At 60.2% G+C, this 46,105-nt stretch carries 43 protein-coding genes and 1 pseudogene (1 of these 44 cut by a window edge); 20 read left to right on the top strand and 24 right to left on the bottom strand.

The window, feature by feature from the left end:
- A protein-coding gene (gene mrdA / locus MMS95_RS11450; RefSeq protein WP_044031276.1) for a penicillin-binding protein 2 crosses the window boundary here: on the top strand, positions 1–1,290 show its 3' portion. The gene continues 636 nt to the left of window position 1, outside the view; the window shows 1,290 of its 1,926 coding nt (coding positions 637–1,926); its start codon lies beyond the left edge, outside the window; the stop codon is at positions 1,288–1,290.
- A gap of 107 nt (positions 1,291–1,397) precedes the next feature.
- A complete protein-coding gene (locus MMS95_RS11455) occupies positions 1,398–3,116 on the top strand; it encodes a penicillin-binding transpeptidase domain-containing protein (protein ID WP_021504563.1) in 1,719 nt (572 codons plus the stop codon).
- Positions 3,117–3,122: 6 nt separating this feature from the next.
- On the opposite strand, the gene MMS95_RS11460 is transcribed toward MMS95_RS11455, so the two are convergent.
- The gene (locus MMS95_RS11460; protein WP_088381565.1) at positions 3,123–3,521 is read right to left on the bottom strand and encodes a polyketide cyclase; all 399 of its coding nucleotides are present in this window, start codon (positions 3,519–3,521) and stop codon (positions 3,123–3,125) included.
- 46 nt (positions 3,522–3,567) lie between these two features.
- On the bottom strand, positions 3,568–4,806 hold the full coding sequence (locus MMS95_RS11465) for a hypothetical protein (protein WP_242141706.1): 1,239 nt from the start codon (positions 4,804–4,806) through the stop codon (positions 3,568–3,570).
- Positions 4,807–5,219: 413 nt separating this feature from the next.
- Here MMS95_RS11465 and MMS95_RS11470 point away from each other — a divergent pair, with 413 nt between their 5' ends.
- The gene (locus MMS95_RS11470) at positions 5,220–6,767 is read left to right on the top strand and encodes a methyl-accepting chemotaxis protein (protein WP_197798874.1); all 1,548 of its coding nucleotides are present in this window, start codon (positions 5,220–5,222) and stop codon (positions 6,765–6,767) included.
- Between the two features lie 153 nt (positions 6,768–6,920).
- Here the strand turns inward: MMS95_RS11470 and osmB are convergent, their stop codons facing one another.
- Positions 6,921–7,133 carry an osmotically-inducible lipoprotein OsmB gene (osmB, locus tag MMS95_RS11475; RefSeq protein WP_004940700.1) on the bottom strand — a complete coding sequence of 71 codons (213 nt, stop codon included), beginning with the start codon at positions 7,131–7,133 and terminating at the stop codon, positions 6,921–6,923.
- 230 nt (positions 7,134–7,363) lie between these two features.
- Here osmB and MMS95_RS11480 point away from each other — a divergent pair, with 230 nt between their 5' ends.
- The 3 genes from MMS95_RS11480 to MMS95_RS11490 all read left to right on the top strand — a co-directional run bounded on the left by MMS95_RS11480 (position 7,364) and on the right by MMS95_RS11490 (position 8,692).
- Positions 7,364–7,759: a DUF427 domain-containing protein gene (locus MMS95_RS11480; RefSeq protein WP_004940699.1), complete on the top strand. Its 396-nt coding sequence runs from the start codon at positions 7,364–7,366 to the stop codon at positions 7,757–7,759.
- A gap of 131 nt (positions 7,760–7,890) precedes the next feature.
- A complete protein-coding gene (locus tag MMS95_RS11485; protein WP_004940698.1) occupies positions 7,891–8,361 on the top strand; it encodes an Rrf2 family transcriptional regulator in 471 nt (156 codons plus the stop codon).
- Between the two features lie 193 nt (positions 8,362–8,554).
- Entirely contained in the window at positions 8,555–8,692 is a 138-nt protein-coding gene (locus tag MMS95_RS11490) for an AcrZ family multidrug efflux pump-associated protein (protein ID WP_004940695.1), read from the top strand.
- 39 nt (positions 8,693–8,731) lie between these two features.
- Here MMS95_RS11490 and MMS95_RS11495 read toward each other — a convergent pair whose 3' ends face one another.
- The 6 genes from MMS95_RS11495 to MMS95_RS11520 all read right to left on the bottom strand — a co-directional run bounded on the left by MMS95_RS11495 (position 8,732) and on the right by MMS95_RS11520 (position 15,098).
- The gene (locus MMS95_RS11495) at positions 8,732–9,493 is read right to left on the bottom strand and encodes an amino acid ABC transporter ATP-binding protein (protein WP_004940693.1); all 762 of its coding nucleotides are present in this window, start codon (positions 9,491–9,493) and stop codon (positions 8,732–8,734) included.
- Positions 9,490–10,395: an amino acid ABC transporter permease gene (locus tag MMS95_RS11500; RefSeq protein ID WP_021504568.1), complete on the bottom strand. Its 906-nt coding sequence runs from the start codon at positions 10,393–10,395 to the stop codon at positions 9,490–9,492. Before MMS95_RS11500 ends, MMS95_RS11495 begins: the two co-directional genes overlap by 4 nt.
- Complete coding sequence (locus MMS95_RS11505; protein ID WP_242141718.1) at positions 10,392–11,306, bottom strand: ABC transporter substrate-binding protein; 915 nt, start codon at positions 11,304–11,306, stop codon at positions 10,392–10,394. Before MMS95_RS11505 ends, MMS95_RS11500 begins: the two co-directional genes overlap by 4 nt.
- Before the next feature lie 17 nt (positions 11,307–11,323).
- On the bottom strand, positions 11,324–12,661 hold the full coding sequence (locus tag MMS95_RS11510; protein WP_048795820.1) for an LLM class flavin-dependent oxidoreductase: 1,338 nt from the start codon (positions 12,659–12,661) through the stop codon (positions 11,324–11,326).
- A gap of 19 nt (positions 12,662–12,680) precedes the next feature.
- Positions 12,681–13,985 (bottom strand): MmgE/PrpD family protein, encoded by a 1,305-nt coding sequence (locus tag MMS95_RS11515; protein WP_242141707.1) that lies wholly within the window; start codon positions 13,983–13,985, stop codon positions 12,681–12,683.
- Between the two features lie 225 nt (positions 13,986–14,210).
- The gene (locus MMS95_RS11520) at positions 14,211–15,098 is read right to left on the bottom strand and encodes a LysR family transcriptional regulator (protein WP_242141708.1); all 888 of its coding nucleotides are present in this window, start codon (positions 15,096–15,098) and stop codon (positions 14,211–14,213) included.
- Positions 15,099–15,219: 121 nt separating this feature from the next.
- On the opposite strand from MMS95_RS11520, the gene MMS95_RS11525 reads away from it, so the two are divergent.
- Together MMS95_RS11525 and MMS95_RS11530 are read left to right on the top strand one after the other, a co-directional pair.
- Positions 15,220–16,386, top strand: a complete 1,167-nt coding sequence (locus MMS95_RS11525) for a serine hydrolase domain-containing protein (protein ID WP_242141709.1) — start codon at positions 15,220–15,222, stop codon at positions 16,384–16,386.
- Positions 16,377–17,594 carry an MFS transporter gene (locus tag MMS95_RS11530; protein WP_085336916.1) on the top strand — a complete coding sequence of 406 codons (1,218 nt, stop codon included), beginning with the start codon at positions 16,377–16,379 and terminating at the stop codon, positions 17,592–17,594. Before MMS95_RS11525 ends, MMS95_RS11530 begins: the two co-directional genes overlap by 10 nt.
- Here MMS95_RS11530 and MMS95_RS11535 read toward each other — a convergent pair.
- The gene (locus tag MMS95_RS11535) at positions 17,521–18,396 is read right to left on the bottom strand and encodes an alpha/beta hydrolase (protein WP_033633080.1); all 876 of its coding nucleotides are present in this window, start codon (positions 18,394–18,396) and stop codon (positions 17,521–17,523) included. The two genes, MMS95_RS11530 and MMS95_RS11535, sit on opposite strands and share 74 nt — an antisense overlap.
- Positions 18,397–18,539: 143 nt before the next feature.
- Between MMS95_RS11535 and MMS95_RS11540 the strand changes: the two genes are divergently transcribed.
- The 3 genes from MMS95_RS11540 (at position 18,540) to MMS95_RS11550 (ending at position 21,877) form a co-directional block, all read left to right on the top strand.
- A complete protein-coding gene (locus tag MMS95_RS11540) occupies positions 18,540–19,289 on the top strand; it encodes a DeoR/GlpR family DNA-binding transcription regulator (RefSeq protein WP_197783074.1) in 750 nt (249 codons plus the stop codon).
- Positions 19,290–19,301: 12 nt separating this feature from the next.
- Positions 19,302–20,369 (top strand): oxidoreductase, encoded by a 1,068-nt coding sequence (locus tag MMS95_RS11545; protein ID WP_242141710.1) that lies wholly within the window; start codon positions 19,302–19,304, stop codon positions 20,367–20,369.
- Positions 20,370–20,482: 113 nt separating this feature from the next.
- Entirely contained in the window at positions 20,483–21,877 is a 1,395-nt protein-coding gene (locus MMS95_RS11550; protein ID WP_118892054.1) for an MFS transporter, read from the top strand.
- On the opposite strand, the gene MMS95_RS11555 is transcribed toward MMS95_RS11550, so the two are convergent.
- From MMS95_RS11555 to MMS95_RS11585, 7 genes are all read right to left on the bottom strand, one after another.
- On the bottom strand, positions 21,862–22,401 hold the full coding sequence (locus MMS95_RS11555; protein ID WP_021504579.1) for a dihydrofolate reductase family protein: 540 nt from the start codon (positions 22,399–22,401) through the stop codon (positions 21,862–21,864). The genes MMS95_RS11550 and MMS95_RS11555 overlap by 16 nt on opposite strands.
- The gene (locus tag MMS95_RS11560; protein WP_015377846.1) at positions 22,401–22,802 is read right to left on the bottom strand and encodes a VOC family protein; all 402 of its coding nucleotides are present in this window, start codon (positions 22,800–22,802) and stop codon (positions 22,401–22,403) included. The genes MMS95_RS11555 and MMS95_RS11560 overlap by 1 nt, the downstream gene beginning before the upstream one ends.
- Before the next feature lie 145 nt (positions 22,803–22,947).
- On the bottom strand, positions 22,948–23,142 hold the full coding sequence (locus tag MMS95_RS11565) for a ribbon-helix-helix protein, CopG family (protein WP_004928567.1): 195 nt from the start codon (positions 23,140–23,142) through the stop codon (positions 22,948–22,950).
- A gap of 80 nt (positions 23,143–23,222) precedes the next feature.
- Positions 23,223–24,011 carry a fused MFS/spermidine synthase gene (locus MMS95_RS11570; protein WP_004928565.1) on the bottom strand — a complete coding sequence of 263 codons (789 nt, stop codon included), beginning with the start codon at positions 24,009–24,011 and terminating at the stop codon, positions 23,223–23,225.
- A gap of 30 nt (positions 24,012–24,041) precedes the next feature.
- Complete coding sequence (gene fabZ / locus MMS95_RS11575) at positions 24,042–24,497, bottom strand: 3-hydroxyacyl-ACP dehydratase FabZ (RefSeq protein ID WP_015377847.1); 456 nt, start codon at positions 24,495–24,497, stop codon at positions 24,042–24,044.
- Positions 24,498–24,685: 188 nt separating this feature from the next.
- A complete protein-coding gene (locus MMS95_RS11580) occupies positions 24,686–25,180 on the bottom strand; it encodes a TIGR00645 family protein (protein ID WP_004928561.1) in 495 nt (164 codons plus the stop codon).
- 94 nt (positions 25,181–25,274) lie between these two features.
- Positions 25,275–26,474: an MFS transporter gene (locus MMS95_RS11585; protein ID WP_060559651.1), complete on the bottom strand. Its 1,200-nt coding sequence runs from the start codon at positions 26,472–26,474 to the stop codon at positions 25,275–25,277.
- A gap of 97 nt (positions 26,475–26,571) precedes the next feature.
- Between MMS95_RS11585 and MMS95_RS11590 the strand changes: the two genes are divergently transcribed.
- The gene (locus MMS95_RS11590) at positions 26,572–27,513 is read left to right on the top strand and encodes a LysR family transcriptional regulator (RefSeq protein WP_166445102.1); all 942 of its coding nucleotides are present in this window, start codon (positions 26,572–26,574) and stop codon (positions 27,511–27,513) included.
- A 6-nt stretch (positions 27,514–27,519) separates the two neighbouring features.
- Here MMS95_RS11590 and MMS95_RS11595 read toward each other — a convergent pair whose 3' ends face one another.
- Together MMS95_RS11595 and MMS95_RS11600 are read right to left on the bottom strand one after the other, a co-directional pair.
- Positions 27,520–27,813 (bottom strand): SelT/SelW/SelH family protein, encoded by a 294-nt coding sequence (locus MMS95_RS11595; RefSeq protein WP_004928553.1) that lies wholly within the window; start codon positions 27,811–27,813, stop codon positions 27,520–27,522.
- A 127-nt stretch (positions 27,814–27,940) separates the two neighbouring features.
- Positions 27,941–29,179 carry an FAD/NAD(P)-binding oxidoreductase gene (locus tag MMS95_RS11600; RefSeq protein WP_015377851.1) on the bottom strand — a complete coding sequence of 413 codons (1,239 nt, stop codon included), beginning with the start codon at positions 29,177–29,179 and terminating at the stop codon, positions 27,941–27,943.
- Between the two features lie 191 nt (positions 29,180–29,370).
- On the opposite strand from MMS95_RS11600, the gene MMS95_RS11605 reads away from it, so the two are divergent.
- The 3 genes from MMS95_RS11605 (at position 29,371) to adhP (ending at position 32,676) form a co-directional block, all read left to right on the top strand.
- On the top strand, positions 29,371–30,156 hold the full coding sequence (locus MMS95_RS11605) for a sulfite exporter TauE/SafE family protein (RefSeq protein WP_060559653.1): 786 nt from the start codon (positions 29,371–29,373) through the stop codon (positions 30,154–30,156).
- Between the two features lie 16 nt (positions 30,157–30,172).
- The gene (gene blh / locus MMS95_RS11610; protein ID WP_242141711.1) at positions 30,173–31,462 is read left to right on the top strand and encodes a bifunctional sulfur transferase/dioxygenase Blh; all 1,290 of its coding nucleotides are present in this window, start codon (positions 30,173–30,175) and stop codon (positions 31,460–31,462) included.
- A 197-nt stretch (positions 31,463–31,659) separates the two neighbouring features.
- The gene (gene adhP, locus MMS95_RS11615; RefSeq protein ID WP_242141712.1) at positions 31,660–32,676 is read left to right on the top strand and encodes an alcohol dehydrogenase AdhP; all 1,017 of its coding nucleotides are present in this window, start codon (positions 31,660–31,662) and stop codon (positions 32,674–32,676) included.
- Between the two features lie 55 nt (positions 32,677–32,731).
- Here the strand turns inward: adhP and MMS95_RS11620 are convergent, their stop codons facing one another.
- Positions 32,732–34,252 carry an aldehyde dehydrogenase family protein gene (locus MMS95_RS11620; protein WP_015377854.1) on the bottom strand — a complete coding sequence of 507 codons (1,521 nt, stop codon included), beginning with the start codon at positions 34,250–34,252 and terminating at the stop codon, positions 32,732–32,734.
- A gap of 276 nt (positions 34,253–34,528) precedes the next feature.
- Between MMS95_RS11620 and MMS95_RS11625 the strand changes: the two genes are divergently transcribed.
- On the top strand, positions 34,529–36,304 hold the full coding sequence (locus MMS95_RS11625) for a sigma-54-dependent Fis family transcriptional regulator (RefSeq protein ID WP_075685348.1): 1,776 nt from the start codon (positions 34,529–34,531) through the stop codon (positions 36,302–36,304).
- A 53-nt stretch (positions 36,305–36,357) separates the two neighbouring features.
- Here MMS95_RS11625 and MMS95_RS11630 read toward each other — a convergent pair whose 3' ends face one another.
- Entirely contained in the window at positions 36,358–37,275 is a 918-nt protein-coding gene (locus MMS95_RS11630) for an ABC transporter substrate-binding protein (RefSeq protein ID WP_021504584.1), read from the bottom strand.
- 149 nt (positions 37,276–37,424) lie between these two features.
- On the opposite strand from MMS95_RS11630, the gene MMS95_RS11635 reads away from it, so the two are divergent.
- Entirely contained in the window at positions 37,425–38,621 is a 1,197-nt protein-coding gene (locus MMS95_RS11635; protein ID WP_242141713.1) for an MFS transporter, read from the top strand.
- Here the strand turns inward: MMS95_RS11635 and MMS95_RS11640 are convergent.
- A complete protein-coding gene (locus MMS95_RS11640; protein WP_242141714.1) occupies positions 38,618–40,711 on the bottom strand; it encodes an EAL domain-containing protein in 2,094 nt (697 codons plus the stop codon). The two genes, MMS95_RS11635 and MMS95_RS11640, sit on opposite strands and share 4 nt — an antisense overlap.
- A 263-nt stretch (positions 40,712–40,974) precedes the next feature.
- Here MMS95_RS11640 and MMS95_RS11645 point away from each other — a divergent pair, with 263 nt between their 5' ends.
- The 3 genes from MMS95_RS11645 to MMS95_RS11655 all read left to right on the top strand — a co-directional run bounded on the left by MMS95_RS11645 (position 40,975) and on the right by MMS95_RS11655 (position 43,513).
- A complete protein-coding gene (locus MMS95_RS11645) occupies positions 40,975–41,166 on the top strand; it encodes a hypothetical protein (protein WP_141241390.1) in 192 nt (63 codons plus the stop codon).
- A gap of 494 nt (positions 41,167–41,660) precedes the next feature.
- The gene (locus MMS95_RS11650; RefSeq protein ID WP_242141715.1) at positions 41,661–43,100 is read left to right on the top strand and encodes a serralysin family metalloprotease; all 1,440 of its coding nucleotides are present in this window, start codon (positions 41,661–41,663) and stop codon (positions 43,098–43,100) included.
- A gap of 98 nt (positions 43,101–43,198) precedes the next feature.
- Positions 43,199–43,513, top strand: a complete 315-nt coding sequence (locus MMS95_RS11655) for an AprI/Inh family metalloprotease inhibitor (protein ID WP_004928502.1) — start codon at positions 43,199–43,201, stop codon at positions 43,511–43,513.
- A 151-nt stretch (positions 43,514–43,664) separates the two neighbouring features.
- On the opposite strand, the gene pqqF is transcribed toward MMS95_RS11655, so the two are convergent.
- Both pqqF and MMS95_RS11665 read right to left on the bottom strand, forming a co-directional pair.
- Positions 43,665–45,977 (bottom strand): pyrroloquinoline quinone biosynthesis protein PqqF, encoded by a 2,313-nt coding sequence (pqqF, locus tag MMS95_RS11660; RefSeq protein WP_242141716.1) that lies wholly within the window; start codon positions 45,975–45,977, stop codon positions 43,665–43,667.
- 2 nt (positions 45,978–45,979) lie between these two features.
- Positions 45,980–46,105, bottom strand: a pseudogene (locus MMS95_RS11665) (pyrroloquinoline quinone biosynthesis protein PqqE); the annotation flags it as partial.

Below are 46,105 nucleotides of genomic sequence, written 5' to 3' on the forward strand. Positions count from 1 at the left end.
GCCTATTATGAGTCAGAACTGCACGGCACCACCGGCTATCAGGAGGTGGAGGTGGATAACCATGGGCGGGTGATCCGCTTGCTGAAGGAGCAGCCGCCGAAGGCCGGCAAAAACATTTACCTGACGCTGGATCTGCCGCTGCAGCAGTACATCGAATCGGTGCTGAAGGGGCAACGCGCCGCGGTGGTGGTGGAAGATCCGCGCGACGGCGGCATTCTGGCGATGGTCTCCAGCCCCAGTTACGATCCTAATCCCTTCGTCAAAGGCATCGGCTATCAGGCCTATAAGGCGCTGCTGGGCAACCCGGATCTGCCGCTCATCAACCGCGTTACCCAGGGGTTGTACCCGCCGGCTTCCACGGTGAAGCCCTACATGGCCGTTTCGGCGCTGTTCGCCGGGGTGATCACGCCCACCACCACCTTTTTCGGCGCGCCGACCTGGACGCTGCCCGGCACCGAGCGGCGCTACCGCGACTGGCTGAAAACCGGCCACGGCATGCTCAACGTCACCAAAGCGATTGAAGAGTCCGCCGATACCTTCTTTTATCAGGTGGCCTATGAGATGGGCATCGATCGCATTCACCACTGGCTGAGCCAGTTCGGCTACGGCCAGTCGACCGGCATCGATCTGAACGAAGAGTACCGCGGCGTGCTGCCGAGCCGCGACTGGAAGCTGAAGGTGCACAAAAAGGGCTGGTATCAGGGGGATACGGTCTCGGTGGGCATCGGCCAGGGGTATTGGGTGGCGACGCCGATCCAGATGGTGAAAGCCTTGAGCACGCTGCTCAACAACGGCCGGGTGAAAACGCCGCATCTGTTATATTCGCTGCAGCAGGGCAACCGGGTGACGCGCTACCAGCCGCCGGCGCAAACGGCGCAGATCGGCGATCCCAACTCGCCTTACTGGGGCATCGTGCGCAACGGTATGTACGGCATGGCCAACTTGCCGAACGGCACCGGTTACAAGCTGTTCCACACCGCGCCGTATCAGATCGCCGCCAAATCCGGCACCTCGCAAGTGTTCAGCCTGAAGCAAAACCAGACTTACAACGCCAAAATGATCCCGGTGCGGCTGCGCGATCACATCTTTTATACGCTGTTTGCGCCCTACAAAAATCCCCGGGTGGCGATGGCGCTGATCCTGGAAAACGGCGGTGGCGACGGCGTGGTGGCGGGGCCGACCGCGCGCGCGATCCTCGACCACATTTTTGACCCGGCCAACGCGCCGCAGCCCGGCGATACGCCGCAAAGTAAACCGCAGTTAAACGACAGCGCAGATGTGCAACGGTGATGCGGTTTGTTTTTACTTTCTTACAAACTGCAATCTCCTGACCATTTCCGGCAAGGTAGACTGAAATAACACCATAAACTGAATAAAAACGTAGGGTTAACACAACAGTGGCGCCATCGACCAAAAAGAGCGGTAAAACCTATTCCACAGTTCGTTTCGGCTGGATATGCGCCGGCATGCTGGTCTGTTTTTTTCTGTTGGCGTTCAGGGTCGGCTACCTGCAACTGCTGGAACACCAGCAGTTGGCCAATCAGGCTGACCAACGTTCGATCCGCACCCAGGTGGTGCCGACCAACCGCGCCATGATCACCGATCGCAACGATGAGGCGCTGGCGGTCAGCGTGTCGTCCAAAGACATCGTGCTGGATCCGAAGCATATTCTCGATACCCAGACCGATACCGGCAACGAACGCTGGCAGAGCATGGCCAACGTGCTGAAGATCCCGCTGGCGGACATCCAGCACCTGATCCAGAGCAACGCGCGCAAACGTTTTGTCTACCTCGCTCGCAAGGTAGAGGACGATAACGCCGCCTACATCAGCAAACTGCATCTGACCGGCGTCAGCACCGAGCAGGATTTCAGCCGCTTTTATCCGATGGGCCAGGACGCCGCCGGGCTGATCGGCATCGTCGGCCAGGACAATCAGGGGCTGGAAGGCATTGAGCTGGGTTTCAACCCGCTGTTGCAGGGCAAAAACGGCCTGCGGGTCTATCAGAAGGACGGCAGCGGCGCGGTGATCGGCGTGCTTAAAAGCGTGGATCCGGTGCCGCCGCCGAACGTGACGCTCAGCATCGATAAATTTATTCAGTACGTGCTCTATGCGCAGATCCGCGACGGCGTGGTGGCTAACCAGGCCGACTCCGGCTGTGCGGTGCTGGTCAAGATCGACACCGGCGAGGTCCTCGGCATGGCCAGCTACCCGTCGTTCAACCCGAACAACTATGGCAGCACCCCGGCGAAGGATATTCGCAACGTGTGCAGCAGCGACAGCTTCGAACCGGGCTCGACGGTGAAACCGGTGGTGGTAATGGTGGGGCTGGAGCATAAGCTGATCCGGCCGGATACGGTGCTGGACACCACGCCGTATCGGGTGAACGGTCACCTGATCAAAGACGTCGGCCATTGGTCGAAACTGACCATCACCGGCGTGCTGCAAAAATCGAGCGACATCGCGGTATCGCACATTGCGCTGGCGCTGCCGGCCACGGTGCTGCCGGCGGTCTACCGCAGCTTTGGCCTGGGGCGACCGACCGAGCTCGGCATCGGCAACGAGAGCAGCGGCTACTTGCCGCAGCATCGCGAACGCTGGGCCGATATCGAACGCGCTACCTTCTCCTTCGGCTATGGGCTGCGCGTGACGCCGCTGCAGATGGCGCGCGAGTATGCCGCGATCGGTTCCTTCGGCATTTATCGGCCGCTGTCGATCACCAAGGTGACGCCGCCGGTGATGGGGCAACGTATTCTGCCGGCGGATACGGTTCGGGCCGTGGTGCATATGATGGAGAGCGACGCCTTGCCGGGCGGCAGCGGGGTGAGCGCCGCAGTGCCGGGCTACCGGCTGGCGATCAAAACCGGTACCGCCGAGAAAATGGGCCCGAGCGGCAAATACGATGGCGGCTACATCAACTACACCGCCGGCGTGGCGCCGGCCAGCGATCCGCAGGTGGCGCTGGTGGTGATGGTCAACAACCCGAAAGCCGGCAAGCACTTCGGCGGTTCGGTGGCCGGGCCGGTGTTCGGCAAGATCATGGCCCAGGTGCTGGAGCACATGAATATTCTGCCGGATGCCCAGCCGCTTAACGTGGTGTCGTCGGTCAAGGGGTAAGGGGGATTAGCGCAATTCCAGCAGGCGCTTCAGCGCCTGCAGATCGGCGTTCACCAGCCCGACGTCGCGGGCGAACAGCGCGTCGTCCATGTCCGGCTGGCGGAACAGGGTGAAGATCACCTCGGCACCTTGTCGGTTGGCGAGCGCGCGCAGCGGCACGTAGACTACGCCGCCGTCCGGCAGCGTCACCCAATGATCCAGCACGCCGAAGGCATTGGGCGCGCTAAATCGAATGCGGATCCGCCCCTGCGGGGTCTCCGCCATCCAATCTTCACCTTCCCGCCGTAAGCTATTGGTTAATCCTTTGGCCCACAACGGGAAGTTTTCCGGGCGGCTGAGAAAGGCGTACACCTCGTCACAGGGGCGGTTGATGGCGACATGCAGCGTTTGCGCGCTCAGCATCATGATTTCTCCGGTTGACGGCGATACTTCAGTGTAGATCCCGCCGCGCTCAGAAGTAGTAACCGATGTTTACGTTGGTGCGAAAATACCATTTATTGCTGCCGGAGGACTGGGTGCCGGTCCAGCCGGTGGCGTTTTCCACGCCGCCCCACGGATTGGCGTTCTGCGCCCAGGTCAGATCCACCCACAGCATCACCGGCATGGCGGACACCTGCACCCCGAGCGTATTCATTTTGGAGTCGGAGCCGCCGTGCCTGTCCTTCCAGAGCACGCTGTAGTCGTTGTAGAAGCGCAGCTTTTTCACCGGTCCCCAGGGCACCTCGACGTCGCGCGCCAGGTTGATGGCGGCAGTGGTGGCCTGCGACGGGATCAGATAGGCCGGCGTCAGGCCGTTGCCGCCCATCAGGATCACCGAATTGCTGGCGCCGGCCGGGCCTTTGGCGTCGTAACCGTAGCGGATAACCTGGCCGGACAGATGCCAGGCATCCCGATTCACCAGCGTATGCAGGCCCGCCGCCCAGAAGCTGCCGTTATCACCGGTCGCCTGGTTGTAGAGCCGCGAGGCCGCCAGCGAACCGCCGAGCTCATTGTCCCAGCCGCCCTGGTGGAAAGCCCGCGTCAGCCGCAGGTTTACCTGATCGCGTTTTTCGTTGCGCTGCAGATGCTGTGAGGCAAAGTTGGTGTTCTTCAGATCGTCGTAGCTGGCGACGTCGGGGGCGTAACGCACGCCGGTCGGCATCATGCGCGGGTAGTAGGCGGCGTCAAAGGCCCAATCGCCCCGTTGGTATTGGTATTTGGCGCCGAGCCCGGTGTTGACGCCAAAGCCGAGGTAAAACGGAATGCCGTACGACCAGCCGAACTGCGGATAGGGCATCAGGCCGAACGGTTTGAACGGCGCGCCCAGCTGCACGGTGGAGCGCTCAGACAGGTGGTAGCCGACATAGGCGCGGTCGATGGCGTATTTGCGCCGATCCTGAAACCAGAATCCGCTATCGAAAAACGCGTCGTTTATCTGGCCGGCGGCATCGATGCGAAAGGCGTCAAAGCGTAAATGCGGCGGATGGCGATAATTGCTGCTGCGCCAGTCTTCATAGCGATAATTGGCGCGCAGCGCGCCGCCGATATCAATATTCTTTTTATTATCCTCGTTTTGCCAATGAATATGCGGAAAGGCCGGGCGGTTTTTTTTTACCGGCGCCACGGTGGCAGCAGCGTCGCTGGGCAATGCGACGGTAGTCGCGTAACTCACTGGTGAAACAAGAAAAAAACAAAGGGTGATCTTGCGCATGCCTGGCCCCTGGTGAATGTTTGGTTTTTATTAAGACGAGCGGGGTTTACCTGTGAATAAGGCACTGTTGCTCGTTTGTTTTATATTTGAGACGTTTCATTGTGCGTTTCATATATTAAATTCATTTCCGGTTAATATATGAAACTTTGTTTCTTGTTTAATGGGAAAACTATAAATCCGGTATTGAACAAGTCAAGAAATAAAAATTAGCGTTGACGAGAAATTCCGATTATTGGGTCGCCCTGGTTTGCGGGGGCGACACAAAGCAGGCTGAAATAGTCGTGTCATAAATGCGCGTTAGACTCGCGGCATTCTGGCATTACTGACTAAAAATCATGAACATAAAACTGACACTTGGCCGCCGGGTAAAACCTGCGGCAGCGCTGCCGCACGCGTTTGGCATCGGCAAGAGCATGGGCTTATTAGGCGGCGTAATTTGCGTTATTGCGCTATTTTCTCTGCTGCAATTGTTTTCCACCGTATTTATTTCCACTATTCTGCACGACGCCAAGGTTAACCTGGTGACGGGAGACGGGTTGCATCGCCAGCAGGCGACGATGGATCGCGCCAGACTGTCGCTGCTGACGGCCAGCGACACCCTGAACCGTGCGGGCATCTATTATCTGCAGGACAAAGTCACCGGCTCCGACGGCAGTTGGCATAGCCTGCTGGATGAATCGTTGGCGGCGTTGGAGGCTTCAAAGCAGGCCTTTGCCCGGTTCGAGCGCTTGAGCGCGGCTGCGCCCGAAGCGGCGGGCGCCCTGAAAGACAGTTATCGCCTGTTCTATGACGGCCTGAAGGAACAGGCGCAAGGGTTGCAAAGCAGCGCCAGCATCGATGCGTTTTTCGCCGTGCCGATCCAGGCGTTTCAGGCGGATTTCAACGAAAAGTACCTCGCTTATCAGGCGCTGAACGAACAGCATGGCAATGACGTCAACGTGCGGCAATTGGCGGCGCTGGAGCAGGCCAATACCTTTGCGCTTGGCGCATTGGCCGCGCTGGCGCTGATCGCCGTGGGGGTGTGGTTCGGCGTCGCCCGCTGGGTGATAGCACCGCTGCAGCGGGCAATTGTCCACCTCAACGTGCTGGCCGCCGGCGATCTTTCGCGGCCGCTGCCGCCTGAGCGGGCGTTGAACCGCGAGATGCGTCAGCTGCAAACCAGCATTGGCCATATGCAGGGCGGTCTGCAGCGCCTGGTAAGCGAGGTGCGCGATGCGACGAGCGGGATCCTGAACGGCGTCGAGCGGCTGGCGGACGGCAATCGACAGTTGACGGCACAGTCGGCGAAGCAGGACGGGGAACTGCAGTTGGCGACCGAGCACGTGCAGCAGTTGGCGGCGCGGGTGGAAGAAAACGGCCAATACGCGCTGCAGGCCAGCCAACGAACCGAACAGGCCCGGCAGTGCGCCGGCGCCGGTGAGCAGATGATGCAAACCGTCAATGTTTCGATGCACGGGATCGTCAACCAATCGGCCGAGATGCGCGGCATTGTCGCGCTGATCGACAGCGTGGCGTTTCAGACCCATATTCTGGCGTTGAATGCGGCGATCGAGGCCGCGCACGCCGGAGTTCACGGCCGCGGTTTCGCCATCGTGGCTAAAGAAGTGGGCTTGCTGGCGCAAAAGAGCAGCCATTCGACGCGCGATATTCAGCAGTTGATCGGCCGCTCATTGCAGCAAATCGATCAAGGTTCGCAGGCGGTCGAACGGCTGACGGGCAACCTGCGCAAAATTATCGATCTGGTGAACAAATGCAGTGCGCTGATGGGGGAAATCTCGCTGGCGTCATTCAATCAAGGGGAGAGCATCCAGGACGTGACGGCGCGCATCACCGCGCTGAATCAGGTGGCGCAGCAAACCGGCGCCGTGGTGAGCGCGGTGACCGAGGCTTCGCAGCTGTTGCAGGGCGAGTCGGAACGGTTAGAAAAAGCGATGGCGCGTTTCAGGCTGCCGGCGCAATAAATACTTCCGATGCAGGTTAATGAATAATAAAGCTGCGCTTAATGTTATTCATTATTTCCCTGTGCTGAGGGACGTTATTTCGATAAATAAAAACAGGCCGGCGCTTATGGATTAAAAAAGCGCCGGCCTGCAGAGATTATTTTAACGGGAGGATTAACGGCTGGTCTGGTGGCCGATAATGCCGCCCAGCGCTGCGCCGCCGAGGGTGCCCAGCGTGCTGCCGTCGGTCAGCACTGCGCCGCCGACCGCGCCGACGCCCGCGCCGATCGCCGTGTTGCGATCGCGATTGGACATATGCCCACATGCGGTAACGGAAAGCGTCGCCATCACCACCACCAACACACCTGCGGCACGTTTAATATTCATAATGAGTTCCTGGTAAATTGGCTGATTAATGGATTAAAAATAATCCGATTAACCCACCGGTAGAAGTTGGGATGAATGTATTCCTCCGAAAGAAAATCGAACAGGTAAAAATTCTTAATTTTGCGGCGGTGAAAAGCGATTGCTCGCCGAATGTGCGGCCACCGATAAAACCGCTGGTCTATACTGGGAAGACGCCTCGCGGGGGCGGGGCACACACTCTGGAGGCCGCCATGTCCGATCTCGTTTCCGCGTCCGGCAAACCGGTGAAAATCCCCGGCCCGGATCACCCGATCACCTTGACTCGTCATCCGACGCGGGTCGTGGTGCGTGCTGCCGGGAAAACCCTGGCCGACAGTCGCAATGCGCTCATCCTGCAGGAAGCCACCTATCCGCCGGTGTTTTACTTTCCGCGTGAGGACGTGAAGATGGCGCTGTTGCAGAAAAACGAGCACGTCAGCTACTGCCCGTATAAGGGCGACTGCAGTTATTTCACCTTCGCGCTGAACGGCGCACAGGGGGCCAATACGGCCTGGAGCTATGAAATGCCTTACAACGCCGTGGTGGCGATCAAGGATTATCTGGCATTTTATCCCGACAAAGTGACAGAAATCAGTACTGAAGCCTGACCTGCCGCCGCCGCCGGGCGGGGGCAGGTTGACATTCCGCTTATCCCTACTCATTATGTGTATTACTGGAAACTGATACGCTTTCCTTATGTTTTAATCCGACATAAACGAAACTCTGAGCAGGTGCCAAGGTGTCTACCTCTACGCGATTTGCCGTTGCCATCCATATCCTGACCAACATCACGCTGTGTCGTGGCCAGACGGTGCGTTCCGAAGATATCGCGCGCAGCGTCAACACCAACCCGACGGTGGTGCGGCGGATCCTCGGTGCGCTGGCGGAGGCCGGGCTGACCTATTCGCAGATGGGGCAAGGCGGCGGGGCGCTGCTGGCGCGGCCGGCAGAAGCGATCTCGCTGCTGGACGTGTATCGCGCGGTGGAGGATCAACCCTATTTCATGCTGCACCGCGCCCGGCCTAACGATGCGTGTTATATCGGCCACGCGATTACCCCGGTGCTGGAGCAAGAGTTTGCGCGCGTTGGTCACGCGCTGGAGGCCAGCCTGGCGCAAACCAGCATCGCCGAAATGGCCGGGCAGGTCGAGCGGCAAGCCGGCTATCCTTTTGTCCCTTGTTCAGCGCAATATCAAGCGGATACGCAATAAAAACCCACGCCAATTCCGTCTTCCCGCAGAGCATTTTTTGCATTGCGTTAATGTAATTGTGTAAGTTACATTAGCTCGCATCAAGTGTGATGTGGCTCACGTTTTAGACTGCCTCCCCACGATAATCGATCGATTGGCCGGAAACCTTTTCTTCCGGCGCAGATTCGCTGTGCTTATAAACCAGGAGAGAACGATGTTAGAAATGCTTGAAAGCTTGGCCACCGTGGTGGTCCTGGTGCCGGTAATGGTGGCCGTCTTGCTCGGCGCGATTTACGGCTTGGGTGAAGTGTTCAACGTCTTTTCCGCTATCGGCCGCAAAAATAACGGCTGAATTTGAACGTCAGGGGACGCAACGCCCCCTGACGCAGGACTACAATACCGTCGCCAGGAAGTTGCGCGTCCTCTCATGTCCCGGCGCATCCAGAACCTGCTGCACGCTGCCCGTTTCAACCACCTTTCCCTGATCCATAAAGACAATCTGGTCGGCCACTTCGCGGGCGAAGCCGATTTCGTGCGTGACCACCACCATGGTCATGCCCGAATGCGCCAAGTCTTTCATCACCTGCAGCACTTCGCCAACCAATTCAGGATCGAGGGCGGAGGTCGGTTCATCAAACAGTAACACCTGCGGGTTCATCGCCAGCGCGCGGGCGATGGCGACGCGCTGTTGCTGGCCGCCGGACAGTTCTCGCGGCCAGGCGTTGATGCGATGTTCCAGCCCGACGCGGGCCAGCAGCTGCTTCGCCCGTTCCTGCACCTCGGCTTTTTTTTCCTTTTTCACCCGCAGCGGCGCGTCGCTGACGTTTTGCAACACGGTGCGGTGCGCAAACAAGTTGAACTGCTGAAATACCATGCCGATGCTTTTACGCTGTTCGGCCACCTCGGCTTCTTTCAGCTCGTACAGATGCCGGCCTTTTTGACGATAGCCGATCAGCTGTTCGCCAACGCGAATGGTGCCGCCGTCCAGCTTTTCCAGGTGGTTGATGCAGCGCAACAGGGTGGATTTGCCGGAGCCGGAAGGGCCGAGGATCACCGTCACCGAGCCTGCCGGGATGGTCAGGCTGATGTTTTTCAACACGTCGGTGCCGGAAAAGGATTTCCGCACCCGGTTGATGTGGATGGATGCGCTCATTGTTCACCTCCCTGAGGGGCTTTGCGGTTGAGGAAGAACCCGCCGCGGCGCGTTGCCTGCGTGCCGCGGCCAAAATAGCGCTCCACGTAGTATTGGCCAATCGACAGAATCGAAGTCATGGCCAGATACCACAGGGTGGCGACCAGCAGCAGCGGGATGACCTCGTAGGTGCGTTGGTAAATGATCTGCGCCGAATACAGCACGTCCTGCAGGGCAATCACCGACACCACCGCGGTGGTTTTCAACTGCCCGATCACCTCATTGCCCGCCGGCGGCAGGATGGTGCGCATCGCCTGCGGCAATACCACGCGCCACAGGATTTGCCCACGACGGTATCCCAGCGCTTTGGCGGCTTCCAGCTGGCCGCTGCCGACGCTTTGGATGCCTGCGCGCACGATCTCCGCCGCATAGGCCGACTGATGCATCACCAGCGCGATCACCGCCGCGCTGAAGGTGCTGATAAGGGTATTGGTCGGCGCGCTGGCGACTTCTCCAAGAAACGGGATCCACAGGCTGATGCGCGGATAAAGCGCGGCGATGTTGTACCAAAGGAACAGCTGCACCAGCATCGGCACCGCACGGAAGAACCAGGTGTAGAACCAGCTTACCGCAACCAATACCGGATTGGCCGACAGGCGCATCAGCGCCAGCAGCACGCCACCGGCGAAGCCGAACACTACCGAAATCACCGTCAGCTTAAGCGTCATGAGCACGCCGTTGAGGATGGAAGCCTCGGTGAGGTTTTCCGCCACCACCGCCCATTCAAAGCGCGGGTTGTGCAGCATGGAATTGATGATAACGCCGACGATCAACAGCACAACCAGGGCGCTGAGCCAGCGCCCGTAATGCCGATGGCCGACGATGCTCAGTTCCGCGTCGTCGACAGGGTGTTGCCCACTCATTTGGCGATCTCTTCATTGATGCCGGCGGTTTTCACTGCACCAAAACCGATATCCCAGCCGTCGAGGATTTTCTGGTAACTACCGTCGGCGATCAGAGAATTCAGCGCCGCCTGCACCGGTTTCACCAGTTCGGAGCCTTTCGGCAGGGCGATGGCCACCGTGGTGCCGTCAATGTTGATATCACCGGCCAGCGTCAGCGGTTTAACGTGGGTGGCCTGGTAGCGCAACCCTTCATACGGGCCGAAAAACATCGGTACGCGGCCGCTGATCACCGCTTGCACTCCGGCCGGGCGGTCCGGGAAGATCGGCATGGTGATGGCCGGCTTGCCGGCGGCGACGCATTGATCGCTGGCCTGCTGCAGGCGGGTGATCTGCGAGGTGCCTGCGCCGGCGCCGACGGTCTGGCCGCACAGCTGCGCCAGCTCGGTGTAAGGGCCTAGCGCGGCATCTTTGCGGGCGATCAAGGCCAGCTTGGAAGCGTGGTAATAGCCGACGAAGTCCACCTGTTGGAAGCGCTTTTTGTTGGCGTCAATGTTGGCCAGCGCGACGTCATAACGGCCGGACTTCAGGCCGGGGATGATGTTGTCGAAGCCGCCGGTGTCCTTCCAGTGGATCGCCACGCCCAGGCGATCGGCAATCGCGCTCATCACGTCGATTTCACGCCCGGCCAGCGTTTTATTGTCCGCCTGGTAAAAGGTGGTCGGCGGGGTGTTCGGGTTGGTGCCGGCAACGATATAGCCGGCCTTTTTGATCGCTTCAGGCAGGCTGTCGTGCAGCGCGGGATCGGCGGCAGCTTTCACCGCAGCCTTGAAGGGAACATCGCCTTCAGCGGCATGACCGGCTGCCAACGGCGCCAGCGTGGAGGAAGCCAACAGCAGGGATAGTACGGTGCGTTTGAATGTGGTTTTCATCATGATTTCCCTGCGGATTAAGCCGATTTTACGTTAGCGAAGTTGATTGCCGGTTCCGGCAGACCCAGGTTTTCACGCAGGGTTGCATGCTGATACTCTTCACGGAACAGGCCACGGCGACGCAGCTCCGGGATCACCAGCTCGACGAACAGTTCCAGCTGGTTGGGCAATACCGCCGGCATGATGTTGAAGCCGTCTGCGCCTTGCTGTTCCAGCCACAGCTGGAAGTCGTCGGCGATCTCTTCGGCGGTGCCTACCACCACGCGGTGGCCGCGCGAACCGGCCGCGACGGCCGCCAGCTCACGCAGCGTCAGGTTTTCCCGCGCGGCCAGATCGGTCAGCAGTTTCACGCGGCTTTGGCCGCCTTCGGTGGCGCCCACGTTCGGCACCGGGCCGTCCAGCGGATAATCGCTCAAATCGAAACCAAAGCGCGCCGACAGCTGCTCAATGCCGTTATCGATATCCACCAGTTGATTCAGCTGATACCAGGTTTCCTGCGCTTCTTCTTTGGTACGCCCGACAATCGGCATCACACCTGGCAGGATCAGCAGGTGGTCCGGGTTGCGGCCGGCGTCGGCCACGTATTTTTTCTGACTGCGGTAGAAAGCTTGTCCTTCTTCCAGGCTGGCGGCGGCGGTGAACACCACTTCGGCGGTTTCCGCCGCCAGCTGCTGGCCGGCCGGGGAAGAGCCGGCCTCAATGATCACCGGCCGTCCTTGCGGCGAGCGGGAAATGTTCAGCGGGCCCTGCACCGAGAAATGCTTGCCCTTATGGTTGGCGGCGTGGATTTTCTCGTCGATGGCGTACACGCCATTTTGCTTGTCGCGCACGATGGCGTCTTTTTCCCAGCCGTCCCACAGTTTGTAGCTGGCCTCGAGGAATTCCCGCGCCACTTCATAGCGTTCGGCGTGCGACGGCAGATCTTCACGGCTGAAGTTGCGCGCCGCATCGCTGGAGAAAGAGGTCACCACGTTCCAGGCGGCGCGGCCGTGGCTGATATGGTCGATGGAGGCCATGGCGCGTGCCAGGTGGAAGGGTTGATCGAACGTGGTGGAGGCGGTCGCCGCCAGCCCGATATGGCGGGTGTTGACCGCCAGCGCCGCGAGCAGCGTCAGCGGCTCCAGGCGTGACATCGTCGAGGGCAAGCGGTGCACGCTGGTTGCCAACGCGTCGCCGACGAAGAACATATCGAAGGTGCCTTCTTCGGCTTTTTTTGCGATCCAGGTGAACCAGTCGATATCGGTCGGTGAACCGCTGGCGCCTTCTGCGCGCCATCCCCCGATGTGGTGCCCCAGCGCCTGAACGAACAGGCCGAGACGGAGTTGGCGCGATGGTGTTGAAGGTGAAGTACTCATAATTATTCCTGTTTTATTATTAATTTAACAATGCAATCAGTCGCGGCAGCGCGCCAGGGGACATAAGGGCGCAGTCGCGGATAACGCTCTCGCCTTCGAGGCCCGGAAGCAGCTGCAGAATGGCGCGCAGCTTGGCGTCGAGGTCTGTCGGCCGGGCGGCGGTTTGCTTTCTTGTGACTATGTCACTTATTTGCCTCCCGTCCTGCAGCGTCAGGGTCAGGCGATGGAAGCGCATCTCCGGATCGAGCGCGTCCGGCGGGGCTGCGGGATCGGCATGACGCTCAACTTTTGCCGCCAGGGCGGCGATAGCCGCATCGACAGGCTGCTCGCCGTAATGCGTCAGCGGGACCTCGCCGTGGTATAGCGCATCGGCGATGACGTATTCGAGGCTAAAGCGCGCTTCCACACCGGTGGCCGGTTGGCGAATAAAGGGCGCAGTATCTGCGCCGGGCGGAAAACTGACCTCAACCTGTGCGATCTCCGCAAGGGCGTCGCCTTGTGCCAGCAGCCGCGCGCGCAGGGCGAGCGCCGCCTCGGCCGCGCTGTGAGTGCCACCGCAAGTCGGGCACCGCTTGAATTCCAGCCCCGGCTGCAGGATGCGCCAGGGCGTGCCCCAGCCGGCGGTCAGGCATTCCGGTTTTTGCCGGCCGCCGCCGTGGGAAGTCAGCAGGCTGTCCAGCACGCCCTCCGGTTGGCCGATGAAACCGGCCTGAGCCAGCAGGGCGGCGTTGACCGCGTTGCGTGCCGCCAACCCGGCGTGCAGCGGTTTGGCCGCCGAACCGAACTGGCTGCGCAAGCCCGCTGCCTGCGTGGCCGCCAGGCCCAGAGCAATCTGCGTCTGCCGCTGGTCAAGCTGCAGATAACGCGCCACGGCGGCGCAGGCGGCGACCGCGCCCAGGGTGGCGGTGCTGTGAAAACCCAGCACGTAATGTTGCGTGCCAGCGGCCAATCCCAGCCGGCCAGCGGCCTCTACGCCGATGACATAGGCGGTTAACAGCTCAGTGACATTGTCACTCTCACCGTTCAGCGCCAGCAGGGCTGAGAGCACTACGGTGCTCGGATGGCCACGCAGCGCAGGATGGTAATCATCGAAGTCCAACGCGTGGCTGACATAGCCATAGCGCAGTGCGCGGTTCTCGCTGCCGTTCGGCGGAAACGTCTTACCGATCGCTGCCAGACCGGCATCGCTCAACGCCCCGCGGGCAATCGGCAGCGCGCAGGCGAAGTAATCTTTCACGCCGCGGCGAGCGGCTGACAGGGCGTTTTCATCCGGCTGGCTGTTCAATATCAGATGGGCGAATTGGGCGGTTATCGGTAATGACAAGGCGTTAACACCTGAATTTATATACGGTTATGCACGAGTGCGGGGTGAAAGGTATTGTGTGGCGATTTTCGTTGTCCCGAAAGAACGAACGGCGCTTCCATATCTCTGAATGGAATATAACGACGGCACTGCGCCGCCGTCAGAGCTGCTGGCAGGCGCGGCAGGCTGCGCCTTAGCTATTTTTGTGCAAAGCAAAGCTGAATTTGCTCTAGCACGATAGAGGACTCAGGTCGAGAAAAGGCGAACGCTCATGATGTCGATAAATGCCCTGAGACGCGGTGTAAGATGTTTGCTTGAAGGCCAGAGAATTTTGAGACTGCCACTGTGTCGGCAGTGGTCGCCAAGCACCGGTTGGAGCCGCCGTCGCTCCAGCGCCTCTCGCACCGCGAAATCTGGCAAGCAGGCGATGCCCAGGCCCTGTTCCGCCAGGTAAATCAGCGTGTCGACGGTGTTGCATACCGTGCGCTTGCCCAGGCCTTCGTCGAGCAGTTTATCTCCGCCCGCCACCGGCCAGGTCTCGATTTTGCCGGTGGTGGGGAATCTGTATAACAGGCAGGCGTGATCGCGCAGTTCTGCCGGCTGGCGGGGTATTCCCGCTCGGCGCAGATACTCTGGCGCCGCCACCAGCTGTAGGTGAAACGTGCCCAGTTGGCGGCTCATTAAGCGAGAATCCTCGGTATCGCCCACGCGGATCACCGCATCGAACCCTTCTTCGATCACCGCGACCCGCCGATCGGAAAAATCGGTTTCCAGCTCAATCTCCGGGTAACGCCGGACAAATTCCGCCAGCACCGGATTCAGCAGGCCGCCCACCAGCGGCAAACTGACACGCAGCTTGCCGCGCGGCGCGCTGTGCGTATCGCTGATTTCCCGTTCCGCCGCCGCCAATTCCCCGAGAATGCGCTGGCAGCGGTGCAGAAACAGCCGGCCTTCGGCGGTCAGCGTCATGCTGCGCGTGCTGCGGTGGAACAGACGCGCGCCCAGCCGATTTTCCAGGCGGGCGATGCTTTTCCCCACTGCGGAAGCGGAAATGCCGAGCACGCGCCCGGCCTCTACGAAACTCAGCGTCTCTGCGGCCTGCACAAAGACGTTCACCCCAGACAGATTATCCATTGCTTGCCCCATTGCGGACTTGAGTGTCCGCTATGAAAGGAAATCTAGCCTGTTTTTTCGTTAATCGCCACGCTCTATGCTCGGTGGCGACAGCATGGGCTGACTACCTGGGGTAATAAAGATGAATGAATACGGATCCTCTGCCAACGCGATTGACGGCGCGATTGAGCAAGCCTTGCGCGAAAAACGATTGGTTGGCGCGGTCGTTTTGGTGGCGCAGGGCGGTGAGATCGTTTATCGCCGCGCGGCGGGCATGGCAGATCGCGAAGCGGGCAAGCCGATGGCGCTCAATACGCTGTTTCGTCTGGCTTCGGTATCCAAACCGATCGTGTCCACGGCGGCGCTGGCATTGATGGCGCAAGGCGCCATGCGGTTAGACGATCCGATCACCCGTTGGCTGCCGAATTTTCGCCCGCGGCTGGCGGATGGCACCGCTCCGTTGATGACGCTACGGCATCTCATGACCCACACCGCCGGACTAAGCTACCGCTTTTTCCAGCCGGAAGGGGGATTCTATGCCCAGCTGGGCGTCTCCGACGGCATGGATGAAGCGTCTGTCAGCCTGCAGGAGAACGTGCGGCGTATTGCCTGCGCCCCTTTGCTGGCTGCGCCCGGCGCGGCGTGGCGCTATTCCATCGCCACCGATGTCCTGGGCGCGGCGATCGAACAGGCGAGCGGCCTGCCGCTGGCGCAGGCAGTAAAAAAATGGGTGACCGGGCCGCTGGCGATGACGGATACCGATTTCCTTGCGGTGGACGCCGCGCGCCTGGCGGCCGCTTACGCCGACCATCCCGGCGAGCCGCGCCGTTTGCGCCAACCGGATCGTTTACCGTTCATCGATGGCAGCGCCGGTTTTCATCTGTCGCCGGCGCGAGCGTTGGATCCGTTGGCTTACGCCTCAGGCGGCGCCGGCATGGTCGGCTCGGCGGAGGATTTCCTGCGCCTGCTGGAAACGTTGCGCCAGGGGGGCGGGCAGGTGCTGCCGGCCGAATGGGTGATGGCGCTGACCACCAACCAAATCGGCGATCTGCCGATGCCGTTTTGGCCGGGGCGTGGTTTCGGCCTCGGCATTACCGTACTGAAAGACCCCATCGCCGCGCAAACGCCGGAGTCCGTTGGCAGCTGGCGAATGGGCGGCACCTATGGCCACTCGTGGTTCGTCGATCCCGCCCGGCAACTGAGCGTGGTGGCGTTTACCAACACGGCGCTGGAGGGCATGTCCGGCGCCTTTGTCGGCGAGATTTGTCAGGCGGTCTATGCCGCGACGGGAGCGATGCAATGCGCCTGATGCCACCGATTTTCTTCATCGCGCTGGGGCTGTTCGGCGTCTACTGCATCGAGTTCGGCGTGGTGGGCATTTTGCCGCAGATCATCGCACGGTATGGCATCTCCACGGCGCAGGCCGGCTGGCTGGTTGGGATTTTCGCCCTGACCATCGCGCTGCTCGGGCCGCTGTTGGTGCTGCTGGCGTCGCGTTTCAATCGCAAACGCATGTTGTTGATCGCGTTGGCCGTGTTTGCGGCGGCCAGCGCGCTGGCCGCTCAGGCGGACAGCTTTGCCATGCTGATGCTGCTGCGCATTGTGCCGGCGTTGTTTCATCCGATCTATTTTTCACTGGCCATGGTGGCGGCCGCGGCGCTTTATCCGCCGCATCTGGCCACCAAAGCAACCGCCTATGCGTTCATCGGCACCAGCATGGGCATGGTGTTGGGGATACCATTGACGCAATGGATCGCCGGGCAGTTCAGCTATGAGGCGTCGTTCCGATTTTGCGCGCTGGTAAACCTTCTGGCGGCGTTGGGATTGCTGTGGCGCTTGCCTGATGCGGCCGTGCAGCGCCTCAGCTATGGCAAACAGCTGGCAATCCTGCGCAGCGGCACGCTGTGGTTGAATATCATTACCTGCGTGCTGATCTTTGCCGCGATGTTCGCCGTCTACGCTTATGCGGCCGAGTATCTCAGCCGTGAAGCCGGCATTGGCGCCGCCGCCATCGGCTTTCTTCTGGTGGTGTTCGGTGTGGGCGGCGTCGCGGGCAACCTGTTGGCCGGCAAGGGGTTGAGCCGCCATCGTGCAGTGACGGTGCTGCTGCACCCGCTAGCCTTGATAGTGGCTTATGCGCTGCTGTATCGCTACGGCAGCGCGAATATCGGTTCGATGACGGTGCTTTGTCTGTATTGGGGAGCGGTGCACACCAGCGGTTTGATCGTGACGCAGGTCTGGTTGACATCCGAAGCGCCGCAGGCGCCAGCGTTCGCCACCGGGCTGTATATCGCCTTTATCAATCTGGGGGTGGCGGTGGGGGCGCTGACGGGCGGCTGGTTTATCGCCGCGTGGGGGCTACAGGGCAGCCTGCTGTGTGGGGCCATGTTTGCCGCACTGGCGGCGATCGCGATTGCCGCCAGGCTGCGGTTGCAACGGCAGGCTACCGCTGCGTTGCGTCAATCATCGCCATCACCTGCCGGAACATCGCGCTTTCCGCATCGGCCAGTTCGTTGACCAGCGTAAAGTGATTGCAGTGGCGATCGGCCAGCAATTGAACGTCGAGGCCGCGCGCCAGGCAGGCGTCATAATAGGCCTGCGTCTGGTTTTTGAACCCTTGCGTTTCGCGTTGGCCGACGTCGAGCAGGATCTGCGGCGCATGGTCTTTCTCCGGCAGCAGAAACAGCGGGCTGAGGGTTTGCGCCTGTTCGGGTGTCAGATGCAGCCAGTCGTTGATGTAGATATCGCACAGCGGGCGCAAATCGTAGAGGCCGCTCAGCGCCAGCGCGCCTTTGATCGCGTCGGGCGGCAGGCGATAGCGTTGTTGCCAGCCGTCGGCGATCAGCATGCCGCACAGGTGGCCGCCGGCCGAACTGCCGCTGACGAAAATGCGCGCCGGATCGATGCCGAAAGGCGCCCCGTGATGATAAAGCCAGGCGACGGCGCTGCGCACCTCGTGCACGATCTCCGCCAGCGTCGCTTCTGGCGCCAGCGTGTATTCCAGCGTGGCGACGGCCACGCCGCGCTGGGCAAACGCGGCGGCCATCGAACAGGCTTCCTCTTTGCGCTGTGAATGCCAGTAGCCGCCATGAATAAAGATCAGCAGCGGGGCGGGCTGCGTGCAGGCCGGGAACAGATCGAGGCGCTCGGCGGCGCTCATGCCGTAACGCAGATCGTAAATGCCGGGCGTCTGTGCCTTGGCGCGCTGGGCCAGCGCGGCGTATTCCGCCATGCAGGCGTCAAAATCCTCCACCGACGCGCGGGCGTTGTATTGCACCGCTCTGGCGGCGGTATCGTCGAACATCAGGTCGATTTTCATAACTTCTCCTTGTTGGTGACGCTCGATTATCCACCTAATGCTTTTTTAATGTTTGATGCGGAATGCGCCGCCGACGGGCGTTCTTTTTTGCTTCTTTTTGCGGTATATTGCTGTTTTATGCGTTCTACTGCGGAAATGACCCCATGCACAAAGCGGCACGACAGCGCCATTTACTGGATTTGCTCAGCGAACGCGGGCAGGCGGCGGTGGCGGAATTGGCCACCGCCATCGGTGTTTCGGTCGATACCGTGCGCCGCGACTTGGCCGATCTCGAGCGGCAAGGGTTGGCGCAGAAACATCACGGCGGTGCGATAGCGCTCGAACCCTCCGGCATGCCGCGCCAGGCGCGCGCTGCGCTGTTGCCGCAGGTCAAGCAGCGGCTTGGCCGCGCGGTGGCCGCGCAGATCCCGCCCGGCAGCACCCTGATGCTGGATGCGGGCAGTACGCTGTTGGCGGTGGCGCAGGCGTTGCGCGGCCCGGCGACGGTGATCACCGCTTCGCTGGATATCGCGCAGTGCCTGAGCGACAGGCCGGAGATCAACCTGATCTTGCTCGGCGGCCAGTGGGATGCGCGCCAGCGGCTGTTCGCCGGCAGCGCCACGCTGGCGTTGCTGGCGCGCTACCGTGCGGATATCGCCTTGCTGGGCGCCTGCGCGGTGCATCCTCAGCTGGGACTGAGCGCCGGCGAAGAGGCCGATGCAGAGGTCAAACGCGCCATGCTGGCTAACAGCGGCGAGCGCTGGCTGGTGGCCGACCATATGAAACTGGACCGCTGCGAACCGCATCTCGTTGCGGATCTGGCGCAGATCCAACGCCTGTTTACCGATCGCCCGTGGGACAACCTGGACGAACAATCATTGATTGAACTTTGTGTCGTCGCCGACGACCGCTAGAGGAGAACACTGATGAACGATACCGCTCGACCGTTGCAGGTGGCGCTGATTGGCTATGGCTTTGTCGGCAAGGCGTTTCACGCGCCGCTGATTAACGCGGTGCCGGGGTTGGAACTGAGCGTGGTGGCTTCGCGCGATGCCGCCAAGGTACATGCCGATCTGCCGCACGCGCAGGTGATCGCCGATCCGCTGGAGGCCATCCGCCGGCCGGAGGTGGATTTGGTGGTGATCGCATCGCCGAACGACACCCATGCGCCGCTGGCGCTGGCCGCACTGGAGGCGGGCAAGCACGTGGTGGTGGATAAGCCGTTTACGCTGGATTTGGCGCAGGCGCGCGCGCTGATTGCCGCGGCGGAGAAGCACGGCCGCCTGCTGTCGGTGTTCCAGAACCGTCGCTGGGACAGCGATTTCCTGGGGGTGAAACAGGTGATCGAGCAGGGGCTGATCGGTAAGGTGACGCACTTTGAGTCCCATATCGACCGCTATCGCCCTGAAGTACGGGTGCGCTGGCGTGAACAAAACCTCCCAGGCAGCGGGCTGTGGTTCGATCTGGGGCCGCACATGGTCGATCAGGCGCTGCAGCTGTTCGGTTTGCCGCACAGCGTGCAGGCCAACATCGCTACGTTGCGCCCCAACGCGCAGATTAACGACTGGGCCCACGTGGTGCTGAACTATCCGACGCACCGCGTGATCCTGCACGGCAGCATGCTGGTGGCGGGCGGCGTCTCACGCTTTACCGTGCACGGCGAGAAAGGCAGCGTGGTCAAAGCGCGCGCCGACGGGCAGGAGAGCCAGCTGCTGGCCGGCGTGACGCCGGGTTCGGCGGAGTGGGGCAAAGACGAAGACGCGATGAGCCTGTTTATCGGTACGGAGCCGATGCGCACGCTGCCGACGCCGGATGGCGATCAGCGCCAGTATTACTTCCAGGTGCGCGATGCGTTGCGCGGCGCAGGCGCCAACCCGGTTACCGCAGCGCAGGCGTTGGCGGTGATGGCGGTGCTGGAAGCGGCCACCCTGGCGGCGGAAACCGGTGTGACTCAGACGTTGCCGCTCACCGAGGCGGAAATCGCCGCCTGGTAACGGCTCGCGTCAGATAAGGCGTCAGGCGCATGGATACAGTGCATGCCATGCGTCTTCCGCCATGCTAACCCCTGACATAGGCTTACCCGCAGTCTATGTCAGGAGTGTTCATCATGTTATCCCACCCTTCGCCGCAAGGCGTCCGCGGCATACTGGCCGCTCTTTCTCTGAGCATGCTGCTGTCATCGCTTGGCATCAGCATTGCCAACGTCGGGCTGCCGGCGCTCGCCACTGCGTTCCATGCCTCGTTCCAGGCGGTGCAGTGGGTGTTGCTCTGCTATTTGCTGGCCGTCACCACTTGCATTATCGGCATCGGCCGTTTGGGGGATAGCCTCAATCGTCGCCGCCTGCTGCTGGCGGGCATTGCGCTGTTTACCGCCGCTTCGCTGGCTTGCGCGCTGGCTCCGCAACTGTGGCTGTTGCTGGCGGCGCGCCTGGCGCAGGGGCTGGGGGGCGCAGTCATGATGTCGATCGCCATGGCGCTGGCGGGCGAGGTTCTGGGGAAGGAAAAAATCGGCCGCGCGATGGGGCTGCTCGGCACTATGTCAGCCGTGGGCACCGCGCTGGGGCCGTCGTTGGGCGGCGCGCTGATCGCCGGTTTCGGCTGGCGGGCGATGTTCCTGATCAACCTGCCGCTGGGGCTGCTGGCGCTGTGGCTTGCCTGGCGATACTTACCGAATGGGCCGCGCGCGGCAACGCGCGCGGAACCGTTCGATCGCGCCGGCACGTTGCTGCTGGGCGGCGCATTGCTCTGCTATTCGCTGGCGATGACCCTCGGGCGCGGCGACTTCGGCGCGCTTAACCTGGCGTTGATGTTGGGGGCGCTGTTGGCGGGGGCACTGTTTATCCGCGTGGAACGCCGCGCCGCATCGCCGCTGCTTGCGCCGTCGATGTTCCGCCATCCGGCCCTGACGGCGGGGCTGGCGTCCAGTGCGCTGGTGATGACGGTGATGACCGCCACGCTGGTGGTCGGGCCGTTCTATCTGTCGCGGGCGCTGGGCTTAAGCGCCGCGCAGGTCGGGCTGGTGATGTCGGCGGGACCGGCGGTGGCGATCCTGACCGGCATACCGGCCGGCTATCTGGTGGATCGCTTCGGATCGCAGCGCATCGCCCAGTTTGGGCTGACGGCGGTGGCCGCAGGCGCGGCGTTGCTGTCACTGTTTAACCGTTGGGGCGTGCTCGGCTATATCGCCCCCATCGCGCTGTTGACCGCCGGCTATGCGCTGTTTCAGGTGGCCAACAACACCATGCTGATGAAGGATCTGTTTCCTGAACGGCGCGGGCTGATCGCCGGCATGGTGAACCTGTCGCGCAATCTGGGGGCGATCACCGGCGCGTCGGCGATGGGGGCGCTGTTTTATCTGGCTTCGCAGCAGGTTGCGGGCACTGCGGCCGCCGCGGCTTACGGCATGCGGGTGACCTACGGCGTGGCGGCGCTGTTGGCATTGGCGGCGTTGCTCATCGCCTTCGGCGGTCGCCGCCTGATGCTGCGTTACGGCGCGCGCTGAACCGCGTAGCGTTCTTGCACGAAACCGTTGTCCGATGAAGTGACGGCAAGCAGGCGCAGGCGCTGCTCTTGGCCATCGGCGCCGAATAAGGGGATACCGCCGCCCAACAGCAGCGGCACGCGCGTAATCGTCAGTTCGTCGATCAAGCCGGCCTGCAGGAAGCGCTGCACGGTCTGGCCGCCGTCGATATACAGGTGACGGCAGCCTTGCTCGGCCAACTGCGCCACGATGGCCGCCGGTTCGCCATTCATCCAGCGAACGTGGCCCGTTGCGTGCGGCGCGGGCGGCTGCGTCGACAGCACCACCACCGGCAGTGCGCCATAGGGCCACTCGGGAAAGGCGCGGACTTTATCATAGGTATGGCGGCCCATCACCAGCGCGTCGATGTCGGCGACAAACGCTTCAAAACTCAACCCATTGAGCAGCGAAACCGCATATTCGGGCCGCAGCAGCCAGTCGATGTCGCCATCCGGTCCGGCAATGAATCCGTCTACGCTGGTGGCGATGTAAACCGAGCATTTCATCAGGCGAGATCTCCCCGATAAACCACATGCACCTTGTTGCCGTCGGGATCGCGCAGGTAAGCGCCGAAATAGCCTTTGCCGTAGTGCGCGCGCTCGCCGGGCTCGCCTTCACTGCTGCCGCCCGCCAGCAGACCGGCGGCGTAGGCGCGTTTAACCGCCAGCTCGTCGGCGGCGAGGAAGGCCAGCATGCTGCCGTTGCCGGCGCTGGCGGGCTGTCTGTCGAAAGGTTGGTAGGCGTAAAAACGCGGCAGCGTTTGGCCTGGCATCACCCAGCAGCGGGCGGCGGGGCCGCCGTCCGGCGTCACTTCCCGCCGTTGTAAGCCCAATGGCAACAGAATGGCGTCGTAGAACGCGGCGGCGGCATCCAGATCGCTGACGCCGACGGTAATATGGCTGAACATGGCGCGTTTCCTTCCCCAAGAGAGAATAATGAACGCCTAAAACAGTAGCAGCGATATCGCAGGATGGACAGACCGCCGTGGAGGATTCGGATTAGGGACGCGCGCAGGTGTAGCGCGCTTCACGGTTTGCGGGGCAGGCCGCCGTTCAATTGCTCTCGACGCGCGGATTGGCGTGGGTCGGCTGGCTGGGATAATCCACCTGATGCTTGTGCAGATAATCGCGGATCAGCTGACGCACCACCTGAGAAGGGGTGACGTCCTGCTGCAGGCACAGCTCTTCCAGAGCTTTCTTCTTGTCCGGGTCAATCAGCACCGTTAGCCGCGCCGTTTTCTTTTCCATCAGGATCCTCCAGAGAATGATGACTGAATGATAATACCATGTGGACGAAGCGGCCAGCCAGACCGCGTCGCCGCTCGTTCTTAGCGAAAATGCAGCCGTTCTATTTTGCGTGACAGGTAGCCGAGTTCGCAGTTGAACAGCTCGCCGCTGCCGGCGGCCAGCGTGCGCAGCGTGCTGAGCGGCAACGTCACCTGCGCCGGCGTGGCGTAAATGATCACGTTGCCGCTGGGGGCGACGCAAAATAATACGGTGCCGAATATCCGGTGCAGGCTGTGGTACAGCAGGCTGTTTTCATCGGGCAGATCGTGGTAATTGAGCACCAGCCAGCCCCCGTCGTTCAGCCGCGCGGCGCAGTTTTCCAGGAATGTCTGGGTGCCTTGCTGCGGATCCATGGCGAACGCCGAATAGAGATCGGAGAAAATCAGGTCGTAACGCGTCTCGGCGGGCGGGCGCACAAAGTCCATGGCGTCGGCGGTACGCAGGCTGATGGTGTCGGTGGCCGGCAGCGTAAAATAGCGGCGCGCGACGGCGATCACCGCGGCGCGCAGTTCAACCACGTCCAGACGCATGGCCGGATCGAGCGCGTGCAGCGCACGCAGCAAGCTGCCGCCGCCTAACCCCAAGATCAGCGCCGAGGTCGGCGGCTGCCAGGCCACCGCCATCAGCATCGCTTTGATGTAGTTGTGGATCGGCTGCGCGGGGTTGCTGAGGCTCATCTTGCTTTGCTCGCAGATGCCGTCAAACCGCAGCGTGCGGTAGTCCTTGTGATCGGAAACGATGATTTCGCCCCAGGCGTCGGTTTCGCGAGCGATCACCTGGCCGCGCGGGGAGAAATCGAGGGTTCTGAGTAAGCTGTCAACCAGAGACATGGTATTCGCAGGTTTCCTTTGGCAAGCGGCCTATTTACGGGCGCACATGAAATCGGCGGTGCAAATGCGCCGGCCATCGATGCTGGCGCGGCCGGTGAAGCGGGCGATCGCGCCTCGCCGGCGTACAAAGGCGACCTCCATCAACACCTGGTCGCCGGGACGGGCGGCGCGATAAAACCGCGCCCGCTGAATGGAAGCGAAGTAGTAATGTTCTCCTTCATTCAACGCCCCGAGATAATAATGCGCCAGCAGCCCGGTGCTTTGCGCCAGCGCTTCCACCAACAGCACGCCGGGAAAACCGGCGAAGTGCGCATGGCCGCTCCAGAACGTCGGCTCATTGGCGGTGATGTTCTTGATGGCGCTCAGCCGGCCTTCGGCAATGCAGGTGCCGGCGGGCAGCACGCGATCGACCAACAGGCAGGGATAACGATGAGGCAGAATCGCCTGAATATCGTTGAATTGCAGGGGGTGACCGTTTAATGGCATGGAAGTGCGTGATCCTGTCTGCGGCGAATCCGGTGCGGTGGCCGGCGTTCGGTCCATAATGAGTGTAATGACATTATAATAAAATTATCATCAGATGTGCCAGATGAAAGACATGACGGCGGTGACGGTTGGGGAACAGCGAAGGAGGGGAAGACACCCGATCCTGGCGATCGGGCGTGGTGGCGCGTTTAGTGCTTGGAGCGGGTCACCTTGTCCAAATAACCCATCACGAAGGCGGAGAGCACGAAGGTGAGGTGGATGATCACATACCACATCAGCTTGTTGTCGGGTACGTTCTTGGCGTCCATAAACACCCGCAGCAGGTGAATGGAGGAGATGGCGACGATAGATGCGGCGACCTTGTTTTTCAGCGAGGTGGCGTCCATTTTGCCCAGCCAGCTGAGTTTCTCTTTCCCTTCGGTGATATCCAATTGCGAGACGAAGTTTTCATAGCCGGAGAACATCACCATTACCAACAGGCCGCCGACCAGCGCCATGTCGATCAGCGACAGCAAGGTCAACACCAGATCGGCTTCGGTAACGGCAAAAATATTTGGCAGGACGTGGAGAATTTCCTGAAAAAACTTGATCGACAGGGCGACCAGAGTGAGCGAAAGGCCGAAATAAACCGGCGCGAGCAGCCAGCGGGAGGCGTACATCGCGTTTTCTAGCAAGCGTTCCATCATAAAATTGTTTTAAATGCGTAGCAAAAAGCGCGCTCAGTATAGCGCAAGAGGCCTGGGTGAAATCAACCGCTTGCGCCAGCAGAGGGCGCTATCAGGCCACTACGCGCGCCGTTTTGCGCCCGCTGCGGATCCACAGCGCCACGGCCCCCGCCGCCGTCGCCAGCGCCACGACGCCCGGCCAGCCCGCGCTTGCCAGAATGCGGCTGCCGAGGGCGGCGCCGGTCGCCATACCGATGAACACGCCGGTGAACAAGAGGGCGTTCAATCGGCTGCGGGCTGCCGGATCGAGACCGTAAACGATGGTTTGGTGCGCGATCAGCGTAGCCTGGATGCCCAGGTCGAATCCGACGGCGCTCAGCGCAATCAGCGCCAGTTGCGCCGGGAGCGGCAACAGCGGCAGCAGAAACATCAAGGCGAAGGAGGCCAGAACCAGTCCCGCGCCGATACGGGTCACGACGTCAGGGCCGTGCCGATCGGCCAGACTGCCCGCCAACGGCGCCGCCAGCGCACCCGCCGCCCCCGCCAGGCCAAACGCGCCGGCGGCCGCGCTGCCGATCTGGTAGCGCTCCGCCAGCATCAACGCCAGCGTTGACCAGAAAGCGCTGAAGCCCAATGACAGAAAGCCTTGCGCCAGCGTTGCGCGCCGTAGCGCGGGATACTCGGCCCACAGATGTCCCAGCGAGCGCAGCAGCGCGGGGTAACTCAGCGCGTTATGAGGGCGAAGACGCGGCAACATGCGCCAGATCGCCAGCGTGATCGACAAAACGCCCAGCGCCGCGAGTGCGTAGACGCTGCGCCAGCCGGCGTACTCGGCGATCGCGCCGCTGAACACCCGCGACAGCAAAATGCCGGCCAATAGCCCGGTCATCACTGCGCCGACGGTTTTGCCGCGGCTGGCCTCCGGCGCCAGCGTGGCGGCGGCGGGGATAATGTCCTGCGCGACGGTGGCGGTCAGGCCTATCGCCAGGCTGCTGAGCAACAACAGCGGGAACGAGGCAGCAAAAGCACAGAGTAACAGCGTCAGCGTCAGCAGCGCGCCTTTTACCAGAATGATCCGCCGGCGATCGTACCGGTCGCCGAGCGGCGCCAACAGTAAAATGCCCAGCGCATAGCCTAACTGGGTCAGCGTCGGCACCATGCCGGCATCGGCGACGCCGGCGTGGAAATCGGCGCCCATCATGCCAAGCATGGGCTGGCTGTAATAGATTGACGCGACGCTGAGGCCGGCGCCGGCGGCCAGCAGAAATACGACGTTGGCGGACGGTGCACCGTGGGTGGTGGCGGTGTTCATGGCAAAAATTCCTGCAAAGTGAATGTGCGGTCATTTTTACCGCTTGCTTCATGCCGCTGTAGCCCCCTCGCAGGTAAAACTGTTATACACTCAACGTATGAATAAAATTAACTTACCTAACGGCGACCGCATAACTTTGCTGCATACGCTGGTGCGCATCGTCGAAAGCGGCAGCCTGTCGGCGGCGGCGCAGCAGCTGGGCACTTCGCAGCCGACGATCAGCCGGCGTCTGCAGGCATTGGAACAGCTGCTGGGCGCCAAACTGATCCAGCGGACCACCCACGCCCTCAAACTGACCGACGACGGCGAGCGCTGTTACCGCCAGGCGCGGGGGCTGATTGAACAATGGCAAAGCCTGGAAGAAGGGCTTGGCGGCGCGCGCGACGAACCGGTCGGCGTGTTGCGCGTACGGGCGCCGCACGCATTCGGCCAGGATCAGCTGATCGGTCCGTTGGGCGAGTATTTGCGGCGCTACCCGCAAACTTACGTTGAGTGGACGCTGAACGATCATTCTCCGGACTTTATTCCCGAGGGGGTGGATTGCGCCATTCACGTCGGTGCGGTGACCGAACCGTCGGTCGTGGCGGTGTTGCTGGCGGAGGTGCCGCGCAGCACGGTGGCGTCACCGGCGCTGTTGGCTGAACGACCGGCGATCGTCGATCTCGACGATTTGGCCTCATTGCCGTGGCTGGCGGTAAACAGTTTTTATCGTAATGAGGTCGTCTTGACCCACGCGACCAGCGGTGAACAGCGGCGTTTCGACATCGCGCCGAGGTTGAGCACCGACAGCCTTTATGCGGCGCGCAAGGCGGCGCTGGAAGGGCTGGGCGTCGCGATCGTGTCGTCTTGGGTGGTGAAAGAAGAATTGGCGCAAGGCGCTCTGCAGACGCTGTTACCCCTGTGGCGAGCTGAGCCACTGCCTATTTACCTGTTGTATCCCTACGCCAGCTATTATCCCGCGCGTTTACGCAAATTCATGGAAATGATGAAAGAAACAATGCCGCGCATTCTCGGCGCGCAGCCGCCGACGGGGCGCTGACGGCCTTCAGTGTCTGGCTTTTTTACCGTCGCTGTGGCCGAGAGAACGATCGGGGAAGCTGTGATCGCGCAGCCGCTGCTTTAACTGCGCCGCATCGGGGAAGCCGCCGTCAATCTTGCGATCCCAAATCATCACGCCATCGACGCTGATTTGGTAGACCCCGCCGGTGCCCGGCATCAGGGTGACGGAGGCGAGATCGTCGCCGAAGGTGTTCAGCAGCTCTTGCGCCATCCAGCCGGCGCGCAGCAACCAGTTGCATTGTGAACAGTAGTGAATCGTAACGGCGGGTGCGTTTTTCATCGTTGATCGACCGGTTAGTGGTGACGGCTTGCAATCAGCCTGCTGGCTCGCAAGCGATGGTGGCTGTGTATCGCCAAATAGTCAAGCGCCTGCTGCGGCCAGAGCGACAAGGGGAGCCGAGTGTGCATCACGGCCGCTTGCTTCCGGCAAACCATTCAACCCCGCGCAGCATGCCCGCCCAATAAAACCGGGGTAAAAACCAGGCTTTCAGCCACCAGGCCATACGGCTGGGCTGGGTTGCGTCGAGCAGTGGAAACGTGGGCAGCAATTTACCGTCATAGCCAAACTCCGCCAGCACAACTTTGCCTTTCTCGACCGTCAATGGACAGGAACCATAACCATCATAATGGGCTGTGAGAGGCGTGCCATGAATACGTGCCGCGACGTTTTCCGCCACCACTACCACCTGCTTTCGCGCTGCCGCCAGGGTTTTGGCGTTTGGCGTTGAGCAACAGTCGCCTACCGCAAAAATATCCGGCCAATGCTTATGTTGCAGCGTCAATTTATCCACATCGCACCAGCCGGCGCCATCCGCGAGTCCGCTTTGCGAAATAAACGCCGGGGCTGATTGAGGCGGCACCACGTGAAGCATATCGAAGGGCAGGGTTAACTCGCGTTTTTCCTCTTCATTTGTCTCCACGGCAAATATCGCTTGCCGATTTTCGCCATCTATACGGATTAAATTATGATTGAAGTTGACCTGTGCACGGTATTTTTCCAAATAACCGCTCAGCGGGGGGACAAATTGCGGAATGCCGAAAACCGCCGTGCCCGCAAGGCAGAAATTGACGTTAATATTATTCAGAACGCCTTGCCGCCGCCAATGGTCGCATGAAAGATATAAGGCTTTTTGCGGCGCGCCGGCGCATTTTATGGGAAGCGTGGGTTGGGAAAATATCGCCTTGCCGCCTTGCATCTCCCGGACCAGTTGCCAGGTGTATTCTGCAAGATCAAAACGATAATTAGAGGTGACGCCGTTAAATCCTAACGTCTCTTCAAGGCCCTCTATTTTATCCCAACGTAAAACAAGGCCGCAGGCAACAATAAGGAAATCATAGCTTACGCGTTTACCCTGACGGGTCTCGATATATTTTTCATTGGGATCAACCCTGACAACGCTGTCCTGGAGCCATGAGACGCCAGAAGGAATAACATCGCGCATGGCGCGCTGCGTTTTATTGATATCAAAGAGCCCGCCGCCCACCAGGGTCCATGCCGGCTGGTAATAATGACAGTCATTGGGTTCAACGACAGTTATATCCGCATCTTTAACTCGCTTCCTTAAGCTTGCGATGACGCCGATGCCAGATGAACCACCGCCAATAACAACAACTTTCTTCAGGGTGTTTATTTTTTCTGGTTTCATGCAGGTCTCCTTTCATAAGAAAGTAGGGGGTTGTGGCTCAGATTTAAAGATAATTTATAGAACTTATGGTTATATTAAAAATTGCATATTCGATTTGGATATATGTAATAGCTAAATGTAATAAGTTATTTGACAATCAACGAAAACTGATCGTTAATAAATGCCATAAATATCGAAAGGGAATTAATGCATTGGATTTTTTCCATTTTACTTTTTATACCCTGACGCTGTTGGTGATAACCGGGGGAATAGTCGGATTTCTCCTGGCTCTGACCGGGGGAGGCGGATCCATCGTCTGCGTTCCCTTGTTGCTGTATATGGTGAAAATCCCGGATACGCACTTGGTTATAGGCACCAGTGCCATGTCCGTTGCCATTAGCGCGCTGATCAATCTTTTTGTTCATGCCGCCAAAGGAAACGTCCGGTGGCGGACCGGCGTTACCGTTTCGCTGGTGGCGGTGGTGGGAACGCTGGCGGGCTCTCAGGTGGGAAAAATGACGGACGGGCACCATTTAACCCTGCCTTTCTCTCTGCTGATGCTGGTTGTCGCCGGATTGACGCTGAAAAGAAATCATCGGGCAGGCAACGGATTACCGTCCTCCCATCCGACATTTCATCCCGCCATCGTGTGGCCCAGCGTGCTGGCGCTGGGCGCGGTGGCCGGTTTTTTGGGCATCGGCGGCGGATTTTTGGTGGTGCCGGCGCTGCTCTGGTTCTTCCGCTTTTCGCTGGTTGAAGCGGTGGCGACCTCACTGGTCGTGGTTTCCGCCATGGGATTATCGACAAGCGCAAGCTATGCCATGTCCGGCAAGGTGTCGCTGGTCATTACCTGCTGGCTCATCGTCGGCGGTGTTCTGGGGGGCGTCGTGGGGGTGGCGCTCACCGAGCGCCTGAAAAAACGCGAGGACATTATCCGTGTGCTCTATGCCGGCATGTTGTTGGTGCTGGCCCTTTATATGCTTTTTAAAAGCCTATAAAACAAAAGGAAAAAATATGCACATCCGTACTTACCATCATCAGCTCTCCTTTTCGGGGGCGCCCGCAGCGAATGATTTCGCCATCCTGCATCAACAAGGCTATCGGTTTATCGTCAACAATCGGCCAGATGAAGAGCCGGGCGAGTACCTTAACCATCAACAAGAAAAAGCATTGGCTGAGCAATGGGGAATGGGCTACGTCTATCTGCCTTACACATTCGACACGCTGACCTGGGAGACCGTTTATATCTTCCATTACCTGTTGCGGCGGGGTGAGAAGACCCTGGCGCATTGCAGGAGCGGAGCGCGTTCTGCCTGCCTTTCCCTGCTGTATGCGCTGCGCGAAGGCCAGATAGACGAAGCGCAATTCCGCAGCCAGTGCGCAGAGTATGGCGCCGATGCCGATAAGGCGCTGGGCTGGTATGGCCGGCATCAGGCCGTTCAGCCTCACGCGGAAGTGCACGCGTTTTATGAGCCGGAAAGCGGCAGCCTGCAGTATGTCGTCGCCGATCCCGCAGCGCGTCGCTGCGCCATCATCGACCCGGTGCTGGATTTTGATCGCCGATCGGGCACGGTCTCGCATCAGCAGGCCCGCACCATTTTAAGCTTTATCCAGCAGCAAGGATGGGGAGTGGCCTGGGTGCTGGATACGCACCCGCATGCCGACCATTTTTCTGCCGCCACCTGGCTGGCGCAGAAAACCGGCGCCCTCACCGGCATAGGCGAAAAAATTACCGCCGTGCAGGGGCTGTGGCAAGACATCTATAATTTGAAAGAATTGCCTCCTGCCGAGACCCTGTGGGATGCGCTGTTTGCGGATGGGGACGTCTTTTTTATCGGCAACCTGCGTGCTGAAGTCTTGCTGTCTCCTGGCCACACCCTGGCGTCCGTCACTTATCACATCGCCGATGCGGCGTTTATTCACGATACGTTTTTCATGCCGGACAGCGGCACCGCAAGGGCCGATTTTCCCGGCGGAAATGCGGAAGCCCTGTGGGATTCGTTGCAGCGGATCTTGAGCCTGCCAGCGGATACCCGCCTGTTTACCGGCCATGATTATCGCCCGGCGGGGCGTGAGGCCCGCTGGGAAAGCACCGTGCGAGAGCAGCGCGAGAACAACCCCTGGGTGGCCAACATGGATAAAGCCCAATTTATCACGCAAAGAAAGCAGCGAGACGCCACGTTGCCGCATCCGGAATTGATGCTGATGGCGCTGCAGGTCAATATTCGCGGCGGCGTTCTGCCAGATTGCGAAGATGATGGGCGGCATTACCTCAAAATCCCTGTTAATCGCTTCAAGGGGTAAATCAAGCCGTGGAGGCGCGATCGTTCACGGCTGCCAACCTCAAGGCGATCGCGCCGTCTGTTAATGGTTTTTTATGAAATAAGCAGACTGATTCATATTTAATTATTTGTTTTTACACAAAACAGGTGGCACTTGCCCTCACCGAATACAGTCACTACATTAACAACTGTACTTCCCACTCTGCTAAGGAAAACACCATGAAAGCTGCCGTAGTGACGAAAAACCATACCGTAGACATTCAGGATAAAGTGCTGCGCCCGCTGAAGCACGGCGAAGCGGTGTTGAAAATGGAGTGTTGCGGGGTGTGCCACACCGATTTGCACGTGAAAAATGGCGATTTCGGTGAGGTGCCGGGCATTACGTTGGGGCATGAGGGCATCGGCGTGGTCTCCGCCGTCGGTGAGGGCGTCACCTCGTTAAAAGTGGGTGACCGCGCCAGCGTCGCCTGGTTTTACCAGGGGTGCGGCCATTGCGAATACTGCGTCAGCGGCAACGAGACCCTGTGCCGCTCGGTGAAAAACGCCGGCTATAGCGTTGACGGCGGCATGGCGGAAGAGTGCATCGTGGTGGCGGACTACGCGGTGAAAGTGCCGGATGGGCTCGATTCTTTCGCCGCCAGCAGCATCACCTGCGCCGGCGTCACCACCTACAAGGCGGTGAAGATTTCCGATATCAAACCGGGGCAGTGGATCGCCATCTACGGCTTGGGCGGGCTGGGCAACCTGGCGCTGCAGTATGCCAAGAACGTGTTTAACGCCAAAGTGATCGCCATCGACGTCAACGACGGTCAGTTGGAGTTCGCCAAACAGATCGGCGCCGATCTGACCATCAACTCCAAAACGCAAAACGCGGAGGAGATCATTCAGCAGCAAACCGGCGGCGCTCACGCGGCGGTGGTGACGGCGGTGGCGAAAGCCGCCTTCAACTCGGCGGTGAATGCGGTGCGCGCCGGCGGTAAAGTGGTGGCCGTGGGGCTGCCGCCGGAGAGCATGGATCTGAGCATTCCGCGCCTGGTGCTGGACGGCATTCAGGTGGTGGGTTCGCTGGTGGGCACACGCGAAGATCTGAAGGAGGCGTTCCAGTTCGCCGCCGAAGGCAAGGTGACGCCGAAAGTGACCAAGCGGCCGCTGGGGGATATCAACGCCATCTTCGACGAGATGAAGGCGGGCACCATTCGCGGTCGCATGGTGATCGATCTCGGCATGACGAAGTAGGCCACGCGAAAAAAGAAGGCCACCTGCGGGTGGCCTTCTTGTCATTACGCCGGATTCAGAACAGGCCCAGCGGCTTGGCGTCGTAGCTGACCAGCAGGTTTTTCACCTGTTGATAGTGCGACAGCGCCGCCTTGTGGGTTTCGCGTCCGATGCCGGAGTTCTTGTAGCCGCCGAACGCGGCGTGCGCCGGGTACAGGTGATAGCAGTTGGTCCACACGCGCCCGGCCTTGATCGCGCGGCCCATGCGGTAAGCGCGGTTGATGTCGCGGGTCCACAGCCCGGCGCCCAGCCCAAACTCGGTGTCGTTGGCCAGCGCCAGGGCTTCGGCCTCATCCTTAAAGGTGGTGACGCCAATCACCGGCCCGAAGATCTCCTCGCGGAAGAAACGCATGCTGTTGTTGCCGGTAATCAGCGTCGGCTGCAGGTAGAAACCGTTTTGCACTTCGTCGCCGCGCTGGGCGGGCTCGCCGCCCGCAACGATTTTGCCTCCCTCGTTTTTAGCGATCTCGATATAGGACAGGATCTTGTCGTACTGCTGTTTTGACGCCTGGGCGCCGATCATGGTCTCGGTGTCGAAGGGATCGCCCTGGCGGATGGTAGCGATACGCGCCAGCACTTTCTCCATAAACTGCGGGTAGATGGATTCCTGGATCAGCGCGCGTGAAGGGCAGGTGCACACCTCCCCCTGGTTGAAGAAGCCCAGCACCAGCCCCTCAACCGCTTTGTCGATAAACTCCGGTTCCGCCTGCATGATGTCTTCAAAATAAATGTTCGGCGATTTTCCGCCCAGCTCGACGGTGCTGGGGATGATGTTCTCCGCCGCACAGGCGAGGATATGGCGGCCGACCGGCGTGGAGCCGGTGAAGGCGATTTTTTCAATGCGTTTGCTGCGCGCCAGCGCTTCGCCGGCCTCGGCGCCAAAACCTTGCACTACGTTGAGCACGCCCGGCGGCAGCAGATCGCCGATCTCTTCCATCAGCACGCTGATGCCGAGCGGCGTTTGTTCCGCCGGTTTCAGCACCACGCAGTTACCGCCCGCCAGCGCTGGCGCCAGTTTCCAGGCGGCCATCAGCAGCGGGAAGTTCCACGGAATGATCTGGCCGACCACGCCCAGCGGTTCATAGATATGGTAGGCCACGGTGTTCTGGTCGATCTCCGCCGCGGTGCCTTCCTGCGCGCGCAGGCAACCGGCGAAGTAACGGAAATGGTCGACCGCCAACGGCAGATCGGCATTCAGGGTTTCGCGGATCGGTTTGCCGTTGTCCCAGGTTTCGGTCAGCGCCAGCATCTCCAGCCGCGATTCGATGCGATCGGCGATCGCCAGCAGCACGTTGGAACGCTCCTGCACGCTGGTTTTACCCCAGGCGTCCGCCGCCGCATGCGCCGCGTCAAGCGCCAGCTCGATGTCTTTGGCGTCGGAACGCGGGAATTCGGCGATCGGCTGGCCGGTCACCGGCGAGGTGTTGGTGAAGTAGTTGCCGGATACCGGTTCGACGAATTTGCCGCCAATGTAGTTGCCATAGCGTTTGCGGAACGAAACCAGCGAGCCAGGCAAACCGGGGTGGACATATTTCATGTTAAGCACCTCTCTGCAGATGAAAAGCGGCGCTATTGGGCTGCGCCTGTGAATGCGGCATGTCGCCGCAGTAAAGAGAAGCACGGCGCGTGCCAGATTAGCGACAGAGGTAGCATCCGTAAAAAAAAGAACGAGTTATTAAAACCTTAAGCATTGAGAGGGCTGAGAACTTCGGGTGGCGCCGCCGTCGCCGATGATTTTTTGTGTCCCGTGTCGCAACGCCTGATACACATTTATGATACACATTTGCAACACTCGCGAACGGGGGAGAAACGCATGTTGTCTGACGACCGCTTGCCCGCAGAGGGCGCCAGCTTGCTGACCCAGCCGTTGGCGGAATCCTGGCAACGCAGCCAGGGTTATGGCTTGACGCGCACCGATCAACATATCCCGTTTATCAAAGCCGGATTGCTCGAAGAGCTGCGCAGCCGCAACGATTGGGTGCCGCAGCGGGTACAGCCGCTGATCGAGCAGCTGGGCGCGCAAATTACGCGCCAGCCCGCCATTGTGGTGATCGCCGACGCCGACGGGCTGGTGCTGGAAACCCGCGGCAATACCGACTTTCTGCATAAGGCGTCGCGCTTTGCGCTGGCGCCGGGCAACCAGTGGGGAGAAGCGGAGCGGGGCACCAACGCCATCGGCACCGCGCTGGCGCTGGGTGCGTTCTGCGAAGTGCGCGGCGACCAGCATTTTCTCAACCAAAATGCCGGATTGAACTGCACCGCCGCACCGATCTATCGGCCGGATGGCCGCATTGCCGGCATACTGGATCTCTCCGCACCCGCGCAGCGCCCGTACCGCGATGCACAGCGCCTGATCATGCAGGCGGTGCGGCATATCGAACACCGCTGGGTCAGAAGCGCGATCGCCGACCGCCACTGGACGCTGCGTCTGCACGCCGATGCCCGCTGCCTGGGCAGCGCGCAAGAGCTGCTGCTGGTGTTTCACGACGAAGTGCTGATCGCCGCCAATCGACTGGCGATGATGGAGTTCCAGCTCTCGTCGGCCTCATTCGGCTCCGTTGAGTTCACCCAGCTGTTTCCCGATCTGTTGCGACAGCCTTCCGGGGCACCGCGCCAGACGCTGGCCGGCAATCAACAGCACTATTATTCGTTGCTTGAGGCGCCGCAGCGCCGCGTCAGCGCTCTGCGTTCTGCGCCGCCGGCGGAACGGCACGACGAGCAGCATCAGAAAGCGCTGCGCATTCTCAACGCCGGCCTTTCGCTGTGCGTGACCGGCGAAACCGGCTGCGGTAAAGAGCATTTCAGCCGCCGCCTGTTTCAAGAGAGCCGCTGGCGCAACGGCAACTTCGTGGCGATCAACTGCGCGGCGCTGCCTGAGCCGCTGATCGAATCCGAACTGTTTGGCTATGCGCCGGGGGCGTTTACCGGCGCCAATCCGAAAGGCTACATCGGCAAGATCCGCGAGGCGGACGGCGGCGTGCTGTTTCTCGATGAAATCGGCGACATGCCGGCGGGTCTGCAAACGCGCCTGCTGCGGGTATTACAGGAAAAAACGGTCACCCCGCTCGGCAGCCGCAGCGCTTATCCGGTCGAATTCGCGCTGGTCTGCGCCACGCACCACGATCTGCATCGGCAGGTAGAGGCGGGGGCGTTTCGCGAGGATTTGCTGTACCGCATACAGGAATACAGCCTGCGCATTCCGCCGCTCAGAGAGCGGGCGCAGCTGGAAGCCTTCATTTTGCAGCTGTGGCGAGAGCTGGGCGGCGAGCGGCGCGACATTCGTCTGTTGCCGGAGGCGCTGGCGATGCTGGCGCGCTATCCGTGGCCCGGCAACGTGCGGCAACTGTTGAGCACGCTCAAGGTGCTGCTGGCGCTGGCGGACGATCATGCGGTGCTTACCCTGGACGATCTTCCTCAGTCCATCGCGGTGCTGGCGCCGCGGCAAGAGAACGCCGATACCGATCTGGGGGCGCTGCAGGCGGCGATCGACAGGGCGGGCGGCAATCTCAGCCGGGCGGCGAAGGCGCTCGGCGTTTCACGCAGCACGCTGTACCGCAAGCTGGGGAGGCAGAAAACGGCGGCGGAATAAGGCGGCGCGATTGAGCGGCGATAAGGCCCCGCTGCGCGGGGCCTGTTGCTCTCTCAATCCCCCAGCCCCGGCGGGTTAATCTCGGAATGGGCAATCTTCTCGTCGCTCTCCGCCCAGCGATCCAGCACCTGCAGATAGCTGCCGTTGGCGATGGCGCTGTTGAGCGAAGCCTGCACCGCGTCCACCAGGCCGTTGCCTTTCTTCAGCGTGACGGCGATGTTGGCGGTCTTCGGCCAGCCGCCGGGCACGATGCCCACCAGCCGGGTTTTGCCGGTCAGTCGCGCCTGATAAGCGCCGGAAACGTTGGGCCCGAAGGTGGCGTCGGCGCGGCCGGACTGAATAGCCAGCGTGGAGGCGGCCTTGTCGGTGACATACACCGGCTGCAGCGGCGCCAGCCCCTTGGCGCGGTTCTCTTTGTCCCAGGCCAGCAGCACCGCTTCCTGATTGGTGCCGGAGTCGACGATGATCTTTTTACCGGCGATATCCGGCGCGGTTTTGATCTGGGTGATTTTACTGTCGGATTTGACGTAGAAACCCAGCGTATCCTGCCGATAGGTGGCGAAATCGAATTTGGTCTTGCGTTCGTTGGTCACGGTGATGTTGTAAACCGCGGCGTCATATTTGCCGGAGGCCACCCCCAGCGGCCAGTCTTCCCACGAGGTGGGCACCAGCTTGAGTTTTAACCCCAAACCGTCGGCCACCAGGCGCGCAATGTCCGCCTCGCTGCCAATCACCGTTTTATTGTCGCGGGCGTACAGGCCGAACGGCGGGCCGCTGCCCAGCAGAGAAATGGCAACCGTCAGCGTGCCGGGTTCCACGAACCGGAAGCCGGCGGGGATTTTGGCCACGGCTTCGGCGCTCTTCACCGTGTGGATCGGCGTTTCGTTGGCGACGAGATCCACGCCTGGTGCGGCGGCGGCGGAAAAACTCAGCAGCGCCGCAATCACTATCATCTTTTTGCTATATATCATTATGTTAATTACCTTCATTATTATGGGTGTCACACGGTCGTTGCACTATCTCTAAAGGCGGCAGATCTGTGAACGAACAAAATCAACTAACCAATCTTGGAAAAATCATGAGGCGCCTCTGGCGGCGCTGAATCGATCGAGGATGCACCATGTCGTCGCGTTTCGCTACGTTGGGCCGCATACCGCGCGGCGTGTGGGTATTGGGTGGCGTGAGCCTGCTGATGGACGTTTCCTCGGAGATGATCCATAGCCTGTTGCCGCTGTTTATGGCGACGACGCTCGGTGCCAGCGTGATCGTCATCGGGTTGATCGAAGGGCTGGCGGAGGCGACGGCGTTGATCGTCAAGGTGTTCTCCGGCGTGCTCAGCGATTACCTCGGCAAACGCAAGGGGCTGGCGCTGCTGGGCTACGGGCTGGGCGCCATCAGCAAACCGTTTTTCGCCATCGCGTCGTCGTCCGGCATGGTGATGAGCGCGCGCCTGCTGGATCGCGTGGGCAAAGGCATCCGCGGGGCGCCGCGCGATGCCCTGGTGGCCGACGTGACGCCGCCGGAGATCCGCGGCGCGGCTTTCGGGCTACGCCAGTCGCTGGATACCGTCGGTGCCTTTTTAGGGCCGCTGCTGGCCGTCGGCCTGATGCTGCTGTGGCACAACGATTTTCGCGCCATCTTCTGGGTGGCGGCGATCCCGGCGGCGCTGGCGATTGCGCTGCTGTTTTTCGGCCTGAAAGAGCCGGCCACCGCGATAATCCACAAGCGCACCAACCCGATCACCCGCGCCAACCTGCGGCTGCTGGGGCGCAGCTATTGGTGGGTGGTGAGCATCGGCGCGATCTTTACGCTGGCGCGTTTCAGTGAAGCGTTCCTGGTGTTGAAGGCGCAGCAGGGCGGCACGCCGCTGGCGCTGATCCCGCTGGTGATGGTCGCCATGAATCTGGTCTACGCCTGTTCGGCCTATCCGTTCGGTAAATTGTCCGACCGCATGAGCCATGAAGGATTGCTGAAAGCCGGGCTGCTGGTGCTGATCGCCGCCGATCTGGTATTGGCGCTGAGCGATCATTGGGGCGGGGTGCTGTTTGGCGTGGCGCTGTGGGGCGTGCACATGGGCATGACGCAGGGACTGTTGGCGGCGATGGTGGCGCACACTGCGCCGGCGCACCTGCGCGGCACCGCGTTCGGCATGTTCAATCTGATCGGTGGCGTGGCATTGCTGCTGGCGAGTCTCGGCGCCGGAACCCTGTGGGAACTGTTCGGTTCCGCCTCCACCTTTTACGCCGGGGCGATCATCTGCGTGGTGACGCTGGTCGGCATGAAGCTGGCGCCGTTCGGCGAACGGCAGGGCGCTTAGCGGCCCTCGACAAACTGCGGCATAGCCTGCAGCAACTCGGGCACCTGCTGGGACTCCACCGCCCGGCTGAACAGAAAACCCTGGCCGATATGGAAACCGGCTTCGCACAGTGTTTGGCGCTGTTGCTCGGTTTCCACGCCTTCGGCGATGATATCGATCGACAGTTTTTGACCGAGAATGCCGATGCTTTCCACGATCGCCAGGATCGCCGGTTCGGTGTTCATGCGTTGAATAAAGTCGCAGTCCAGCTTAATGCAGTCCAGCGGGTAATCCATGATATGGCTGAATGAGGAGTGGCCGGTGCCAAAGTCGTCCAGCGCGATGCGGATACCCATCTCTTTGAGCATTTGCAGCGCGCGCAGTACGTATTTCGAACCGTGCTTGTTGAACGCGTGTTCGGTCACTTCCAGTTCGATCAGGTGATGGGGAATGCGGAACTTCAGCAGACGTTGCAGGAAGGTTTCGGCGTAGTTGTCGCGTAAAAACTCTATCGGCGACACATTCAGCGAAATAGGCCGTACCGCCACGCCGGCCGCGCGCCAGCGGGCGATATCGGCGAAGACTTTCAGCTGCATGGCTTCGCTGATCTTGGTTGCCAATTCGTAGTCGTTAAACGCCTCGCTTACCGTCGCCGGCAGCTGTACGCCGTTTTGCGGGCAGTGCCAGCGCAGCAGCGCTTCAAAGCCGACGATGCTGCCGTCGATCAGGCAGACTTTCGGTTGGTAGCTGGGGCGGATGCAGTTGTCGCGTACGATCTGGCGCGCGTAGTTGAGCTGGCTGGCGCGGGCGCGCGCTTTGTCCATCATCTTGCGATCGAACATGTAGACGCCGCCGCGGCCGCCGTCTTTCAGTTCATACAACGCGGTATCGGCGCATTTCATCAGCTCCGAAGCGTCGCGAGCGTCTTTGGGATAGATGGCGCCGCCGATGCTCATGCCGCAATGCAGCGTCTTGCCGCCGTGGGTGATCGGCGTCTCCAACTGCAGCAGAAACTTGTTAGCGATGCGGAAAATATCCTGCTCGTTTTCGACATCGCTGATCACCACGGCGAACTCGTCGCCGCCGAGGCGGGAGACGAACGAATGCGCATTCATGCAGGCGCTGAGCCTTTTACCCAAGATCCGCAGCAGATGGTCGCCCGCCGCGTGGCCCAGCGTGTCGTTCACCAGCTTGAAGTGGTCAAGATCCAGCAGCATCAGCCCAAGCGACTTTTTGCCGTGCAGGGCGCGCTTCATCTCTTGCTTCAGCTTTTTCTTGAATAAGCGCCGGTTGGGCAGGCCGGTCAATTCGTCATATTCGCTGGCGAGCAACAGACGTTGTTCCATCACGCGTTGCGACGTCACGTCGCGCGAAACGCACAAGATCTCGGCCACGGCGCCGTGTTCATCGCTGACCGGTGTGAGAATGTTGTCCCAGTGCTGTTTTTTACCCTGCGGCGTCACGCTCAATCCGGTGAAGCGCGCATTTTTTCCGGCTCTGACGTTGCGCAGCGCCTTGCTGCCGCGGCGACGGATCTCGGGGGACAGCAGCCCCAGCCAGGGCATGCCAAACTCTTTTTGCGCCGGATCAAGACCGAGCGCCAGGCTGCCGGAGCGATTCATGTGGCGCAGCGTGCCGTCGTGATTGATCACTTTGATGCAGTCGACGCTGGCGTCCAGCATGTCTTGCTGGATAGAGAGCGCCTGAACGTTTTGCTGGCGTTGCAGCATTTGCGGATGGATGTCGGTGGCGGTGAGGTACCAGCTGGGCTCCTGCGCCATGCCGTCCTGACGGGCGTTAAACGCCAGCATAAACCACCGGTAGGCGCCGCTGCGCTCGCGCAGACGGGCTTCGCCGGCGAACGAGGAGAGGGCAACGATCGCCTGGCGCCATTGCGCGGCCAAGCGATCGCGATCGTCGGGATGCAGTGCATCGAGCCAGTCTGTGGCGGCGTGCTCACCGGCGATGGCGCCGGTATAGTCGCGCCACTGCTTATTGAAGTAACCGCCAAGGCGGTTGCCGAAGCAAATCAGACCCGGCAAGTCGTCTACGATTTCGCTATAGAGATCAATAGGATTTTTGTTATTACTCTGCTTGGGCAACAGGGTCATGCGGTATTTCCTCGGAAAATTACCCATATTCTTGCTCTATAGCAGAGCCTCTTTCAATATAGTCATTGCCAATGAAAATGGGAATAGCCAGCGGGCGCGGCTAAGAACCAGCCTGGTAGCATGAAATAGATTACGCAAGAACGCATTAGGAATACTCCTGTTATTTATAAGCCCCTCTTATATTGCATCGAAAAATAAGTGCTCCGACCACGATGTTTTACTGTCTGAAAAAGTAATCAATATTGATGTTTCAATGTGGCGAAATGTTTAGCTGCCATGCTGTTGTTGCGCTCGGCATTTTGCTTGCGCTATGCACCAATGCTGAAGAAATCCTCGCTTATGGCGGTGATGCTCACCATTTCATGCACGTTTTAACAGGCGCCAAAGCACGGTTCCCGGGCGATGACGAGAAAAGTGATGATATAAATCAAGAAATGTTTTGTTTCATCTGTTGACACTTTGCTGACGTGTGAGATAGCCTCGCGAATGATAATCATTAGCAAAACTGGATGGTGTCGCAAATGCATTCACGTAATGATCCCCAGGTAGCGGTTCGGATGACAGGCAACGTTCATCACACGAGACCACGTCTGCTGTGGTCTCTGGCAACGAGACAATGTATCGAACGGCAGTTGTCATCAGGCCTCTTGGGCGGCATCTTCACTTAGCCTCAACCAGCAGATCTCGGTATTTAAGCCATGGCCGGATCAAGGCGGTCTATTATTTCCACGCATTTTTCGCGGATATATCGCGATCTCACGGAGTTGCATACGTTCTCAATCATGGGTAAGGAGGCCTCGGGCGGTTAAAATTAAATTTACTCTCTGGGTGTAAAGGAATTGGCAAAAAGAATGGGGCGTATCGGGTTACCGCTATTCTCAGGACTTTGATTAACCCCAAGAGACATTTCGGATGTCATATTAATACTAGCTTCTTTGTGGAGAAAGCTATGGGTAATACCATGAATGGAAACAAAACAGGTTGGGACAGTGTTAACGATCTTATTCACTACCATGAGCGCGGGAATGGTTTGACGATCAATAATAAACCGTCCTATGACATAAATGATGCGGGGTTGCAGATCGCGCGCAGCGATAAAACCTGGAATGGCGTTCACGTCACGGGCAAAGATGCGACGGTGACCTATTCATTCCCGGATTGGGAATATAACGAACTGAACCTGGGCCACCGCTCCTCAGAACGCGATACGGGGCTAAGTGCGTTCACGCAACATCAACAAGAGCAGGCGAAGTTATCTTTGCAATCCTGGGCCGATGTTGCCAACCTAAAGTTTGTCGAAGTGGCATCGGATCAACCTTCCAATATTACTTTTGGGAATTATGAGGGAAAAGGGCAAGCGTATGCCTTGAAACCATTCTCATATAATGGCAATGACTACAGAGGATACAATTCTGATGGGCAAAGTTGGTATAATATTAAGAACCATTCTGAAAACTTGCATCCTGAGCTGGGTAATTACGGCCGTTTAACCATTACCCACGAAGTTGGCCATACTCTCGGGTTAGATCATCCGGGAACGTATAATGCGGGGCAAGGAAGCCCAAATTATACCAAGGCAGTTTACGCCGAAGATACCCGGCAGTTTAGCGTAATGAGTTACTGGAATGAATCCATTACCGATGCGGATCATGGCCACTACTATGCCGCTGCACCGCTGGTTGATGATATCGCGGCCATCCAACATCTTTACGGTGCCAACATGACCACCCGAACCGGCGACACCGTTTACGGGTTTAATTCAAATACAGACCGAGACTTCTATACACTCAAGGGCAGCCACGACAAGCTGGTGATGTCTGTCTGGGATGCAGGTGGTAATGATACCCTTGATTTCTCGGGGTATAGCCAAAATCAACGTATCAACTTGAACGAAGGCGCTTTCTCCGACGTCGGGGGATTAAAAGGGAATGTTTCCATCGCTGCCGGTGTCACCATCGAAAACGCGATAGGGGGCTCAGGTAATGACATCATCGTTGGGAATCACGCAGACAATACGCTCAAAGGCGGCGCCGGCAATGATGTTATTTACGGCGGGGCTAGTCAGGATCAATTATGGGGAGGAGACGGTAATGACATTTTTGTCTTCTCTGATCTTAATGACTCGCCTGTTCAGGCACCTGATACAATTTGGGACTTTGAGTCAGGCAAGGACAAGATCGATCTGTCCTTCTTCAACCAAGGCGATAAGGGCAGTGATTTCATTCAGTTCGTCGATCATTTCAGCGGGCAGGCCGGTGAGGCGCTATTGTCCTATGATAGCCAGAACAATCTGAGTGAACTGGCCTTCAACATCCAGGGCGGTGCAAATCCAGACTTCCTGGTGCACATCGTTGGACAGGCTGACGTCGCTGTTGATTTTATCGTTTAAAATGGCAACGGTGGGCGATGATGCCCACCGTTTCACATGGGCCACCTATGTATAAATTTATTCTTGTCGGAATAATATTCTTGTTTTCAGGAGTCTCTATGGCAAGCAGCCTGGTTTTACCTTCCGCCGAAACGCTATCCGGGCAGTGGACGGTCAGTGATAAATCAAAATCTTGTGTTGTGCAGCTCAACACGGAGAGTGTGGATTCGGCTGGCGGCTATAGCCTGAAATTCTTGTCTGATTGCACGCCCGACGTATTGCCGCAAGAGCCTGCCGCATGGCGTCCCGCCCCCGATGGCATTGCGCTGTTGGACAAGGATGGGCTAACCGTACTTTTCTTCTCTCAGGAAGACGATCATTACCGTAGTCAAATCTGGGCTGAGACAGGAAAGATCTTGAAGAGAAATAACTAGCCAACAACGCCTTCTTATCCCTCGGCCGGCGCTTCTGAACGCGGTCATCACGTTTCACGTCGCTCCGCTCACGATTTTCTGAGATATCGTTCCCTTGGTTATTCGTTGTCTTGCTGCGTTTATATTGCGTCGGGTGGACACCGGCGCAATATCAGCCGGCAACGAACAGCCGCTGCTGCCAGTGCAACAGTTGTGTCAGCGTGATTGGCGCAGCGGCAGCAATGGTCGCGCGATTTTCCAACGCAATCTCCCGCGCGCGTTGCAACGGCTCGGCGCTGAGGCGTTGCAAGTTTTGTTGCAGCGCCTGTTGCGTTTGCTCCAGCTCACCAACGCTAACGTACGTCAGCTCATGATGCATCTGCTGCAAGAATTCGTCGGTTAACTGCCGCAGCTGTTCCGCGGTGAACGTCGGGGATTGCAGCGCGAACAGCAGGCCTTCGGCATGGGTGCAGCGGTGGAAGGCACATTGCACCACGTAGCCCACGTTGCGTTCCACGCGCAGCCGCTGAAAATAGCGCGGCGCGTAAAGCCGGGCCAGCACGCGCAGCGCCCAGCGGCCTTCAGCTTCATCGCTTTGCAGCGGGTAAAACTGCAGCAAGGCGTGTTCGGCGCCGCTTTCCGTCAGCGTGACAGGAGGAGGTAAACGCGGCGGCGTTTGCGGCTCAGCCGTTATGGCGTAGGGGAAGTCATACAGCAAATGTGACAGCCGCCGTTTTAACTCGCCATCGCCGCCGACCAGGGTGGCATGCCAGTGTGGCGCCGTTGCCGTAGAGACGTTCAACGCCGCCGGCAATTGGGCTAACAGGCGGCGAATGGCGATATCGTTTTGTTGTTTTAACTGCGCGTGGCGCAGGTTTCTCGCCGCCTCGTTGATGACGGCCGACGACGGCGCCGCCAGGGCCCGGTTCACGACGTTCAGGCCGTGGCAGATCAGCCCGTGGCTGCCCGCCAGCTGCAGCAGCCACACACCCTGGTGGCGTTCGACGCTTAAATGTCCCTCCCGATGCGCTAACTCGGCCGCTCCGGGGCGCAATGCCGCCTGCAAACCACAGGCCTGTTCTTCGCTGAGTGAGCCATGCGACGATGGGCGCAGCAACAGCACCGGCTGCGCCTCGCCGGAACGTAGATGCTGCAGCGGCGCCTGGCCGGCCGGCAAGGGCGGTATCGGCAGCGCCGCCGAAGCGGAGAAAAAGCGGAAAGGCTCCGCTGTAGGCGTCAGCGCGGCGCCGACGAAGGGGCCAAGGGTCAGCGGCAGCCCTTGGATTTCGCGCGTTTCACCGCCCCCCTCGGGCAGCACGGCCAGGCGGCGGCGCGGCGCTGCCATCAGCATAGCGAGTTGCCGTGTCCAGTCGTCATGCTGTTCCGTCGGCGGCAGCCCCAATGCCCTGGCCCGCAGCTGATCGAGCGGCGCCAAACGGTGAAAATCGCGGTTCGCCAGTTGCCCGAAATGCTCGAGCTGGCCCGGTGTCAGCGCGTTCAGGGCCTGCAGCCATGCTAGCAAGGCGCTTTCGATATGGGCGGCCTCAGACGCCGAGCCGTGATTGACGGTGAAAATAAAACTCAGCAGGGCGCTGTTTTCGCCGCAGCGGGCATAATCCAGACGAACGGCGTCACCCCACGCGTGCGCGCGCAGCCGTGCCAGCAGCCCGCCTGGGGCATCGTCCAGCAATAAACGCTCAAGCCGTCGCAGCCAGCCGCGTGAACGGCAGTGCGGCAGGGCAAACACCAGCCGCAGCTGCGGCGCGCCGGGAAGAGACAGCGTGTAATCTTGTCCGGCGGCCAGCGGCGGCAATGTCTCGGGCGGCGTGGCGCTGCCCGACGGCAAGCCGCCACCGTAGCGCTGTGCCAGCGCATGCAGGTGCTCGAGCGATTGCGGGCCTTGCAGCCACAGCGTCATGTTCGGTGCGCGGTAATAGTGGTGGTGAAACTGCCGCAACGCCTGCTGCAATGCGGAAATATCGCTGCCGAAAGCGGCGCGGCTGCCGATATGAAAGCGATGCAGCGCGTCAAATCCGCTGAACATCTGCCGCTGCGCCGCTTCGCAGCGGGTTTCACCGTCGGCGCGCAGCAGGCGGTATTCGGCGTCGATGACCTCGATCTCCTGGGCGATTGCCTCAGCCGCCAGCTGCGGGGCGGCGAGCATATCGCTCAGCCGAGCCAACCCCTCCGCCAGAGGGGCAGCGCCCACTTCAAAGAAAAACGCGGTTTGCGTGGCCTGGGTGGTGGCGTTTAGCCGGCCACCGGCCGCCTGCGTCCAGCCCATCAGCCCATCTTGCGCGCTGAAGTTCGCGCTGCCGCGAAACAGCATATGCTCCAGCAGATGCGCCAGGCCGGGCCAGGCGGCAGGCGCCTGAAAGCTGCCCGCTTCGATGCACACCAGTGCGGCGGCGCCCTCAGCGGCCGGGGTGCTTATCACCCTGACGGCCAAACCGTTATCGAGCTGCCACGAAGCGGCGAGTGTCATCGTCAGCCCTTGAAGATCAGTCGGGAGTTGGTCTGATTGCGAAAGCGCAGCTGATCGATACCGATCTGCGAGCGATTCGCCGCTTCACGCGCCGCCAGAATGGTGCCGTGGTGCGGCGATTTGCCGCA

The sequence above is a fragment of the Serratia sp. PGPR-27 genome, from assembly GCF_022678525.1.
In the GTDB taxonomy this organism is placed as follows: domain Bacteria; phylum Pseudomonadota; class Gammaproteobacteria; order Enterobacterales; family Enterobacteriaceae; genus Serratia; species Serratia nematodiphila.

Coding starts and splice junctions, on each gene's coding strand:
- MMS95_RS11460 (WP_088381565.1), bottom strand. CDS start 3,521: ATGATGCTGAGCGCGCAAACGCTGCATGTCGCCATCAACCGCCCCTGT.
- MMS95_RS11465 (WP_242141706.1), bottom strand. CDS start 4,806: ATGCGCAAGATCACCCTTTGTTTTTTTCTTGTTTCACCAGTGAGTTAC.
- MMS95_RS11470 (WP_197798874.1), top strand. CDS start 5,220: ATGGGCTTATTAGGCGGCGTAATTTGCGTTATTGCGCTATTTTCTCTG.
- osmB (WP_004940700.1), bottom strand. CDS start 7,133: ATGAATATTAAACGTGCCGCAGGTGTGTTGGTGGTGGTGATGGCGACG.
- MMS95_RS11480 (WP_004940699.1), top strand. CDS start 7,364: ATGTCCGATCTCGTTTCCGCGTCCGGCAAACCGGTGAAAATCCCCGGC.
- MMS95_RS11490 (WP_004940695.1), top strand. CDS start 8,555: ATGTTAGAAATGCTTGAAAGCTTGGCCACCGTGGTGGTCCTGGTGCCG.
- MMS95_RS11495 (WP_004940693.1), bottom strand. CDS start 9,493: ATGAGCGCATCCATCCACATCAACCGGGTGCGGAAATCCTTTTCCGGC.
- MMS95_RS11500 (WP_021504568.1), bottom strand. CDS start 10,395: ATGAGTGGGCAACACCCTGTCGACGACGCGGAACTGAGCATCGTCGGC.
- MMS95_RS11505 (WP_242141718.1), bottom strand. CDS start 11,306: ATGAAAACCACATTCAAACGCACCGTACTATCCCTGCTGTTGGCTTCC.
- MMS95_RS11510 (WP_048795820.1), bottom strand. CDS start 12,661: ATGAGTACTTCACCTTCAACACCATCGCGCCAACTCCGTCTCGGCCTG.
- MMS95_RS11520 (WP_242141708.1), bottom strand. CDS start 15,098: ATGGATAATCTGTCTGGGGTGAACGTCTTTGTGCAGGCCGCAGAGACG.
- MMS95_RS11525 (WP_242141709.1), top strand. CDS start 15,220: ATGAATGAATACGGATCCTCTGCCAACGCGATTGACGGCGCGATTGAG.
- MMS95_RS11530 (WP_085336916.1), top strand. CDS start 16,377: ATGCGCCTGATGCCACCGATTTTCTTCATCGCGCTGGGGCTGTTCGGC.
- MMS95_RS11535 (WP_033633080.1), bottom strand. CDS start 18,396: ATGAAAATCGACCTGATGTTCGACGATACCGCCGCCAGAGCGGTGCAA.
- MMS95_RS11540 (WP_197783074.1), top strand. CDS start 18,540: ATGCACAAAGCGGCACGACAGCGCCATTTACTGGATTTGCTCAGCGAA.
- MMS95_RS11545 (WP_242141710.1), top strand. CDS start 19,302: ATGAACGATACCGCTCGACCGTTGCAGGTGGCGCTGATTGGCTATGGC.
- MMS95_RS11550 (WP_118892054.1), top strand. CDS start 20,483: ATGTTATCCCACCCTTCGCCGCAAGGCGTCCGCGGCATACTGGCCGCT.
- MMS95_RS11555 (WP_021504579.1), bottom strand. CDS start 22,401: ATGAAATGCTCGGTTTACATCGCCACCAGCGTAGACGGATTCATTGCC.
- MMS95_RS11560 (WP_015377846.1), bottom strand. CDS start 22,802: ATGTTCAGCCATATTACCGTCGGCGTCAGCGATCTGGATGCCGCCGCC.
- MMS95_RS11565 (WP_004928567.1), bottom strand. CDS start 23,142: ATGGAAAAGAAAACGGCGCGGCTAACGGTGCTGATTGACCCGGACAAG.
- MMS95_RS11570 (WP_004928565.1), bottom strand. CDS start 24,011: ATGTCTCTGGTTGACAGCTTACTCAGAACCCTCGATTTCTCCCCGCGC.
- fabZ (WP_015377847.1), bottom strand. CDS start 24,497: ATGCCATTAAACGGTCACCCCCTGCAATTCAACGATATTCAGGCGATT.
- MMS95_RS11580 (WP_004928561.1), bottom strand. CDS start 25,180: ATGGAACGCTTGCTAGAAAACGCGATGTACGCCTCCCGCTGGCTGCTC.
- MMS95_RS11585 (WP_060559651.1), bottom strand. CDS start 26,474: ATGAACACCGCCACCACCCACGGTGCACCGTCCGCCAACGTCGTATTT.
- MMS95_RS11590 (WP_166445102.1), top strand. CDS start 26,572: ATGAATAAAATTAACTTACCTAACGGCGACCGCATAACTTTGCTGCAT.
- MMS95_RS11595 (WP_004928553.1), bottom strand. CDS start 27,813: ATGAAAAACGCACCCGCCGTTACGATTCACTACTGTTCACAATGCAAC.
- MMS95_RS11600 (WP_015377851.1), bottom strand. CDS start 29,179: ATGAAACCAGAAAAAATAAACACCCTGAAGAAAGTTGTTGTTATTGGC.
- blh (WP_242141711.1), top strand. CDS start 30,173: ATGCACATCCGTACTTACCATCATCAGCTCTCCTTTTCGGGGGCGCCC.
- adhP (WP_242141712.1), top strand. CDS start 31,660: ATGAAAGCTGCCGTAGTGACGAAAAACCATACCGTAGACATTCAGGAT.
- MMS95_RS11620 (WP_015377854.1), bottom strand. CDS start 34,252: ATGAAATATGTCCACCCCGGTTTGCCTGGCTCGCTGGTTTCGTTCCGC.
- MMS95_RS11625 (WP_075685348.1), top strand. CDS start 34,529: ATGTTGTCTGACGACCGCTTGCCCGCAGAGGGCGCCAGCTTGCTGACC.
- MMS95_RS11630 (WP_021504584.1), bottom strand. CDS start 37,275: ATGATATATAGCAAAAAGATGATAGTGATTGCGGCGCTGCTGAGTTTT.
- MMS95_RS11635 (WP_242141713.1), top strand. CDS start 37,425: ATGTCGTCGCGTTTCGCTACGTTGGGCCGCATACCGCGCGGCGTGTGG.
- MMS95_RS11640 (WP_242141714.1), bottom strand. CDS start 40,711: ATGACCCTGTTGCCCAAGCAGAGTAATAACAAAAATCCTATTGATCTC.
- MMS95_RS11645 (WP_141241390.1), top strand. CDS start 40,975: ATGTTTAGCTGCCATGCTGTTGTTGCGCTCGGCATTTTGCTTGCGCTA.
- MMS95_RS11650 (WP_242141715.1), top strand. CDS start 41,661: ATGGGTAATACCATGAATGGAAACAAAACAGGTTGGGACAGTGTTAAC.
- MMS95_RS11655 (WP_004928502.1), top strand. CDS start 43,199: ATGGCAAGCAGCCTGGTTTTACCTTCCGCCGAAACGCTATCCGGGCAG.
- pqqF (WP_242141716.1), bottom strand. CDS start 45,977: ATGACACTCGCCGCTTCGTGGCAGCTCGATAACGGTTTGGCCGTCAGG.